Source organism: Parafrankia sp. Ea1.12 (genome assembly GCF_900465275.1).
In the GTDB taxonomy this organism is placed as follows: Bacteria; Actinomycetota; Actinomycetes; order Frankiales; family Frankiaceae; genus Parafrankia; species Parafrankia soli.
The window spans coordinates 1-44,704 of record NZ_UBIZ01000266.1; the positions used below are offsets into that span (position 1 = coordinate 1).

Here is a 44,704-nt window from a genome sequence, read left to right on the forward strand (position 1 = left end):
GGTGGCGCTGGGCGTCCAGGTAGCAGCCGACGAGCGCGCCGCCGCTCGCCACCAGCGTCAGCGGCCCGACCGGGCTCTCCACGACGGCGTGCGTGCGCTCGGCGGCGTCCGGCGGGACGGGTTGGCTGCGGGTCACAGGCGTTCCTCTCGGCGGGCGGTGGCCGGGCCGGGGTGATCCGGCGCGGGCATCCGGTTGACTGGATGGTCGAGCACCGCCCACAGGTGCTGGACGGCATAGGCCCGCCAGGGGCGCCAGGCGGCGGCATGCCGGGACAGCGCGGCGGGGGTGGCCGGCAGACCGAGCCGTTCGGCCCCTCGGCGGACACCGAGATCACCGGGCAGGAAGGCGTCCGGGTCGCCGAGGGCCCGCATCGCGATGGTCTCGAGCGTCCACGGGCCGATGCCGGGCAGGGCCGCCAGCGCGGCGCGGGTCCGTTCCCAGTCTCCGCCCGCACCCAGCTCGATCATGCCGGACGCCAGCCCGCCGACCAGCGCGGCGAAGGTCCGCCGCCGGGCGGCCGGCAGAGCGAGCCCGCGCGGCGCCCCGGCCCGGCAGCCGGCCGGGACGGCGTCCGCGAGGGCGGTGGACTCGGCGTACTCGGCGTACTCGGCGAGGTCCGCGATCTGTGGCCAGAGGTGGGTGAGGCCGCCTTCCGGATCATGGATCGGCGTGCCGACGGCCGTGACGAGCCGCGCGGCGTGGGTCCGCGCCGCCGCGACGGAGACCTGCTGTCCGAGGACTGCGCGCACCGCTAGCTCGGCCGGGTCGACGGTGCGCGGAACACGCCGGCCCGGTGCCCGCGCGACCAGCGGCGCCAGCGCCGGGTCGGCGGCGAGCTGCCCGTCGACGGCGATCGGGTCCGCGTCGAGGTCGAGCAGCCGGCGGCAGCGGCCGATGACCGGCGCGAGGTCGCGCACGTCGGTGAGGGCGAGCCGGCAGCCGATGTGGTCGGGCAGCGGCCGCAGGGCGACGATCGCGTGCCCGTGCGGCGTGCGCATCGTGCGCCGGTAGGCACCGTCCCGCCACTCCTCGACCCCGGGAACGGCCGTCGCGACGAGGTGCCCGAACAGGTTGTCGGGATACAGCGGGGCCCGGAACGGCAGCCGGACGGTCAACGTCACGGCACCGGTGGCCGCCCTCGGTACCGGCACGACGGACGGGGGCGTCGCCGGGTTGCGACGGCGTCGCAGATCGCTCGGCGCGGCGGCGAAGACCTCGCGCATGGTGTCGTTGAAGGCGCGGATGCTGTTGAAGCCGGCGGCGGTCGCGACGTCGCCCATGCTCAGGTCCGTGGTCTCGAGCAGGAGCCGGGCGGTCTGGGCGCGCTGGGCGCGGGCCAGCGCGAGCGGCCCGGCACCGAGCTCGGCTGACAGGTGCCGCTCCACCTGGCGTGCGCTGTAGCCGAGCTGACCGGCAAGCCCGGGGACACCGTCGCGGTCGACGACGCCGTCCACGATGAGCCGCATCGCGCGCGCCACGACGTCGGCGCGGTGGTTCCACTCCGGCGAGCCGGGACTCGCGTCCGGGCGGCAGCGCTTGCAGGCCCGGAACCCGGCGCGCTGGGCGGACGCGGCGGTCGGGTGGAACCGCATGTTCTCGGCCCTGGGCGGCCGCGCCGGGCAGCTCGGCCGGCAGTAGATGCCGGTGGAGGTCACCGCGACGAAGAACCACCCGTCGAACCGGGCGTCCCGCGACCGCACCACCCGCGCGCACAGCTCGGCGTCGAGATGCGGGCGGGCGGGCGCGGTGATGGGCACCCGTCCAGCATTCGCGCGCGGGAACCGCCAGGTCCAGCGAGAATCCGACACCACGGTCCGCGGCCGGGTCCGGCGGCGGCATCGACCGCGTGGCCCGACGTGGGCCAATCAGCGCGTGTGCCCCCAGCGCGGGCCCGGGTCGGTGGTCACCGCGCGGGCCGGGCGGGGGCTCGGTCAGCTGGCGGCGAAGGCGCGGCTGAGCATGGTCGCGGCGAACTCGTCGGCGGGGACCGGCTCTCCGAACAGGTGGCCCTGGCCCAGGTCCGCGCCGAACGAGCGCAGCGCCGCCGCCTGCTCCGGCTCCTCGACCCCCTCGGCGGTGACCGACAGCCGCAGCCTGCGGGCGAACTCCACGATCGCCTCCACGAGGTGGTCGTCCCGGCCGGGCTCGGTGCCCCGACCGAGCTTCTCGACGAAGAGCCCGGCGAGCTTCAGCCCGCGCACCGGCATGGTCGACAGGTAGACGAAGTTCGACCACCCGGTGCCGAAGTCGTCGATGACGATGCGGACGCCCAGGTCGTTGAGCGCGTGCAGCGCGGTGACCTGGTCGCCGCCGGAGTCCATGAGCACCGTCTCGGTCAGCTCGAGCTGGAGCCGCCGCGGCGGCAGGCCCGTCCGGTCCAGCACCTTCTCGACCGCGCCGACCAGGCCCGGCTCACGGAGCTGGCGGGCGGAGAGGTTCACGCTGATGAACATGTGCGCCGGCCAGTCACGCGCGGTCTCGCAGGCCCGTTCGAGCACCCACAGCCCGAGCTGGACGATGAAGCCGGAGTCCTCCGCGAGGGCGATGAACTCACCCGGACGGGTTGGCCCGAGGCGGGGGTGGTCCCAGCGGAGCAATGCCTCGGCCCCGGCGACCGTGCCGTGCCGGAGGTCGATGATCGGCTGGTAGGCCAGCGAGAACTCGCCTCTGTCCAGGCCCGGGCGCATCGATCGGGACATCAGGCCACGTGCGGCCTCCCGGGTGCCGCGGTCGGGGTCGAAGGCCGTCCACCGGTTCTTGCCGCCGTTCTTCGCCCAGGTCAGCGCGGCGTCGGCCGCCGCGACGAGGTCGGACGGGCTGGTGTCGGCGACCGCCATCTCGACCACACCGATGCTGCACGTCGCGGGCAGGTCGCGGCCGTCGACGCGGGCGGGCTCGCGCAGCGTGTCCAGGACCCGCCGGGCGATGCCGGTCATCTCGTCGAGCCCACCGCAGTCCGGGACGAGAATCATGAACTCGTCACCGCCCATCCGGGCCACGGTGCGCTCCGCCACGGCGATCCCGCCCAGCCGGCGGGCGACCTCGGCGAGGAGCTGGTCGCCCACCTCGTAGCCGAAACCCTCGTTGATCATTTTGAACCGGTCGAGGTCCAGACAGCACAGGCCGACCCGCGCGGACGGCGGCGCGTCCCGGAACACCGCCTGCAGCCGGTCGAGGAACTCGGCCCGGTTCGCGAGTCCGGTCAGCGGGTCGTGCTGGGCATGGAAGCGGAGCTCCTCCTGCAGGCGGCGGCGTTCGGTGATGTCCTCGAGCATCACGACGCCGAACCAGTCACCGGCCACTCCGGGCCAGGTGGTCGAGAGCGTCAGCGCCACCCAGGTCGGCGTCCCGTCGGGCCGCAGGATGCGGCATTCTCCGCGGGACCGGCCGCGCCGGGCCTCACGCCACAGCCAGCGCACCACCTCCCGGTCGGCCGGATGGACGATCTCGGGCAGCGGCCAGGCCAGCGGGGCGGTGTGCCCGCTGAGGCCGAGGATCTCCAGCGCGGCGTCGCTGGCCTCCACTATGCGCCCCGTCCGGTCGGCGACGAGCATGCCGAGGGCGGTGCCGCTGAGCACGGCGTGCAGCCTGGTCTGGGAGATCCGCCGCTCGCGCTCGGCGCGGGCCCGGGCGCCGAGGTCGACGCGACGCGCTGCGGCCTGGCCGTCCCGCGTGCGCTCCCGGAGGGTCTCGGTGTGGCCGCGGACGAGCTCGCCCAGCAGGTCCACGACCCGCTCCGTCGACGCGGCGGACACCCGGCCCGGCAGCGTGTCAGCCCGTGGCGGCCTGCGCAGCAGAGCGCCCTCGCCCGACGGCCCGGCCCCGGGAGCGGCCGCGCCGCTGTTCCCCATCGCGGCGGTCGCCGTACCCGTGGGCACCCGCCCGGCGAGCCCCTTCGCGGCGGTGGCCGTGGCGGCAGGCCCCGTCGCCGCGGGCGCACCGCCGGCGAGCCCCATCGCGGCGGTCGCCGTCGCGGCGCCCGGGTGAGCCGTGCCCGGGTGAGCCGTGCCCGGGTGAGCCGTGCCCGCCGGGCTGGTCCCGGGGCCGTCGGCCGGGCGAGCCCAGCCGCCGGTGTGGTGGGCCAGGTGCCGGCCGAACAGCCGGACGGTCCGTCCGAGGGCCTCACCGGACGTCACGTGGCCGTGGACCAGCCGCGCGCCCACGTCATAGCCGATCTCGGGCCGGAACGGCTCGGCACTCACCGCCCGGACCAGCGCCGCCGCCAGGCGTGCCAGCCAGGCGCGGGCGTCCGCGGCGGCGAGCGGAAGGAGATCGACCGCAGTGATCTCGGCGAACCACCGGTCCACCAGGTCCGCCGTCTCGGTCTCGATCGTCACCGGATACCTCAGTCCCGCCGTGGAGTACCGCTTCCGCATTGCCGGTCATTCACCGGAACTGCTCGCTTACCTCGCGTTATCATTCGGACAAAACGGTCGGATTCTCCCAACCGCCGCAAACCGTACTCCAGTCTGCACGGCCACCGCGGTCTCCAGCCCAAGCGCGCCATGGGCACGATTGCCGTCCCGCCACCGTTTGACCACTCGAGAACCGGGCATCCACCCGTCGCCACCACGCCGGGAAAGCACCATGAGGCCGGATGCCGGCACGGGTCTCCTGTGAGGAGTACCACCCCACCGGTGGCCCGAGATTCCGGTGCCATCCAAGGAAAAGAACGAGAAGGAGACACGAAGGCGCGGCCGGGGGCGGCGACGGAGCGCCTCGCCCGAGCCGAGAAGCGCGGCGTGTGCCGTGCAGGGCCGTGGTAATGCGCCGCGGGCGCCGGACGGCCCGTCCGGGGAGGTCCGTCCGGGGCTGCATATCCGGGCCGGTCCCCAGGTGGACGATGCCGGATGTCCCGGAGCAGGCGGTGGCCCCGGAGCAGCGGACACGCGAAGCAGAAGACACCGCGAAACAGAAGACACAGGGAGCCCCTGAGCGGGCGACAGGGAGGCGACCGCGCAGATGCGCATCGTACTCAACGTGATCTGGCTGGTGCTGTGTGGAGTGTGGCTGGCGATCGGCTACGCCCTCGCCGCCCTCGTCTCTTTTCTTCTCATCATCACGATTCCGTTCGGCATCGCGTCGCTGCGCATGGCGAACTACACCCTGTGGCCGTTCGGACGCCGCGTGGTCGACAAGCCGACCGCGGGAACGGCGTCACTGATCGGCAACGTTCTGTGGATCCTGCTCGCCGGATGGTGGCTGGCGCTCGGCCATCTGACGACGGGCCTCGCGCTGTGCCTGACTGTCATCGGCATCCCGCTCGGACTGGCCAACTTCAAGCTCATCCCGGTGTCCCTGATGCCGCTCGGGAAGGACATCGTCCCGGTCGACAGCCGTGACAGTGACCCCTACCTGGCCGGATACCGGTAGGCCGGCCCGTCGGTATCCGGTAGGTCAGCTGGCCGGTCGCCGGCGGGCGGTGGCGGTGTGCCGCCGAGGGCTGCCCGATGCCCGTCGGCGCGGCGTGTCTGACGACGTGTTCCGCGTCAATCGCGCCGACGCGCGGCTTCGCCCGCGCATTCCCCTTCGGTACCATCTGCGGGCTGGTGCAAGGTGCCGGGTACCAGCTCGGAATCGATCTGGGTGTATCCGAAACAACCGTCGCGGCCATCGAGGCGGGGTGGCCTGCCGTCGTTCCGATCGGCGGCTCCGCGTCCGTGCCGACAATTCCGCACATCGGCGTTCGACCTGGGCTCGGACTTGGTTCGAGACCGCCGTCCACACGGCGATGCCGTCCGGGTTCGTCGTCGCGGGCGGCGTGGAACCCGTCCGGACATAGCTGCTCCTTCGGCCCGCGCCGGCGGCATGTGCCGTGTCCGGAAGGCGGACGCGGCACACCGCCGGTAACGTCGTCGCTGGCGGCTACTGGCGGCGATCGGGGCGACATCTCCGGCGAGAGGCGGGCAGATGGACGTGTACGACCATGTCACCGACCTGGTCGGTGACACGCCCCTGGTGCGGCTGACGCCGACGATCGCCGACACGGCGACACCCGTGCTCGGCAAGCTCGAGTACCTCAACCCGGGCGGCTCGGTGAAGGACCGCATCGCCCTGTCGATGGTGGCGGCGGCCGAGCGCGACGGCCGGCTCGCCCCCGGCGGGACCATCGTCGAGCCCACCAGCGGGAACACCGGTGTCGGCCTCGCCATGGTCGCCGCGCGGCGTGGCTACCGCTGCGTCTTCACCATGCCGGACAAGATCAGCGAGGAGAAGCGGGCCGTCCTGCGGGCCTACGGGTCCGAGGTGATCGTCTGCCCGACGGCCGTCGCGCCGGACGATCCCCGCTCCTACTACTCGGTCGCCCGCCGGGTGTGCAGCGAGACCCCCGGTGCCTGGAGCCCCGACCAGTACTCCAACCCCGACAACCCGGCCGCGCACGAGGCCTCCACCGGCCCGGAGATCTGGCGGGCCACCGGCGGGCGGGTGACGCACTTCGTCGCCGGCATCGGCACCGGCGGGACGATCAGCGGGACGGGCCGCCACCTCAAGGCGGTCAGCGGCGGCACCGTGCAGGTGATCGGCGCCGACCCCGAGGGCTCGGTCTACTCCGGTGGCAGCGGACGTCCCTACCTGGTCGAAGGCGTCGGCGAGGACATCTGGCCGGCGACCTACGACAAGGCCGTGGTCGACCGGGTGGAGGCCGTCAGCGACCGCGACTCGTTCCTGATGACGCGCGAGCTGGCGCGCCGGGCCGGAATCCTCGTCGGCGGCTCCTGCGGCCTGGCGGTCGTCGCCGCGCTGCGGGTCGCCCGCGAGCTCGACGCGGCCGGGACGACCGACGCCTGCGTCGTGGTCCTGCTCCCCGACTCCGGCCGCGGCTACCTGTCGAAGATCTTCAACGACGAGTGGATGTACGACAACGGCTTCCTCGACCCGCCGTCCGACGAGCCGACGGTCGCCTCGGTGCTCGCACACAAGGCCGCGCAGACGTCCGGGCCGCCGAACCTCGTCCACGTGCATCCCGACGAGACCGTCGGGGCGGCCATCTCGTACCTGCGGGAGTACGGGGTCTCGCAGATGCCGGTGGTGCGCCACGAGCCGCCGGTGCGGGCCGCGGAGGTGGCGGGCGCCGTGCTGGAGCGCGAGCTGCTCGACGCCGTCTTCGCCGACCGGGGGACGGTGGACGCGCCCGTCGCCGACCACATGTCGCCACCGCTGCCGACGGTCGGCGCCGGCGAGCCCGTCTCGGTGCTGGTGAGCGCGCTCGGCGAGAACCCGGCCGCCCTCGTCCTGGGCGAGGGGAACCCGACGGGGATCCTCACCCGGGCCGACCTGCTGGGGTTCCTCGCCGTCCGGTGAGATCCGGTGAGATCCCGCTCCGCCTCCTGAAGTCGCCGCTTGTTGAAGTCGCCGCCTGTTTGAAGTCCGGGCTCGAGTGCGAGGGTTGTGGCCATGGGTGATCGGAACGCGGGATTCGAGACCGTCGCGGTGCACGCGGGCCAGGAGCCCGACCCTGCCACCGGCGCGGTCGTCGTCCCCATCCATCCCGCGTCGACGTTCGCGCAGGACGGCGTCGGCGGGCTGCGGGCCGGCTTCGAGTACGCCCGCTCGGGCAACCCGACCCGCGCCGCGCTGGAGGCCAGCCTGACCGCGCTCGAGCGCGGGGCCGCGGCGCTCGCGTTCGCCTCCGGGCTGGCCGCCTCGGACGCGCTGCTGCGGGCCGTGTGCCGTCCCGGCAGCCACGTGGTGATCCCCGGCGACGCCTACGGCGGCACGTACCGCCTGTTCGCGCGGGTGCTGGCCGAGTGGGGCGTCGAGCACACGGCGGTCGACCTGAGCGACCCGGCCGCCGCCGTGGCCGCGATCCGGCCGGGGGCGACGGCGCTGGTGTGGTGCGAGACGCCGACCAACCCGATGCTCGCGATCGCCGACATCGCCGCGCTCGCCGCCGTCGCGCACCAGGCGGGCGCGCTGCTCGTCGTCGACAACACCTTCGCCTCGCCCTACCTGTGCCAGCCGCTGACGCTCGGCGCGGACGCGGTCGTCCACTCGACCACGAAGTACCTCGGCGGGCACAGCGACGTGGTGGGCGGGGCGGTGGTGACCGCGTCGGCGGAGCTCGCCGAGCGGGTGCGGTTCGTACAGAACGCTGCCGGGGCCGTGCCGGGGCCGTTCGACGCCTGGCTGGTGCTGCGCGGGATCAGGACCCTCGCGGTGCGGATGGACCGGCACTGCGCGAACGCGCGGGAGATCGCCGCGCTGCTCGCCGGCCACACCGCCGTGTCGGCCGTCCACTACCCGGGGCTGGCGAGCCACCCCGGCCACGACGTCGCCGCCAAGCAGATGCGTGACTTCGGCGGGATGGTCTCGTTCCAGGTCCGGGCCGGCGCGGAGGCCGCCCTCGCGGTGTGCGCCGCCACCCGGCTGTTCACCCTCGCCGAGTCGCTGGGCGGGGTGGAGTCGCTGATCGAGCATCCCGCGCGGATGACGCACGCATCGGTGGCGGGCTCACCGCTCGCCGTCCCCGACGACCTCGTACGGCTCTCCGTCGGCATCGAGGCGGCCGACGACCTGGTCGCCGACCTCGAACAGGCACTCGACTCGGCCTGACGCGCGGTTTCCCGCAAACCGCCGCTTGCCGACCCGACCCGACCGACCCGACGCCAACCCGACCCCGGCCCGGCGGTTACCCACCGGGCCGGGCTCATGAGGTGTGGGCGAAGCCAAGCACATTCCGCCGTCGCACGCGCACGGACATGGCACCACATGACGAAGGTCCCGACATTGGACCGGAGTGACGACATAGAGCTTTGTGCTCGCTACCGTCAGAGTAGCTTCTAGATCGTCTCTTTCCGGAGAATAATCATGAGATTACGTCCGGATCATCCGGGCCTCCACCGCCGTAACCGGACAACGACGCTCAGGAGTGCGGGATGGACGAAGCGGCGGACCGGCGGCTGGTCGTTGCCACCTGTGCGACCACAGCCGCACTCGCGCTGGGCGGTTCGCGTCTCATGATCTCGCCGGAGGACCGTGGCCGCGACACACTCGACCGGATCGAGACGGGCCTGCGGACCATGGCCCATCGCTGGGAGACGATGGCTCCCAGCGAGCTGGTCGAACGCCTCGATCTGATCGCCCGGCACACCGAGACGATGGCGGGTAGCCGCCAGTCGGCCGCGGTGCGCCGGGACTGGCGTCGAACGCACAGCAGAGTGCTCGTGATGTCGGCGGTGGCCCAGGGCGACAACGGCATGTCCGGGCGCGCGGTCGTGTCGGCCCGCACCGCGCTCGTGCTCGCCCGGCACGTCGGTGACGCGCCGACCGCGGCACACGCGGGCGTCGTGCTCGCCGAGCTCGCCGCCTACACGTTCGACAGTGTGGACGACGGTCTCGCGCTCGCGCTCGCGGCACGGGCGACGGCACCCAGCTCCCACACCGCGGTACTCGCGATGACCACCGAGGCCAACATCCGCGCCGGGCGCGGCGAGCCGGCCGACCGGGTGATGGCGGTGCTGCGGGAGGCCGAGGATCTCGCCCGCGAGCTGACCCCGGCGACCCAGGGCTACGCCCTCGACGGCCTGCACCCCGGCTACCTGCCGACGTTCGGCGGCGCCGCACTGATCGGCGCGGGAGCCCTCGACGAGGGACGTCAGCGACTGGCGACGGCGGTCGCCCTGTTCGACCGCTCACGCGCGCCCGGAGCGCTCGCCGCGGTGCGGCTCTACCAGGCGTCCGCCGCGGTGCACGCCGACGCGCTGGACGAGGCGCAGACCCTGGCGACCCGGGCGCTGGCGACCTCCGCGGTACGTCCCACGGCCTGGCTGACGAACGGGATCATGTCGCTCGCCGACCGGGCGCGGCGCCGCGGCGCCGACTGGACAGGGCTGGTCAACCAGGCGCGGGAATGGGCACCGGCGGCGGTGTGAGACCGCCACGGGGCAGTGGCGGCGCGCGGTGTCCGCACGGCGCGCGCGTTCCCGCGCGACGCGGACGTCGGCGCGGATGTGACGGCGCGGACCAACCAGGCGACAGCGGCCGCGACCACAGCGACCGCGATGACGACAACCAGCACAGCAAGCACCGCGGTGAACGGCGAACCGGTCAGGACATCGGCCAGCCAGGATCCCCGCGATCCGGAAGTTCCGGGGACGGAGTGTCCATTCATGCGAATGGGCGGGGGCGTCGGCACCGGCACCGCAGCCGGTGCGGAAGGCGGGCCAGCGGAAATCTGCGACAGCGAACTCAAAGACACGGCCGGGACGGTAGCGGATGCCCGACCAGCAGCTTCAGGTGACTTGATCATGTCCACAAAAGTGCAGTGGCGATCACTCAGCTTATTTTCCGCGCAGCCCCGCCTATTACCTTGATAAGTAATATGTACAACCCGTAACACCATGGTCGCACTAAAGGGCTAGTCCGTGGGCTGACTGTATCGAGTATAAACCGCCGCTGTCAGCACCGGACGCACACCATTCGCTCATCTGCTCAGGTTTCGCACACCCCCCGCGGGGCCGGATCCGCCCGAGCCCGGCGAGCGCAGCCCCACGTCGTGCGCCAACACGATCGCCCCGGCCCGGTCCCGCACCTCGAGCTTGCCGAAGATGCTGCCGACGTGCGCCTTGACCGTCCGCTCGCTGACCCGCAGCTCGATCGCTATCTCCCGGTTACTGGCCCCGCGCGCCATCGCCCGCAGCACCTGCAGCTCCCGCTCGGAGAGGCGCTCGAACCGGCGCCGGACCGCGAGATCGGCCACGGCCCCGGTGCGCAGCGCGCCGAGCAGACGTCCGCTCGCCGACGGGTCGATCCACGAGCCTCCCTCGGCGACCAGCCTGATCGCGCGCACGATGTCCTCGGCTGGCCGGTCCTTGAGGATGAAGCCCGCCGCCCCGGCCGCCATGGCGCCCCAGACGACGTCGTCGTCGCTGAACGTGGTGAGCACCAGGGCCGGCGGGTGCTCCCCCAGCCGGGCCAGGGCGCGCAGGGCGTCCACCCCGTCCATCCGGGCCATGCGGATGTCGAGCAGGATGACGTCCGGGCGGACCGCACGCACCGCCGCGACGACCTCGTCGCCGTCCGAGCGCTCGGCGACGATCTCGATACCCGGCTCCCCGCTCAGGACGAGCGCGATGCCCGCGCGGACGAGCTGCTGGTCGTCGACGAGCAGCACCCGCAGCGCGGGCCCGGCGACGCTCACCGGGGGCCACCCCCGACCGGGCCGACGGCCACCGTGGGGATCGTCGCCGTGACCTCCCAGCCGCCGTCCCGGGGTCCCGCGACGACCGACCCACCGAGCGCGTGGACCCGCTCCGCCATCCCGGCCAGGCCCATCCCGCCGCCCGGCCGCGGACCCCTTGCCGCGGGCAGGACGCCGTCACCCGGACCGGGCCGCGCGTTGCGGACGGTGACCCGGACCGAGTCGGCGAGCATCTCGACGGTGATCCACGTCGCCGTGCCGCCGGCGTGGTGCAGCACGTTGGCCAGCGCCTCCCGGACCGTCCGGAACAGCACCGAGCCCGCGGCCTGGTCGAGCCCGCCGAGCCCGCCGGTCACGGTGAGCTCGACCGCGAGCCCGCTGCGCCGGTAGCCGTCGACCAGCGCGGCCAGGTCGTGCGCGTCCGGCAGCGGCCCGCCCGAATCCCGGTCGGCGCGCAGGGAGCCGCCGGTGGCGGGTGTGTCCCCGCCGCCGAGCAGCCCGACGGCCCGGCGGATTCCCGCCAGGCTGTCCCGTCCGACCTGCTCGGCCCGGGCCAGCGCCTCGTCGGCCAGCGCGGGGTCGCGTCGCATCGTGCGCCGGGCCCCGGTGATGTTGAGCAGCGCGACGGCGAGCGAATGCGCCACCAGGTCGTGGACGTCCTGGGCGATACGCCGGCGCTCGTCCGTCGCCGCGGCAGCGACCAGCCGGTGCTGGGCCCGGGCCAGCTCGGCGGCGAGCACCGTCGTCCGGCGCAGCACCACCCCGGTCGCCGTCGCGTACAGGGCGGCGGCGCCCCAGACGATCGAGCCGGAGGAGAGGTAGCCGTCGTGCGGCGCCGCCGGCCGACGGCTGAAGTCCACGTACGACAGGGCCGAGACGGCCGCAATCATGAACAGGTTCAGCGGGGCGGATGCCGAGCGCAACGCCACCCAGGCCGCGAGGGCCACCGCGACGAGGATGGCGGTCTTCGGCGCGTCCAGCAGGATCAGCGCGGTGACCATCGCCAGGCCCAACGGCCCGGCCACCACGGGCGGCACCCGCAGGCCGCACGCTTCGGCGGCCGGCGGCGCGACCGCGAGCGCGATCAGCAACAGCGGCCACGGCTCCAGGCCCACGAGCACCGCCGAGATCAGCGCGGCGACCGCGGTCAGGCCGTAGACCGCATGGTCGGCGAGGCGCACCATCCCGGCGACCGGGTCGGTGCCGGCCTCGCCGGCCGTCACGCGCCCGGCATCCATGCCCACGAGATCCACCGTACGAGCCGCCGGCGCGCGCCGCCTCGTACCCGCGACGGCCCGCGGCCCGATGTGCCCGCCTGTCCCCGATGGCCTACTCGGTGTCATGCATCCCCTCGACGCGGGTGGCGCACCGCCGGTCAGGCCGGGCGGCCTGACCGCCCGCCTGCTCGGCGGCAGGACGGCGGTGCTCGCGCTGGGCGTTCTCGTCGCGGCCCTCGCAGTGCCCATGACAACCGCGACGACCGCGACGGCCCCACCGCCGCGACCCACGACATCGGCGGCGGACGGCGGCTCCGGGCACGAGAGCGGCCTCGCGCTACATCGGATCGTCCTGTGGGGGGACTCGCTCGCCTGGGAGGCGCGGAACTCGTTCTCCCAGGAAATGCGACAGGCCGGCGCAAATGTCATGACCAGGACTTTTGGTGGGACGGCCCCCTGCGACTGGCTGGGTGACATCACCGCCCAGCTCCGGTCGTGGCGGCCGACGGGCGCCGTGCTGGCCTTCTCGGGGAACACCGTCTCGGCCTGCATGCGCGGCCGGGACGTGCTGACCGCCTACCGGGCCGACGTCGCCGCGGCGGTCGACGCGTTGACCGCCGCCGGGGTGGACGTCCACCTCGTCGACGCGCCCGCCCGGCCGGACCAGCCGGTCAACGCGGACGGACTGACCCCGCTGGCCGGGCTGTGGCGGGAGCTCGCCGCGCACCGGGACGGCGGCGTGGCGCACCGGGACGGCGGCGTGGCGGTCGTGCCCGCCGCGCTCGCAGTGACCGCGGGCGGCCACTGGGCCCGGTACCTGCCCTGCGCCCCCGGCGAGCCCTGCGAGTCCCGGCGGCCGGGACTGCCCGCCGGGCCCGCCGGACCACCCGCGCCGGGCTCGGGAGCGGCTGTCGCGACCGATGCGACGGGCGGGCGCGCCGAGGCCGCTAAGGTGGCCCGCGGCGCGACGGCGACCGCGGGCCCGGGGTGGGTGATGGTCCGGGGGCCGGACGGCGTGCACTTCTGCCCGGTGGACACCGCCCCGATGCAGCCGTGCCCGGTGCGTTCCGCGGGTGCCGAGCGCTACGGCGCGGCGATGGCCGCACCCTTCACCCGGCGGGCGGGCGCATGATCCTCGCGGGGGCGGCGAAGACGGTGGCACCCGCCGGGACGTCGGTCGTGACGATCGAGCCAGGTCCGATCTTCACGTCGTTCCCGATCGTGATCGGCCCGATCAGGTGCGCGCCCGGCGCGATGTCGACTCGGGCGCCGATCTTCGGGACGGCATCGGGCGGGGCGTCCGTCGAGGCGTACCCGATCGTGACGCCGTGCCGGATGATCGTGTCGTCGCCGATCACGCAGTAGCGCGGGATCATGACCGCCTGGTGATGCCCGATCAGGACGCGACGTCCGATGCTGGCGTCGACGGAGATCTCGGTGCCCTGGAGGTTGCGGATGACGATGTTGTTCACGGCCTTGAAGGCGATCGTGCCGAACCTGCCGACCAGCCCGCCGCGCTCGCGGCACCACCGGCCGAACCGGTGGACGGCGAGCGCCTGGTAGCCCGGGTGCAGCCGCGACCCGTAGTGGACGTCCCTGTCCTCGCGCAACTGCGCCCGCAGCGAGAGCGGCGCGCCCCGCGACCCGGCCACGGCGGCCCGCGCCGCCGCGGGCTCCTTCGCGATGGGCTCCCCCGCAACGCGCTCTGGCACGACGGGCTCGGCTGTGCGGGGCTCAGCCGACATCGCTGAGCTCCTCGATACACACGCGCAGCTCACCGACGTTCGCGAACGAACCGAGGCGCTCGTCGGGGATCTGCACCGCGAACTCGTTCTCCACCGCGTAGATCAGGTTGATGTACGCCAGGGAGTCCCAGCCGGGCACGTCCGCCGCCGTGGTGGCGTCCGTGACGACCAGGTCGTCGTCGCTGAAGATCTCCCGGAAGACCTGGGCGAGGCGCTCCTGCACCATCAGCCGGCCACCTCCTCCATCGTCCGCGCGGATGCGCTCGCGACGGCGGCCCCACCCGCGCGAGCGTCGACGACCCGGATGAGCCCGGGCCGGTTCAGGGCGCTCGCGACCGGCAGCACCCAGCGGGTGGCCCCCGCGCCGGTGCCATCGGCGGGAGCCACACCGGGGCCACCGGCCGGGGCTGCGCGGCCGGCGTCGGCGGGAGCCGCGGGGTCCGGCCGGAAGCCCAGCCGCGGGTACAGGTCGGCCACCAGCGCGTTCTTCGCGGTCGGCAGGTAGTGCCCCCGCACGGAGGAACAGCCCAGCCGCCGGGCCTCCGCCACGATCAGCCCGGCGATCTCGTCCTCCAGCGTCCGGCCGATGACCCGGCAGCTCATCAGCCAGGTGTCGACGTCGAGGACGGCCCCGCCGGGCTCGGCGGCGCGCCGGGCGATGACGACCGCGACGAGGCCGTGGTCGGCGAACCGGTCGGCCAGCCGGACGCAGATCACCGCGGTGGACGGGTCCGCGGCCAGCTCGGCGACCTCGGCCTCCCCGCGGCGCCGGGTGGTCAGGTTGAACTGGTTGGTCTTCCCGATGAGCTGGACGACCCGGGGCAGCGTCAGCTCGTCGAGGGGTACGACGGTCGCGACCATCTCCAGTCCGCGGTGGAACTCCTCCAGCGAGGTCGCGGACGCGGCGAGCTCCGCCGCCCGGGCCCGCGCCCGGTACTGCTCCGTGCGGGCGGTGTCCTCGGTGGTCAGGGCGGCCGGTTCGAAGAACGGGTAGTCGGCGACCGCGCGCACGTAGCCGTGCGGGTCCCGCGGCAGGGCGATGACGTCCACCTCGGGCACGAGCTGGCGGACCACCTCGCGCTCGGCCGGGTTGTCGTCGACGAAGACCAGGGAGTCCAGACCGATCCCGAGGGTGCTCGCGATGCGCCGGATCTGGGTCGGCTTGTCCTCCCAGGAGGCGCTGAACATGGCGATGTCGTCCAGCCGCAGCCGCATCGCCGGGTGCCGCTCGAACGCCTCGCGCGCGTCCGCCTCGTTGTTCTTCGAGCAGACGGCGAGGATCACGCCGCGGGCACGGAGCCGGCCGATGTACTCCTGGAACGTGGAGAAAGCCTCGCCGACCGGCCCGTCCCCGAGCGCGATGCCGGCGAGGCCCTCCTCCCCGAGCACCCCGCCCCACAGCGTGTTGTCGAGGTCGAGCACCAGGCATTTACGGCTGGTGCCCAGCTGCGCGCCGAGCACCGCCGCGGTGTGACGGGCCAGCGTGGGCACGTGCGCGAGCGAGACGGCCTGCTTCGCGCGGTGCCAGTAGCGGGGGTCGAACCAGGATCGTTTGCCGACCGTGGCGGCCAGCCGCTCACAGTCGACGAAGGCGACCTGACCGCCCGCCGCCGCGCGGCCGAGCGCCGCGTTGACCGCGGCGAGCATCGACGACCGCGACCCGGGGGTGCGCAGAGCCAGGTGCCCGAGCGCCTCCGTCTCCGGGACGACGAAGGTGTGCTGGATGACCCGGGCCCCCAGCCGGGCGGTGATGATCTCCCACAGCGACGTCCACCGGCCGACCTCGGTGGCGACCGCGCGCTCGGGATCCTCGGCGAAGGCTGGCAGGGCTGCCTCGCCTTCGTGGACCGCGAGGATCACGACGTCCGGCCTGAAGCGGTACAGGCCGCTGCCCGGGTCGAGCACCTCCTGCCGGTACTGGCCGTACCCGCACTCGTACACCTCGACGGCCACACCGGCGCGCGCGGCTGCGAGCGGCAGGAGCGCCGCGAGCTGGGCGGTCGTGTAGCTGCCGAGCAGGGCGACCCGCGCCGAGCGCGCCGCGTGGCCCGCGACGGGCGACGGCACGACCGCCCCTCCCGCAGCGGCGGCCACGGCCGCCCGGGCTGGCACAGCCACTCCGGCCGACGCAGCCGCCCCGGGTGACGTAGCCGCCCCGGGTGACACGACTGACGCGGCCGCCCCGGCCGAGACGCGGCGCAGGACGCCGGCGGCAGCCGTCCAGCAGGTCAGGTCGCCTCCGGCGTCGGTCGTGGCCAGCGCCCAGCGCATGGCGGCGACCGGATCGCCCGCCTTCTCGTAGGCGAGCGCGAGATCACGACAGAGCCCGGCAGGCGGCACCTCGGCCGCGGCTGCGGCGGCCGTCAGCTCGGCGAGCCGGTGCCGGCCCGTCCCCACGGGATCAGCCATTGATCGAACTCCTCCCCCAGGCGCCGCGCTCCGGACGCCCCCGTCCTCGAGATGCACGCACTTCAACCCTACCCTTACGTAAGGGTCTCCGGATATGCGCGGAGCGCCTCCCGGTACGACCGGGAGGCCACTGGTCGACCACGTCGACACGAATCGAACTCTTCTCGCGACTTTAGGTCGCACAGACGAGTCGTCCACAAAGCTTCCACATCACTCTGTCACCTCAGGAGACGACTCGAACGCTCCTGGCGACTTTGGTGTGTTCGCTTCGTGGCCCCCGGGCCGGAACCGGCCAGCCCCAGGGGCCGGAGCCGGTCTCCCGGCAGTTCGCGATCAACGGTGCCGACAAGTGGCACGGGCTAGGCTGGGAGCCGGATAGCAGCCGGATAGCAGCCGGATAGCAGCCGCGCGCCGGCGCTCGACGGGGCCCGCTCGTGACTCTCGACGGGGCGCTCTCGTGGGCGGAGTGCACACAGAAGGGCAACACCATGGCGCAGTGCCGCATCCTGAGCGTCGTCGGCAACCCGAAGCCGAACTCGCGCACGCGGGCCGTCGCCGAGGCGGTCGCGGCCCAGGTCGTGCGCGCCCTTCCGGCCGACACCGAGGCGGTGGCCGAGGTGATCGAGGTCAGCGAGCTCGGGCCGGGGCTCCTCTGCTGGGGTGACCCGGCGGTGAAGGCGGCCGTCACGTCGATGAAGGCGGCGGACGTCCTGGTCGTCGCGACGCCCACGTACAAGGCCACCTACACCGGGCTGCTCAAGCTGCTGCTGGACCAGATCGGCCAGGGCGAGCTCGCCGGGGTGCCGACGATCCCCGTGCTGGTCGCGGCCGCGCCCGAGCACGCGCTGGCGGTCGAGGTGCACCTACGACCGGTACTGGTCGAGATCGGCGCGTCCTGCCCGACCCGCGGGGTGTTCGTCCTCGACTCCGCCCTGGCCGACCTGCCCGCCCAGCTCGACGCGTGGGCCACGGGCAACATCGCGGCCGTCACCGCGCTCGTCGCGGCCCGCCGCACCGCGCCACAACCGCTCGGCTGATCCGGCCGGCCGAGCAACCACCCGCGCAGAACACCAGGATCGACCGAGGTTGGCGGCGACCACGGCCGGCGGGTGTTCCGGTTCCGCGGAACACCATGATCAACTGCGGCCGGTGGTGGCCGCGTCATCGACGGGCGGCGTGCGCAGGAGCACCGGGGACCCCGGAAACGGCCGGAAGCGATACATAATTCCCGCCGACCAGATCCACATGCACGGTGCCGAGCAACCGCGGCGGTTGAGTGACAGCCAGGACTCACCCACCCGCCACGCATCACCGGGCGACGGTCCCTGATGCATAAATTCCGTACCCGTAACGCGCCCCGGCCCCGTGTCCGTGCCGCCCGAGCCTGCCCCGGCACCGTGCCTGCGCCACCCAGGACGGGATGGAACACGGCGAGAGCTGGCCGTTACGCCGAGCTGCTTCCGGCTCTCGGCTACTTCCGACTCGGGACCAGTACCAGGGCGGCGGGAACGCCAGGAGCGCGGCGCGCCCGGCGCGACGGCTGTCAGACGCAGCGACTTGCCAGGCCCGAGAAGATGTCGCCGACCCAGACCTCCGGCAGGCCGTCGGGCGGGCGTGGGCCGACCGGGCCGCATGCCTCGTCCGTGCCAGGCGCTGGATGGCCGTGTGCCGGCACCGACCCCGGCGGCGTCGTCGGGGGCTGCTGACCAGCGCCGGAGCCCGGCCCCTGGCCGGACGGGATCCGGTTGTCGGCACCGGGAACGTCCGGGTCAGGCTGCGGCCCGGGCATGGCCGGCGGCGCCGGAGAGGCCGGCTGGACAGGAGAGGCCGGCGGGGCCGGCGCGGTCACCGGGCCGGTCGGCGACGGCGCGGTGCTCGGCGAGGCGGTCGGGGTCGGCCCGGCGCCCGGCCCGGCGGTCGGCGTCGCACCGCCCGGCGGGCCGGTCGGGCTCGCGGACGCCTGGCCGCCGCCCGGTTGCGCCCACGGATCGCCGCCGCCATCACCGACGCCGGGGCCGGGGCCGGCCGAGGTCCTGTCCGGCCACGGAGAGGCACCGCCGAGACCGGCCCTGTAGCCGTCTCCGGGAGCGGGCATGGCGGGAGCGGGAAACTGCCGGGGGGCCGCCCGCGGCAGGCCGGTCGCGGAGTCGCCGCGCTGCAGACCCGCCGGTATCTGTCCGCTCTGGTGGTCATCGCCGTCCGACTGCCGCGCGATGATCGTCGCGTCCCGGTCGCCGCCGGACGGAGCCATCGCGCCGAAGGCGGCCACAGCGGCTGTGAAGCCGACCGCCGTTACCAGGCCGGCCCCGGGCCGACTTTCGATCATTGCCCAGGCCACCCGCCCGCGCAGCAGGCCGGTGATGCCGACCAGGAGGACGGCCATGGCGACGGTGGCGACCGATCCGGCGAGAAGCACGATCACGGCCGCCTCCGCGGCGCCGCGGTTGCCCGCATCCGTCCCCCAGCCTCGCCGGTGCAGTGTCCGCGGGAACCTATCTCACCCAGAGTAAGAACTTCGACACTTTGAGGAGCGTGTCGGTGTGGGACGAACCCGACTCACCCTGGAATAGCCGGCTCACCGGGAATGGCGGTGACTCACCTGGAATGGCTCTGCCGCGGCGGTCGGGCCGCGGGCCGTGCCGCCGGCCCGGCCTTGGACGCCGCCGAGGCGACCCTCGGGTGCGCCTGCGAGCTCTGGACCCGCCGGTCACCGCCCCGTTGGTCACCGCTCCGCGGGTGGGCCGCCGCGTCGTGCGGGCGCGACTGGGTGCCTCGCGCCCGGCGGTCGGTGCTCGGCGGGCACACCGGCGGCCGGGCGGCGGTGGTGGCCCGCGGCGCGACCCGCCCGGCCGCGGGCCGGCCCGCGGTGTGCCGACCCGGCGCGGGGCGCGTCGACGAGGGCTTCGAGGAGGCCGTCGAGAGGGCCGGCGCGGCGGGCGTGCTCAGCCGCCCCTGCGAACCCGCCGGAGCGGATACGTGTGTGCCGCCTGCCGGCGCCGCGCCGGCACCGCCGGTACGGGCGGGACCGATCGCTCCGACGGGCACCGCGGTCGCGGCGCCATGCGGCCGGGACGGCGCCGCCGGACCCGACCGCGCCGGACCCGGAGCGGTCGGCGCCGCGGGCGAGTACCTGGGCCGGGTCGTCCCGGACGCCGGACCCGACACCGGACCGGTCTGGGGCCGCGCGGTGTGGACCGGCCCAGACCGCGTCGGCGTCGACGCGGTCTGGGCCGGAGCCGTCCGAGGCGGCGCGGTCTGGGCCGGGACGGCCGTCTCGTACGGGCTGGAGGGCCGGTACGGCCTGGTCGGGCTCGGCGACGGCCGCACCGTCATCGTCGGCCCCGCCGTCGGCCGGCCGGTTGTCGACCTGCCGGTGGTCGGCTTCGGTGTCGGCCTGGAGGTCGGCTTCGCCGTCGGCTGGGCCGTGGACCGCGGCCCGGCGGGCGCGTGACCGGTGCCGGTGCTGGCGGGCGGCGTCCGGCGGGGACCGGCGGGCGTGGTCGGACTGGGACTCGGCGTGCGGCTGGTGCTGGGCGACGGCGACCGGCTCGGCCCGCCGCTCCCCGTCGCCGGCACGCCCGGGCGGCCCGGCACGGTGGTGGGCTGATCCCACCCCGTCGGCCAGGACGGCCCGGACGACCCGCCCCGGGTCGGCACCGGCGGCACGGACGTGGTGCGCGGCCCGCCGGAGCCGGATGCGCCACCGGCGCCGCCCCGCGTGGCCGGCACGGGCCAGCCGGAACCGGAGCCCGACCCGGCGCCGGTGGCCGTGGCCGTCTCGGCGTCCGGATCGGGGCCGGCCGCGACCGGGCGCGAGCCGGCCGTGGCCGGTGACGGCGCGGGGTCGGGCTCCTTGACGACGAGGCCGGAGGCCTCGGGCACGTCCGGGCTGGCCGGCGGTGCGGTCGCGGCCGAGTCGGCCGGGCCGGAGAGGCGCACCGCGACCGCGCTCAGCGCGAGAACCACGGTGACGCCGGCCGCGGTGACGATTCCGGCCCGACGGCGGTCATAGATCCAGGCCCATTCGGCCACTCCTCGGACGAGCCCGAAGATGCCTGCGACGACCACCAGGGACGCCACAGCGAGAAAGAAGACGATCATCACACCCCCGGAGGCAGGCGACGCGGGCCCAGCCCAGGAGGTGGCCCGTCACCTTCCGTTACGCGAACACTACATTGCGTTTCCAGTAGCGCGAGTCTCGGACCGCTACAAACTGTCCAGAGTCAGGATAGAACGGGACGTACCGCCCAGAGTCATATCCGACGTTTGTCACACCCTCCAGGCACACTCTCCGCACACGTCTGATCGCTTACGCACGGCCACGCGATCAGGCTCCCGGCCCGGACGGCCGGCCTGGCCGGCCCCGGTCGCGGCCTCGGCCGCCCGCGTCAAGCCGGGAGGCAGGCCCGCGACCTCGTATGTCAGGCGATGCCAGCCGACGTCAGCCGACGTCAGGCGGTGGCGGGCGGGATCCGGCGCAGGATGCCCTCGAGGTCGAGCCCGGGTGGGAGGGTCCCGAAGGCCAGGCCCGCGTCCCCGCCCAACCGGGCCGCGCAGAACGCGTCGGACACCGCGGCGGGCGCGTGCCGCACCAGCAGCGAGCCCTGCAGCACGAGCGCCATCCGCTCGACGAGCCGGCGCGCGACCAGCTCGATCACCGGCGCCCCGCCAGCCCCACCCGCGCCCGCCGCCCTACTCGTGCCGGCCGCGCCGCCGGTGCCGGTGAGCAGGTCGTCCAGCTCAGCTCGGAGCCGACGCCACGCCGTGTCGAGCCGGCGGTCGCCACCGGCGGCCGCGTCGACCTCGGCGCCGTAGGCGGCCAGGCTCGCGGGCTCGCGGCCCAGGGCCCGCACGACGTCCAGCGCGTTGACGTTGCCGGAGCCCTCCCAGATGCCGTTGAGCGGGGCCTCGCGATAGAGCCGCGGCAGGCCCGACTCCTCCACGTACCCGTTGCCGCCGAGGCATTCGAGCGCCTCGGCGACCATGGCCGGCTGGCGCTTGCACACCCAGTACTTGGCGAGGCCGGTCGCGAGACGACGGAAGGCACGCTCGCCCTCGTCGCCGTGCTCGGCGCGGTCCACCGCGCCGGCCACGCGCATCACGAGCGCGACCGCCGCCTCCGACTCCACCGCGAGATCGGCCAGCACGTTGCGCATCAGCGGCTTGTCTATGAGCAGCGAGCCGAACGCCGAGCGGTGGCGGGTGTGATGCGTCGCCGCGACGAGCGCCGCGCGCATCCCGGAGGCCGCGCCGACAGCGGAGTCCAGCCTGGTGAGCGCGACCATCTCAATGATGGCGCGCACCCCGCGGCCCTCCGTTCCGACCAGGTGGCCCAGCGTCCGGTCGAACTCCGGCTCGGCGCTGGCGTTGCTGCGGTTGCCGAGCTTGTCCTTGAGCCGCTGGATGAGGAAGGGGTTGCGACCGCCGTCCGGCAGCACCCGCGGGACGAGCAGGCACGACAGGCCGCCCGGCGCCTGCGCCAGCACCAGGAACACGTCGTTCATCGGGGCACTGGTGAACCACTTGTGCCCGCGCAGCAGGTACGAGCCGTCCCCGGCCGGGACGGCGGTGGTCTCGTTGGCGCGGACGTCCGAGCCGCCCTGCTTCTCGGTCATCCCCATGCCGGCGAGCAGGCCGCGCTTGGACAGCGGCGGGCGCAGGCCCGGGTCGTAGACGGTGCTGGTCAGGCCGGGCAGATAGGCCGCGGCCAGGTCGGGGGCGGCCCGCAGCGCCGGTGTGACGGCGTAGGTCATCGACACCGGGCACAGATGGCCCTGCTCGACCTGCCCCCAGACGAGGAACCCGGCCGCGCGGGCCACGTGCGCGCCCGGCCGGTCGGCGGCCCACGGCGCTCCCGCCAGCCCGGCGCCCACGGCCACGCGGAGCAGCTCGTGCCAGGCCGGATGGAAGTCGACCTCGTCGACGCGGTTCCCGTACCGGTCGTGCGTGCGCAGGACGGGCGGGCACCGGTTGGCCTCGTCGCCCCATCGCTGCGCCTCGGCCGTGCCGGCGAGCCGGCCGAGACGGTGCAGGTCGTCCGCGTGACCGGCGGCGCCCTCGCGGGCCAGCGCCTCCAGCAGTGCGGGATCCTCGGCGACGTCGTGGCCGACCAGCGGCGGTGGTTGGTTGGTGACGCGATGCGTCGGGCCACCGCCGTCCGCCGTCATCCGGTGCCACCGGGCGGACGGCCCGCCGGCGCCGGGACCTGCCCGGCCACGGCGACCTGCCCGGCCACGGGGACAGGACCGGCCGAGAAGGACGGCCAGCCGCGTTCCACCGGGCACGCGCCGACACACCGCAACGCCATCGCCACCACCTCCCGGACCACCCGCTCGGCCTCGCGGCCGCCGCGGGGAAGCTCCTCGGTCATCGAGACCGGGCCGACGAGCACCTCGCCGATCGCGCCGGTGAGCGCCGCCGCCGCGACCATCGGGTCCTGTGCCGGCAGCGACCCCGCCTCGACGCCCTCGCGGACCAGAGCCGCGAACACGTCCCGGTACCGGCGGCGGAAGTCCAGGCGCTCGGCCTCCACCGCCGGGTCCGACGGTGCCACGAGCAGCGCGTAGGCGAGGCCGCGACGCGCCAGCGCCCGCCGGGTGAACAGAGCGACCGCCTGGACGAGTCGGTCGACGGGATCGCCCCCGGCCGCAGGCGCCTCGGCGGCACCCGGGGCCGTGGCATCAGGCACAGCGGCGGTCGACACAGCGGCCAGGGCGGAGATCAGGGTTGCCTCGCGGTCGGCCGCCCGCCGGAAGACCTCGACTACCAGCGCCGACTTGGACGGGAAGTGCTGGTAGACCGAGCCGACCGACATGTCCGCGGCGGCGGCGACCGCGGTGACCGACGCGCCGGCCCACCCGGCGTCCGCCACCAGGTCGGTGGCCGCGACGATCAGTCGCTCACGTGCGGCGGCCAACCGATCGTCGACTGCGGTGGTGCGACGGTAGGGCACAGAAGGAGTGAATCACCGTTCGCGCCTTCAGGCCACGGCGCGGCGCCGATTCGGCCCCTACGGACCAACCCGATCAGGCCGGTCACGCCGATCTCCTGGTCAGGCCGATCAGGCCGATCAGGCCGAGGCGGCCCGGCGGGCGACCGCCCCGCGACCGGACGACGCGGGAAACATCAACCGACGGCACGCAAACAGAAAAAGTGCCCGGGAAAATCCCAGCCGGCATTGATGCCGGTAGAAGCCACGGACTTCCGGCGGCACGCCGGCACACCAGCGCATGCTGACTGGCAAACCGAACGCCGACCGGATACGCACAGATGTCACCGGCGCCCGCCTGCCGGCATCTCACACCCAATGCCGCCACGCGCGGGCACCATCGCCGCCGCGCCACCGCCACGGCCGCCGATATGCGGCCGCGGGATGCGTGCGCTCGTGATATACGACTTCGTGATATACGCGGTGGACGGACGGCGACTTTCCGACCCATCGTTTCTACCACAGGGCCGCTTAGCGGTGCCGGCGGCAATGCCCCGCCCCACCGCTTCACCGCCGTTTAGCCGGGCGAGCTTCCGGCCCACCGGTTGCGCAGGGTCACCCCGGCCCCCGTCGCCGGCGGGCCCGCCGGCGCCCCGCGACGACGCCACGAACAGCGCATTGCACGTCCTCCACAGGAGCCTGCCCGTGGTGACGGTGACTCCAGGAGCCCGGTACACGGAGACACAATGGTCACTGTGAGTATCACAAACAGACGCTCGGACGAATGTCAACGAGGTCGCTGTGGCCGCAGTGCCTCCGCACGGTCGCACCGGGCATCACGGCGCTACCGCGGCGCCCGCGCCGCCGCGACCGCGGGGTGATGGCGCGGGCGCAAGCAGGCGGCACCGACTCGGCCCGCACGGCGCCCCGCCCCGCCCCGGCCCGGCCCGGCGCCGGATTCGCGGCGTTCACCGGCCCGGCCGCCACCGGTATCCGGTGTATCGCCCGCGGCCGGCCATCCCCGTACCGGGCCGCCGGCCCGATTTGCCGAACCGGCCTCGAAGTGGCCGGTAACACAGCTTCCGTCGATTGACCCACCGGCCCGGCCGCGGGCGAAAGACACCCCGACACGCGCGCGACGGCGCGTCCGATTCCCACTTGGAGCAATTCGGCCGGCCGGGCCCGGCGGTGTAAGAACCACACAGGTACCCGTCGGGTGAAACAGTCCGCGGCGCAACTCGTATGCTCTTCCCCTGCCGGGATTCGACGGATCAAAACCGAATACCGTCACCAAACACGGTCCCGGCGGGGTGCCGTCGCATCGGCAGCGGCGGGGGAATGGAAACTAGCGGATGACCATGGGCGACCGGCGACACCGGATGACGCCCGGCGACCGCGCTCGGCGGCGGGTCGAGCGGCGGCGGGTCAGGCGTGAGCGCCGTTGGGTCAGGTGGTCGTTCGGCCGCGGTCGGCTGGCCGGGTGGCCGCTGGTCAGCGGACTGATCGCGATTCTCGCGCTGAGCGGGGTCGCGCTGGCCGGTGGCAGCCGCTGGCTGGCCGACATCGAACGGGACCGGCTGGCGAACCGGGTGAGTCTGATCAGCAACCTGGCCACCTGGGAGTCGACGGCCGACGACCCGGCGGGCCTGCGGGCCGTCGTCGAGCGCACCGCGTTCGACCCCAACGACAAGGCCCGCAATCACCAGCTCGCCGCCCAGTTCCAGATCACTCCGGCGGGCGACACCACGCTGCTGGTCGCGCTGCTCGACCGCGCCGGGACGCTCCTGTCGGTCCGGCCGGCTCAGGGCGCGGTGAGTCCGGAGGATCTCGGACCGGCCTGGTCGACGGCGTGGAGCGGCGGCAGCGCCGTCTCGCCGGTCTTCCCGTTCAACGGGCACGCGGCGCGGGCCACCGTCATCCCGGTCGGTGGCCCGCGGCCCTGGGCGGTCCTGGTCAGCGTGTCCACCGAGGAGTCGAAGCGGCAGCTCGGCACCGGCATGGGCACGCTCCTCCGGCTACGCGGGCAGGGCGCCGTCTCCACCATCGACGCGCGTGGCATCGCTGTGGTCTCAACCGACCTCTCGCTGCCCGGGACCCGCGTGCTCGACCCCGCCGAGCTCAGCGCGGCCTGGCGCTCGACCAACCGCACCCGGGTCTGGACGACCGGCGGCGAAGACGGCTACACCCACGTCGCCGCCGCCCAGCCGGCGACCGGGTACACGACCTACCTGGTCCAGCCGACCGCGCAGCTCTACGCGGAACTACGGGAGCAGCGATCGCACCGCAACATCACCCTGCTGGTGGTGACGATGGCCGCGGTGCTCTCGATCGCGGTCGTCGGGCTGCACGAGGAGACCCGCGCCCGGCGCCGGCACGGGAAGCTGAGCTCGCTGCTGGCCGCCACCCGCGACATCGTCATGACCGTCTCGGCCGCCGGCCGGCTCGAGTACGTCAGCCCCGCCGCGGCGACCCGGCTCGGCCACGATCCCGCGGCGCTGCGCGGGCGGCCGCTGTCCGATCTGATGCGCGGTGGCGACGCGGAACGGGTCGCCGCGCTGCTCGACGAGCCGCTGCCGGCAACCGTGATGAACGTCCGGCTGCTGTCCGCCGCCGGGCACGAGCACTGGTTCGACGTGTCGGCCCGGCGCCTCGCCGACGAGACGGGCTCGCCACGGGCGATCCTGACCTTCCACTCGATCGAGCGGCGCAAGTCCCTGCTCGACCAGCTCGGGTTCCAGGCCGGGCACGACCTGCTCACCGGGCTGGCGAACCGGGCGACCTTCGACGAACGGCTCGCCGGCGCCCTCGGCCACCAGCCGGCCGGCGGCGCGCTCGCCCTGCTGTACATCGACCTGGACCACTTCAAACCGATCAACGACACCTACGGGCACGCGGCCGGCGACCGGGTGCTGACCGTCGTGGCGAGCCGCCTCACCGGCACGGTCGGCGCCGGGATCGCGGCCGGGCCCGGTACTCGATCGGCGTGGTGGCGGAGGCGGAGCCCGACCCGTCCGAGGCGGTCGCGCCCACTCCCCCGATGACACCGGCGGCGCCCCAGGCGCCCGGGACGCCGGCCACGGGGAGCCCGTCCGTCTCGCCCCCGCCCGCCGCGCGCCCGTCCTCGCGGCGTCTGTCAGTCGCGCACCCGTCCGCCCGACGACTGTCGGTCCGACGACTGTCGGTCCGGCGGCTGTCAGTCCGGCGGCCGTCGCCGCGGCGGCCGTCCGTCCGGCGCCGAGGGGGTACTCGCCCGCCCGCTCCGCTGCGGCACCGGCTCGCGGCGGCGATCCCGTCAGCGACCGTCGTCGTGGTGCTGCTGGGGACCGTGACCGCCGGGCTCGCGATGGAGACCACGGCGCGTGACAGGGCTCAGAAGCAGCGGATCGACGCCGGCGTCGAGCTCGTCACCCACGTCGCCGAGTACGCCCATGCCCTGAGCGACCCCGGGCGCCTCACCGGGGTCGTCTCGGAGATGCCCTGGCCGCTCGGGAACCCCGCCGCGCTGACCGAGGTGTTGCGGGTCATGGGGACCTCGGCCGTTGCCGGCCCGGGCTCGCTGCTGGCCGTCGTCGCTCCCGATGGCCGGCCGATGGCGACCGAGCCGCCCGGTACGCCCGTGCCGATACCCGTCGGCGACGATCTCTGGTTCGACGCCAGCCGCAAAGGGGCGCTCACCCCGATGATCCTCGTCAACGGCCGCTCCCGGATCTGCTCCATCGTGCCGATCCTGCGCGGCGGGTCCGCGGCGGCGCAGCTACTGCTGTGCCCGACGAACGTGCTGCCCGCCGCCCGGACGCTGCGCTCCATGAACGGCCTGTCCGGGGATCTCGGCCGAGGCGGCATCTCCGTGCTCGACGTGCGCGGCCGGGCGGTGCTGTCCTGGGACGAGGCGCTGGTCGGCAGGACGCTGGTCGAACCGGCCGACCTCGAGCAGGTCCGCGACGGCACACCCGGCCTGGTGCGCTCGGCGAGCCGGCCGGACACGATCGCCGTCGCCACGGCGATCCCGGGCGGCGGATACGTCCTGCTGGACCAGACCGCCGACCTGTTCCAGCTGAGCCTGCTGGAGTACCGCTCGATCGGCGACGGGCTGCTCTTCGGGATCATCGGCGTCACCGTCATCGGGCTGGCCGTGGCCAACCGGCGCCGGGAGCGCGCGGTGCGCCAGGACTTCGAGCAGCTCGACATGCTGCTGCACGGCGCGCACGACATCGTCATCCTCCTCGACCGGAGCGGCCGGCTGGATTTCGTCAGTTCCGCGGCGGAACCGCTGCTCGGCCGGGACAGCCAGGAGATGCTCGGCCACGACCTGCTGCGATACGTGCACCCGGAGGACCGGGCGGCGGTCCGCGAGTTCCTCGCCGGCCCGGCCGGCGAGGCGGCGGACGGCCGGGCGCTGCAGGACATCCGGCTCGAGGCACGCGACGGCAGCCACCGCTGGTTCGACATCGAGGCGACGGCCTGCGCCCCGCGGCCGCCGGCCGCCCGCGCCCGGGGCCCGGTGCTGACCTGCCGGGAGATCGGGGAACGGCGCGGCCTCACCGAGCAGCTGCGCCGGCGGGCCCGGCACGACCCGCTCACCGGGCTGCCCAACCGGGCCGCGCTGGCCGAGCACCTCGACGCGGTCGCGCGGCGCAGGACAGCGTACGCGGTCCTGCTCGTCGACCTGGACTATTTCAAGCCGGTCAACGACAGCTTCGGCCACGAGGTGGGCGATCATGTGCTGCGGGTGACCGCCACGCGCATCCGCCGGGTCCTGACCGGCGGCGGCGCCGGTAGCGGTAGCGGTAGCGGTAGCGGAGACGGTGCCGGCGGCGGCACTGGCAGCGCCAGCGGCGACACTGACGGCGGGGTCGACGCCAGCGGCGACAACAGCCCGCGCCAGCCTGATACGGCGCCCGTTCCCGGCGGTGCCGCGGGCGCCGGGGAGCGGCCCCGTTTCCGCCGCCGCCCGTCGTCCTGGTTCGGCGGCGGCCTGGGTGGATCATGGAACCTGCCGGAGCAGGGTGAGGTCTTCCGGGTGGGCGGCGACGAGTTCGTCGCGGTGCTGGCCGGCCCCGCCACCGCGCTCGCGGGCGGGCTGGACGTCGAGGCCGTGGCCCGGCAGACCGCCGACCAGATCACCGCGATCGTCCGGGAGCCGATTCACGCGGGCGGGCGGCTGGTGACGGTGGGCGCCACGGTGGGCGTCGCGCTGTCGCGGGGGGCGGCCGCTCCGGAGGCCGTCCTGCGCCTCGCGGACGCGGCGATGTATCAGGCGAAGCGGTCCAGGCCTGACGGCCGCCCTCCGGGCGAGCCGCTGCGCACCTCCCCGCCCGCCAGGCCGCTGCGCGCCCCCGGCACCGAGCCAGCCCCCGTCACCGAGGCCGCAACGCCAGCGGACACCGAGGCCGAGCACGCGTTGTGACGAAAACCCGGAACATCGGAAATGCAACTTCGCCGGTTGCGCCGTCCGGTGTCAGGGTCGTGCCGTATGGTGGCGCCGTTCGGGCTGACAGGCGGCGAGATGGCCCCGGTTCGGGGCGACCGAGGTGGCGTGTGCGGAACCCATGCGGAGGCGAGATGCGCACCCACGGCCGGCCACGAGCGCTCGTCGTCGACGACCAGGAGATGATCCGGCTGCTGGCGGCCCGGGTGCTGTGTGACGGCGGCTGGTCCGTCGAGACGGCGGGCGGCGTCGCCGAGGCGCTCGCCCTGCGGCCGCTCGGCTTCGACGCGCTGGTCATCGACACGCGGCTCGGCGCCGAGCGGGGCACCGAGCTGCTCGCCGCCCTGCGGCTCGACGATCCGCTGGTGCCGCGCCGGTGCCTCATCCTCAGCGGCGCGTCCACCGACCCGGCGCCGGACGACGTCGCCGTGCTGCTCAAGCCGTTCCGGGCGGACGACCTGCTCGACGCGGTGAACAGGCTCTCGGGCCGGCCCACGGTCGACGATGACCCGCCGGGCGGTGGGCGCCAGCGGCGGACCGGATGACCCAGTCCGGGACGGCCGGCGACGCACGTGTCGCCGACCGTCTGATGTTCCTCATGATCGCGCTCCAGGAGCGCGCGAACCGGGCCCTCGTCGAGGAGCTGCACGACGGGCCGATGCAGGAGCTCACCGGCATCCTGCTGTCGCTGGCGAGCCTGCGCCGGAGCCTGCCGGCCGAGGCCGCCGCGCAGATCACCCAGATCGAGACCCGCCTGCGCGACGCCGCCGCCGCGCTGCACCGGCCCCAGCCGCCGTTCCGCCCCGGCAACGGCCCCCGGCAGATGCTCGAGCTCGGCCTGACCCAGCGGGTGGAGGGGGTCCTCGTCGACCGGCTCTACACCAGCCTGGACATCGACGTCGCCCCGCCCGCGCTCGCGGAGGTCGCTGTCGTGCTGGCGACCGTCCAGCTCCTGCTGCAGGAGAGCGACCCGCTGGAGCGCCCGGCGCGTGCGCTGGTGGCGGTGCGGAGCAGTGCCGAGCATGTCGAGCTGGCCCTGCGGGTCGCCTACGCCGACGGCTTCCGCCCCGACGCCGCGACGGCGGGCCGGCTGGAGCGGCTGCGGCAGGTCGCGGACGTCCTCGGCGCCCGGCTGAGCCCGGACGCGGTCACCAGCGCGTGGTCCGCGGCGGTGCGGCTGCCGCGGGCGCCGTCCCAGGCGGGCGGGTAGGCACCGTCAGTTGTCGCGGGGCCAGGGCGGCGCACCGAGCGGGGGGAAGGGACCGCCGGGGGCATCCAGCGCCTCCCGCACCTTCGACAGCAGCACCCGCTCGGAGAACGGCTTGGTCAGCAGGGCAAGCCCCGGGGCGAGCGTCCCGTTCTGGGCGAGCACGGGCTGGGCGTACCCGGACATGTAGAGGACGCGCAGGTCCCGCCGCTGCTGGCGGATCCGCTCGGCGACCTCGCTGCCGAGCAGCTGCGGCATGACCACGTCGGTCAGCAGCAGGTGGATCTCCTCCCGCGTCGTCGACGCCAGCGAGATCGCCTCGGGCCCGCTCGCCGCGATGATCACCTGGTAGCCGTTGCGGGCAAGGATGCGACGGGTGAGCTCGCGCATGGCCGGCTCGTCCTCGACCACCATGATCGTCTCGCCGCCGAACAGCTCACCGTCGGCGAGCTGCTCCTCGGCCGCCGGGACGGCGCCGTCGACGGCCGGCAGCAGCGCGCTGACGGTGGTGCCGACGTTGACCGTCGACAGGATCTCCACGTGCCCGCCCGCCTGGGTGACGATCCCGTAGACGGTGGCCAGGCCGAGCCCGGAGCCCTCGCCCTTCGTCTTGGTCGTGAAGAACGGCTCGAACGCGCGCGCGGCGACCTCCGGCGACATGCCCGTCCCGCTGTCGCTGACCCGCAGGTGCACGAAGCGCCCGCCGCGCAGCCCCGGGCGGGCGGCCGCCGTCTCGTCGTCGATGCTCACGTTCGAGGTGTCGATGGTGAGCGTGCCGCCACCGGGCATCGCGTCCCGCGCGTTGACGGCGAGGTTCACCAGCACCTGCTCGATCTGGCCCACGTCGGCCAGCACCGTCCACAGGCCCGGGTGGGCGGAGGTGTGCAGCTCCACATGCTCGCCGAGGGTGCGCCGCAGCAACTGCTCCATGTCGTGGACGACCCCGTTGAGGTCCAGCGGGCGCGGCTGGACCACCTCGCGCCGACCGAAGGCGAGCAGCTGATGGGTGAGCTGGGCGGCCCGGTCGGCCGCCCGCTGGACCTGCTCGATGTCGCGGCGGGCGGACTCCCACCGGCCGCCCTGGTCCCTGGCGGCGGTTCCGACGACCTCACCGACGAAGGCCGTGTAGTTGATGATCACTGCGAGCAGATTGTTGAAGTCGTGTGCCACGCCGCCGGCGAGTTGGCCGAGGCTCTCCAGCCGCTGCGACTGGTGCAGCTGTACCTCGAGCCGTTCCCGCTCCGCCTGGGCCCGCAGCCGCTCGCGCTCCGCCTGCGCCTCCAGCCGGTCGGTGACGTCCCGGATCGCGGCCGAGACGAGCAGCCCGTCCTCGGTCTCCAGCGCGGACAGGGAGATCTCGGCGGGGAACTCCGTGCCGTCCCGGCGGCGCGCGGCGAGCTGCATCCCCGCGCCCATCGGCCGCGGCCGCGGATCGTCGAAGTAGCGGGTGCGGTGCCGCGGGTGCAGGTGCCGCACCGACTCGGGGACGAGGATCTCCATCGGTTGCCCGACGAGCTCGTCCCGGTCGTACCCGAAGAGCCGCTCGGCCTGCGCGTTCACCAGCGCGATCCGCCCGTCCGGGCGCACGCCGACGATCGCGTCCGGCGCCGCCTCCAGCAGGCCGCGGAACATGGCCTCGGCCCGCTTGCGGCTCGTCACGTCCCGGATCGCGGCCGTGACGAAGATGCCCTCGGCGGTCTGGACGGCCGACAGCGAGATCTCGGCGGGGAACTCCGTGCCGTCCCGGCGGCGCGCGGCGAGCTCCACGCCCGCGCCCATCGGCCGCGGCCGCGGGTCGGAGAGGTACGCGCCGCGGCGGGCCGGGTGCGCCCCGCGCAACGCCTCCGGGACGAGGATCTCCATCGGTTGCCCGACGAGCTCGTCCCGGTCGTACCCGAAGAGCCGCTCGGCCTGCGCGTTCACCAGCGCGATCCGCCCGTCCGGGCGCACGCCGACGATCGCGTCCGGCGCGGCGTCCAGCAGACTGCCGGGCGGCACGTCGGCATAGCCCGCCAACGACTACCCCCAGATCGTGAACGACGTGTCACGCAATGACACATGGTAGCCCGGAGGGCGCGGGACGTTCGACCGCAAACGGGTATCAGTCGGACCGCGCCACGATCATGTCAGCAGGTGCCGAGGTCAGCGTGCCCAGGTGCCCGGGAACCGGTGGCACGGTCAGGATCTGAGATCCCGACGGAGAGCCCGGCCAGCCCCGCCCCGACGATCACGACGTCGACGGTCTCCACACTACCTCCGAAGATCCGGGTGGCCGCGGGACTCCCACGGCCGTGTCACGCTACGTCACGGCCGACACGGGATCGGTGTGCGCAGTCGGCCTGTCCCCCGGGGCATTCCCGGTTCCGGGACTCTCGAGCCCGTGCTGGGACGGCACCGCCGGCTCCGCGGGTACCGCCGGCTCCGCGGGCGCTGATGACTGCGTGGGCACGACCGGCTCCGCGGGCACGACCGCCGGAGGCACCACCGAGACACCCGGGGACACAGCCGAGACCTCCGCGGACCCCGCGGATGCGGCCGGCCGCGGGGCCACGGACGGCCGGAACCCGAGGCTCACCAGGGCGGGCTGCTCCGGCACCGGGCGACGGCGGCCGACGAGCAGCACCGCGCCCGCGACCAGGGCGCCGCCCACGATGCCGTCCAGCCAGAAGTGGTTGGCGGTCAGCACGACCACGGCGACGGTCGCCAGCGGCTGGATCACCGCGAGCCAGCGCATCCGGTGGCGCAGGATGGTGACCACCGCCCACGCCTCGAGGATCGCCCACCCCACGTGCAGACTGGGCATCGCGGCGTACTGGTTGGCGACCCCGCCGCTGCCCTTCCCGTACGGTGACGGCCCGAAGAGCATGCCGGTGTCGACCAGGCCGACCGACGAGTCGACCCGTGGCAGGAAACGCGGCGGCGCGAGCGGGTAGAGCAGGTGGATCCCCAGGCCGGCGCCCGTCGCCAGGATGATCACGTTGCGGACTCGGCGCCAGTGGTCGCGGTGCCGGGCGAACACCCACACCAGCAGCAGGATGGCCGCCGGGAAGTGGACGCCGACGTAGTACCAGTTCGCCCCGTGCGGCAGCCACTGGTGCGCCAGCGCGACGCCCTGCAGCGAGGCCTCGTCGGGCAGGCGCAGGAACCGCTCCAGCCGCCAGACGTCAACAGCGTGCCCGAGTGCGTCGGGCTCGCGGCCGGTAGCCAGGTGCCGGCTCAGGCTGTAGCCGACGTAGAGCAGCCCGAGCAGGATGACCTGGCCCACCGTGTAGGCGAGCAGGCCGAGCCGCACTCCCGCCCACCGCGGGCGCACCCGCTCGAAGGCGTGCGAGGGCCACGACCCGACGCGGGCGAGCCGGGCCACGGCCCCCGCCCCGGCGGGCGGCGCGTCACCCAGGCCGTGCGCCGCGCCGGCGGGCGGCGCGGCGGCGCGGCGCGCGGACGCGGCGGCTGGTGGTGGCGCGAAGGGAATCAGCCCAGGCAACGCCACCGGTACGGCCGCGGGTCGCTGCCGTGGCAGCGCGGCCGAAGGAGCCCCGACCATGTTTCCCTCCTCGTCGACGCGTTCCGGACCCGCCACAAGGACGGGCCCACCGCACCGGACGTGACACCCGGCAGCCGCCCCCGTGGACCAACACTCGGCAAACCAACGCCACACGGCAACCGATTTCGCTCGGCGACCGTTACCGCCGGACGACCGATGACGCTGGGCACCACGGACACGACGCCCTGAGTGTCGCCGACAGGTCCGACAATTCCCGGGCGCCGCCGTCCCCGGCTGTGCGCGGCCTCGACGGGCGTGGGCCGCGACCTGTCCGAGTGTCGGCGTTTCGGCCCGGAAAGGCAGTGGTGCCAGCCCCCCGATCGCGATGGGGTCACCGCCCCCGGCCTTGGTACGGCTCGTTCGGGCCCAGCGGGTGGCCCCGGCGCGCCCGGCAGGCGCCGAGGGCCGACCTAAGCCGCGAAAGCCCAGCCCAGGACCCTGCCGGGCCCCTGCGAGCCGTCGCCGGTGGGGGCAGTCGGCCCACCGAAGGTGGTGCCAGCACCCCCGCGCGGGTGACCCTGGCCTGCTGGCGACGGTGTAGGCGAACCGGGCTGAATGGAGCCATGGCGCGCAACGGCACGGCGGGCGACACCACACCAGGCCACGAACCAGGCAGCCACCGACCAACGGACGAGACCGGGAGCACCGGAGCGATCACCGTGCTGCTCGCCGACGACAACCTGATCGTCCGGGAGGGCGTGCGGGCGCTGCTCTCCCGCGTCGCCGACATCGTGGTCATCGGTGTCGCCGCTGACCACGACGAGCTGGTCCGCGCAGCCGCGCGGCTGCGCCCCAGGGTCGTCGTCACCGACATCCGGATGCCGCCGGACTTCACCGACGAGGGGGTCCGGGCGGCCCAGCGCATCCGGGCGGCGAGCCCGGCGACAGGCATCGTGCTGCTCTCCCAGTACGACGAGCCCGACTACGCGATCACGCTGCTGCGTGACGGCCTGTCCGGCTACGCCTACCTGCTCAAGGAGCGGGTCGCCGACCCCGACCTGCTGGCGCGCGCCATCCGCGAGGTCGCCGGCGGCGGCTCCATGCTGGACCCGGACATCGTCGCCGCGGTGATGACGCCCGTCCGCGAGGCCGGGACGCTGACCCGCGAGCAGGAGGAGCTGCTGCGCGACGTCGCCCACGGGCGCCCCGTGGCCGCCATCGCCGCCGACCACGGCGACACCCCGGCCGCCGTCAACGCGGCGATCGACGCGCTGCTGCTGCGGCTCGCGCAGGGCGCGAGCTCGGGCCAGGCCGGCGCGCTGCGCCGCCTGCGCATGCTGCACGAGGCGCTGATGAAGCGCGAGGAACAGGACGTCGCCCTGACCAGGCTGCTCCCCAGCGGCCTGGCGCAGAAGCTGCGCGACGACGCCACCGCCGCGAGCCGCGCCGAACGCCTCGTCGTCACCGTGCTCATGTCGGACGTCCGCGGCTACTCGGGCATCGCGCAGCGCACCGACCCGATGGTGCTGGCGCACCAGCTCGACGAGCACCGCCGGGAGATGAACGCGGCGATCCTCGCCGAGGGCGGCACCGTCCTGCAGTACGCCGGGGACGCGGTGATCGCTGTCTTCGGCGCGCCGGACCCGACCAGCGACCACCGCGAGCGTGCGGTGCGCGCCGCGGCCGCGATGCACCGGCGCCAGCGCGGCCTGGACGAGCGGTGGACCAGGCGCCGTCTGGAGCCGTTCGGGCTGGGCGTCGGGGTCTCCACCGGCGAGGTCGCGGCGGCCCTGCTGGGCTGCGACGCGCACCGGGAGTACACGCTGGTCGGGGACACGATGAACCTCGCGCAGCGGCTCCAGTCGATGGCGGAGGCGGGTGTCACGATCGTGAGCGCCGCGACCGCGGCGGCGCTGCCCGCCGACGTCGTCGTCCCCCTCGACCCGCGGCCGGTGAAGGGGCGGGTCGGGGAAGTCCGGGCCTACCGCGTCATCGCCGGCGGCGCCTCCGCCCCCATCCCCGTTCCCGTCTCCGTCCCCACTCCCGTCGTTCCGGCTCCCGTCGTTCCGGCTCCCGTCGTTCCGGCTCCCGTCGTTCCGGCGCCTGCCCTCACCGCGCCTGCCTTCACCGGGCCGGCGCTCACCGGGCCTGCCCTCACCGCGCCGGTCCCGCGGCCGCGCCGCCGCCGTCTGCTGGCCCGCTCCGCCGCCTGAGCGCCGGGCACGAGCCCCGCCCGATGGAAAATGGGCCCCGGAACGCAGGCCGGGGCCGCCGGGGAGATCCCCGGCTGATCGGGAGGGTCGTGATGACCGCGATGACTCAGCCGGAGCAGGCGGACGCGGGCAGGGGGGTCGCCGTCGTGACCGGGGGCAGCCGGGGCATCGGTGCCGCCTGCGCCCGTCTGCTGGCGCGGGCCGGGTGGACGGTCTGCGTCACCTACCGTTCGGACGAGGCCGCCGCGCAGGAGGTTGTCCGGGAGTGCGACGCCGCCGCGCGGGCCCTCGGCACGCCGGCCGGGGCCGCCGCCGTCGCCGCGGACCTGGCCGATCCGGCGCAGATCCCCGGGGTCTTCACCGCGGCCGACCGCCTCGGCCCGCTCACCGTCCTGGTGAACAACGCCGGGATCGTCGACCGCCAGATGCGGGTGGACGAGATGACCGCCGGCCGGCTGACCCGGATGTTCACCGTCAACACGGTCTCGTCGATCCTGTGCGCCGGGGAGGCCGTCCGCAGGATGTCGACCCGGCACGGCGGCGCCGGCGGGTCGATCGTCAACATGTCGTCGGCGGCGGCCAGGCTCGGCAGCCCGGGGCTGTACGTCGACTACGCGGCGAGCAAGGGCGCGATCGACACGTTGACGCTCGGCCTGGCCAGGGAGGTCGCGGGCGAGGGCGTGCGGGTCAACGCGGTGCGCCCGGGGATCATCGCGACCGACATCCACATCAGCAGCGGGGAGCCGCAGCGGCCCGCCCGGATGGCGGGCAGCATCCCGATCGGCCGTGCGGGCACCGCCGACGAGGTCGCCCAGGCCGTGGCCTGGCTGTGCTCGCCGGCCGCGTCCTACACGACCGGCGCGATCCTGGACGTCGCCGGCGGCCGCTGAACGAAGGCTGAACGGAGGCCGAACAGGCGCGGCTACCGGGCCGACGGGGGCCGGAACATGACCAGGGCGGTGGGGTTCCGGCGGGCGTAGCGCAGGGCCGCCCGCTCGCAGGAGCCGCTGACCCACTCCAGCGTCCAGTCGACGTTCACCAGGCCCACGACGTCGGCGACGCGCTGCTGGAACTCGTCGTCGACCTCCTGTTCGGCGCTGCGGGAGGCGTAGGCGACGCCCTCCATGCCGAAGGCTCCGTACATCCCGGCCGACCACCGGGCCCATCGCGTCCATCGGTCACGCACGGCGACCACGACTAAGCGGGAACCCATCCGCGCCGCGAGCTCCGCCGCGAGCAGGACATCGGCGAGATCTCCGGCGTCACCCGCGCGTAGGCCCACGATCACATGACTTCCCGACGTTGTCCGCGCGGCAAGTCGACGTCCCTCAGCCTGCTCCACGGTTCCTCCTCCGCCGGCGCCGTCCCGGTCGAGTTACCGCCGAGGATGGTGGCCACGATTGTGATGGGAAACACCAGAAAGGGGAAGTACCGAAGAGACCTGATTTTGTCGAACGCTCGTGGTTCACGCATCCGGCCCGCCATCTCTTCGGTCGCCCGCACGCGGCGACCTGCCCGTACCACGTGATCCGGGTGCCGTCCTCCTCTTTCTGCCCCGTCCCGATCGCTCGTACGCGGACCAGTCGCGGCCGGTCGCCGCGGAGCCGAGAATCCTGAGATCCGGGACGCGCGCGCCGAGCTCACCCTGCGGGCACGCACCGTCCGTCCGGGTATGTCATCGCCGGTCGCACGAAGGCGGGAAACAGATGTCGGTATTGGACAGATTCCGCCTCGACGGCAGGGTCGCCATCGTCACCGGGGCCTCGTCGGGGATCGGCGTCGGCTTCGCCCGCGGGCTCGCCCAGGCCGGCGCGGACGTCACTCTCGGTGCCCGGCGCACCGACCGGCTCGCCGCGACCGCCGCGCTGGTCGAGGCGGAGGGCCGCCGGGCCGTCGCCGTCGGCACCGACGTGGCCGACCCGGAGTCGTGCCGGAACCTCGTCACGGCCGCCATGGACACCTTCGGGCGGGTCGACATCCTGGTCAACAACGCCGGGATCGGTTCGGCCCACCCGGCGCTGCGGGAGACCCCGGAGCAGTTCCGCTCGGTCATCGACGTCAACCTCAACGGCTGCTACTGGATGGCCCAGGCCGCCGCGGCCGTCATGCGGCCGGGCAGCAGCATCATCAACATCTCCAGCGTGCTCGGCCTGACGACGGCCGGCCTCCCGCAGGCCGCCTATTCGGCCAGCAAGGCGGCCCTGCTCGGGCTGACCCGCGACCTCGCCCAGCAGTGGACGGGCCGGCGCGGGATCCGCGTGAACGCCCTGGCGCCCGGGTTCTTCGAGTCCGAGATGACCGATCAGTACCGGCCCGGGTATCTGGAGAGCCAGTCGGCACGGATCCTCGCCGGCCGCTTCGGCGACCCTGAGGAGCTGACCGCCGCGCTGATCTTCCTGGCCTCCGACGCCGGCGGCTACGTCACCGGGCAGACCCTCGTCGTGGACGGCGGCGTCTCCATCACCTGACCGCGCTGCTCAGGGAGCCGGTCAGGTCTCCAACGGCATGAGCTCGCGGGCGAACCCGTCGAGGAACTCCGGCCAGCCGGCGGAGTCGATCAGCGGGTACACGACGAACTTGCTCACCCCGGCGTCCACGTACCGGGCGACGAGCTCGCGCGCCTGAGCCCACCCGCGCGGGACGAGGTCGGCGGGGTCGCGCCCGGGGCGCCGCCCCCGCAGTGCCACCGCCGTCGCCGCGGGGACCTCACCGAACGCGATCCGCAGGCTCAGCCCATGGTGCTCCGGATCGACCTCGCGCCCGGCCTCCGCGGCGGCCGCGTTGATCACGGCGATGCCCGCGGCGGCCTCGACGGGGTCGACCAGGCTCGCCAGCCAGCCGTCCCCGTAGTGGCCGATACGGCGCAGCGCGGCCGGCGCCGCCCCGCCGAGCCAGATGTCGAGCGGACGGGCCGGGCGGTCCCCGATCCCGATGTCGGTGACGTCGAAGAACTCGCCGTGGAAGGTCACCGTCTCCTCGGCGAGCATCCGGCGCAGGAGCTGGAGCGCCTCGTCGAACACCGCGCCGCGCCGCCCGGCCGGCACCGGGAACGCGTCACGCTCGGCCGGACGGGCCGGCCCGAGCCCGAGCACCGGCAGGACCCGCCGCGGCGCCAGCGCGGCCATGGTGGCCAGCTGCTTGGCCAGCAGGACGGGGTTGCGTCCGGGGAGGACGGCGACCCCGGTGCCGACCTTGATCGAGCTGGTGCGGCCCAGGGCATACGCCATGCCGGCGAGCGGGTCGACGCTCGCGGCGGAGAGCTGCTCGGAAAGCCACAACGAATCCACACCGAGTGCCTCGGCCGTGTCGACCCGGGCGGCGAACTCCCGGCCGGGGACGGCGGCGAACCCGACACCGATGCGAACCTTCATACGGTCAGCCTAGGTCGAAGCGCTCCACGGGGCCCCGAGCCGAGTGTCCCGGGTAGCCCCCCTGCCCCGGCGAGACAGGCAAATCGGGGCATTGACCCCAGCGGGAATCCCGGAGGACCGTCGTCTGATGGGCGACGTCGGCAAGCCGGAACGCATCGTCGAGGACGAACCGATCGGGTTCCCGGACGAGGAGCCACTGACGGCTCCCGCGCCGGTCCCCGCACCACCGGCCACCGCACCACCGGTACCGGCCGAACCGGAGAAGGAGCCGGCCCCCACCGGGCAGGCGGGGCAGGACGGCCGCGTGCCGATCCCACGGTGAGCCTGCTCGGGTGGCGCCAGTGGGCGGTCGACTCCGACGGCCTGCTGCGCCCCGCCTGGACCCCCTGGTCACCGTTCCCGCCCGGGTTCCTGCTGTGGCGCCCGGACGGCCTGACCGAGGCGCACTGCCTGCGCACCGACGACTCCGGGCAGGAGCAGCACGACCGCCTGCCGGGCGACGACTGCGTGTGCGGCCTCTACGCCTGGCGTGATCCGTCCCTGCTGGTGACGGCGCGGCTGCCCCGGTGGACGAGATGTCCCTGCGTGATCGGCGTGGCGCGGCTCGGCGGGCGGGTGATCGTCGCCGAGCGCGGCTACCGGGCGCAGCTGGGCTACCCGGCCGCGGTGTTCGACCCCCGCGGCATCGTCTCGCCCCGGTACGCGGTCGCGCGTTACCGCAGGTGGCCGGCCCTGGTCGCCGAGTGGCACGCCGCCGGGCCCCGCGGCGGCGAGCAGGCCGGCGCACACCCTGACGAGACGGGCGAGTAGCCCGATGACCGATGGGCGCGACCCGGGAGCGCCCACCGAGGAACGGTCACCCCACGTGACTTCGGCATGGCCGATACCTGAACGGGGGTAGCCAGAAGTGTCTTTGCGCCCGTAGAACGTCACACGTGGCGACAAAGATCGCGCGCCGGCCGACTAGGGTCAGATCTGCACACAACGGCACGATGCGGGCATAACCGGGTCTGGTCACGATAGATCGCTCCCGGGTCGGGGGCGCGCCCGGCCCCGAGTGGCGCGACGGCGCGCAGCGAGGGGGAACCGTGCGGACAACCGGCACCGCGGCGGATCCCGCTGACCCCGCCGAGCCGGGCGACCCCCTCCCCGCTGATCCCGTCCCCGCTGATCCCGTCCCCGCCGGTGCGCGGCGGGACGGGCCGCGGCCGAGTCACCGGCACCGACGTCAGCGGCGCCGCCGGCGCCCGCTGGGCCGCGCGGGCCTGGTCCCGGCGGCGGTCCTCGCGGGGTACCTCGCGCTCGCCGTCGCCGTCTTCCGTGCCGCGTGGGCCGATCCCGGCGGCGTGGTCTACGGCTACAGCGACTCGGTGCTGTTCGCGTGGTACCTGGGCTGGGTCCCGCACGCCCTGTCCGCAGGCATCGACCCGTTCGTCACCTCGTACCTGAACGCCCCGACCGGCACGAACATCCTGTGGAGCACGCCCGTCCCGCTGCTCGGGCTGGTGACCGCGCCGGTGACCGCGCTGTTCGGCCCCGTCGTCTCACTCACCCTGCTGCTGACACTGGCGCCGGCGCTCTCCGCGTTCGCCCTGTTCTGGGTGCTGCGGCGCTGGGTGCCGGCGCCGCCGGCCGCCGGCGCCGGCCTGCTCTACGGCTTCGGCCCGTACATGATCGGCGAGTCGTACGGGCACCTGCATCTCACCTTCGCGGTCTTCCCGCCGCTGCTGCTGCTCCTGCTCGACGACCTGATCGTGCGCCGGCGCCCACCGGGGCGCACCGGCGTGCTGCTCGGCCTGGCGGTCGCCGCCCAGGCCATGATCAGCGAAGAGGTCCTGGCCACCGCCGCGCTGCTCGGCGCGCTCGGGCTCGCCATCGCCGGGCTGGCCCACCGCGCCGCCGTCCGCGCGCGGGCGGGCGCGCTGCTGCGGGGCCTGGCGGCCTGCGGCACGACGGCCGGGGCGCTGCTCGCCTGGCCGCTGTCCGCGCAGTTCCTCGGCGACCAGCGGGTCCACGGCAACATCCAGCCGCACAACGTCGCGGTGTCCGATCTGCTGACCTTCGTCACACCGACCCCGGCCCAGCGGATCGCACCCGACGTGGCGCTGCGGCACAGCCTGCGCTTCACCGGCAACGCGGTCGAGGTGACCGGCTACCTCGGGCTTCCCCTGCTGCTCGGGGTGGCCGCGGTCGCCATCCGGTTCCGCCGCGAGCCGCTGGTGGCGGTGTTCGCCCCGCTCGGCGCGGTGACGGCGCTGCTCTCCCTGGGCGGCCACCTGCACGTGGACGGACGGGTCACCGGCATCCGCCTGCCCTGGCTGCCGTTGGAGAACCTCCCGGTGATCAGCAGCGCGCTCCCGTCCCGGCTCGCGCTGTACCTGGCGATGTCCGTGGCGATCGTCCTCGCGGTGGGCCTGACCCGCGTCGCCGCGTCCACCCGGTTCCCGCGGCCGGTCACCCGGGCCGGGCTCGTGCTGCTCACCGCGGTGATGCTGGCGCCGCTCGTGCCGCGCAGCCACGTGGCGACACCGGCCGCCACGCCCGCCTTCTTCACCGGCGACGCCGTCCGCGCGGTTCCCGAGGGATCGACGGCGCTGGTGCTGCCCTACCCCTATCCGGCCCGCACCGAGGCGATGCTCTGGCAGGCCGAGGCGGGCTACCGGTTCCGGCTCCCGGGCTGCTACTGCACCGTCCCGGGGCCGGACGGGCGCGCCGTCTTCAACGCGTGGACCGACCCGCTCAACGGCGCGCTGGTCGCGGTCGAGCAGGGCCGGTCGGACGCGGCGGCCGTGCTGGCCGATCCCGCCGTGCAGGCCGCCTTCGACCGGCTCGCGCCCGCCGCGGTGATCCTCGGCCCGAGCGCGAACCGGGACGAGCTCGCCCGGCTGGTGACCGGCCTGGCCGGCGCCGGGCCGGCGGACGTCGACGGGGTCCAGCTGTGGCTGACAGCGCCCTGATCACCACCTTGTGATCACCATTGGCGCCCCGGTATGTCCGGGATGTCCCATCAGTGCGACGCGCTGTGACCAGGTGTCCGGTGTTCGACACCCAAAGCGCGGGACAGGACCCGGACCCGGCTGTTGACTGCCGGTTAATCGCCGGTCGATAGCCTGCGGCGCAACGTTTCGGCGTCCGGTTCGGACGTGTCCGCTCCGGACAGTGTCGGGTACGGACGGTCGTTCTCCGGAGACAACTCGCGGCGTCCCCGGAAATCGCGTGGCCGCCGGCCACGCCGGGCGGGCGCCCGCCGTTGTTCGGCGACGAACAGTACGCGGAGGACGACGGACGGCGCGATTTCGGGTCGTCGCGGGCTCAGCAGACGCGATCGGACGCGGAAGGACGAGGGTTGCCCACGGAATCCAGGCTCGGCCGGTCGGGGCACGGCCAGTCGGGCGCAACGCTGACGACCCTGCAGCGGGCCACGGTCGTCGGCCTTGTGGCGCTCTCCGCCGCGGTGGCGGTCGGCCTCGGCCTGACCGCCCGCGACGACCCGCCGGGCACGGCCTGGCCACCGGAGCGGCAGGCGACGTCCTGCCACGACGTGAAGATCTTCACCGGCCAGGTGGGATCGCCCTACAACCGGTTCGCGCGGGTGCTGCGCACCCGGCTGCAGGCCGCGCCCGAGCACTGGGACGTCGAGGTCGTCCCGACCGGCGGCTCCGCGGAGAACATCTACCACCTGGAGGAACAGCAGTACCGGACGTGCTCGCTGGCGCTGGCCCAGCTCGGCACGACCGTGGACGCCGGGTCGGCGGTCAACCAGTTCTCGCCCCAGCGGGGCGGCCACCTCGTCGAGGGGCTGCGCACGCTCGGGCCCGCCCACGACGACCTCCTCCACGTGATCGTCCGCGCACCCGGGAGCAGCCCGCCCGGCACCGGCGCGGACGTGCGAACCTTCACCGACCTCTGCGACCGGGCCATCGCCGCCGGGCCGGCGGCCTCGGGCACCCGCCAGATCGGCACCGTGCTCCTCCGCGTCGGCCTGCCGGGCACGTGCACCCCCCGGCTGGAGGACTCCTCCATCGACGACGGGCTGCGGCTGCTGGTCGCCGGTGCGGTGGACGCGGTCTTCTGGGCCGGCGGCGCCGGCACCGAGCGCATCCGGACCGAGCTCGCCAATGGCGTGAAACTCCAGGTCCTCGACCTGGCGCAGTTCCGCGACGCGATCGCGGCGGACTGGGAGAAGGTCTACCACCCGCCTGGGCGGTACTTCCCCGGCACGGTCTTCCCACCCGGGCACCTCGGGCCACGGGACTACCCGGGGATGACCGACGTGGACACCGTCTCGCTGCCCAACGGCGTCCTGGCACACGAACAGGCCGACCCGGCGCTGGTCCGGCGGGCGACGGCCGACCTCTTCGGCGATCCGGCCGAGTACGAGCGGGCCCTGTGGGGCGACAACCCCGCCGGCCGACGCGTCCCGGACGCGCTGACCGTCTACGAGAGCCCGTTGTTCTGCTACGTCCCGCTGCATCCGGCGGCCGCCGAGTACTACCGGCTGCGCTTCGACCGCGGACCCGGCTGTGGCCGGTAGCGGCGCGGTGGCGACGGTAGCCGGTAGCGGCGCGGTGGCAGCGGCCCGGCTCCGGCCGCGCGGAGGTGGGCCGTGCTGCGCCCGCTGACCGACTCCGACCCCCGCGTCATCGGCCCCTACCGGCTGTACAACCGGATCGGCACCGGCGGGATGGGCATCGTCTACCTCGGGTTCAGCCCCGACGACCAGCCGGTCGCGGTGAAGGTCCCGAACCCGCAGCACGCGACCGACCCGGAGTTCCGCGCCCGGTTCCGGGCGGAGGTGTCGGCGGCGCGGGGCGTGCTCGGCCCCACGGTCGCCCGCGTCATCAACGCCGAGGTGAACGGCCCGCAGCCATGGCTGGCCACCGAGTACGTGCAGGGCCCGAGCCTGAACGCGGCGGTGAACGACGGCTGCCCGCTGGTCGACCGCCAGCTCGACACGCTCGCCGTCGGGCTGGCCCAGGCGCTCGTCGCCATCCACCAGGCCGGCGTGGTGCACCGCGACCTCAAACCGGCGAACATCGTGATGTCCTGGTCCGGCCCGAAGGTCATCGACTTCGGGGTGGCCCGCTCCGCCGACTACAGCGGCTACACCCGGGCCGGCGAGGTCGTCGGCACCGTCGCCTGGATGGCACCGGAGCAGATCCGCGGGCACACCGCGGGACCCGCGGCGGACGTCCACGCCTGGGCCCTCTGCGTCGGGTTCGCCGCGACCGGCCGCCGGCTCTTCCGCGGCGACACCCAGGAGATCGTGGCGCTACAGATCAGCTCAGCGCGGCCCGACCTGAGCGACATCCCCGAGCGCCTGCTCCGACCGGTGCTCGCCGCCCTGGACAAGTCACCGCACGACCGCCCCGACGCCCACGCCCTCCTCACAATGCTGACCGGAGACGGCCTGCGCGCGGAGCTGGCCGGCGAACGTCGGACAGCCAGCGAACGTCGGATGGCCGGCGCCGGCCCCGAGGCGGACGCCGACGCGACCCGGGCGACGACCTCGATCGGGGCGGGCACGAATCCGCCCCCTGTCATCGCGCACGTTCCCGACC

35 protein-coding genes and 1 pseudogene are annotated in these 44,704 nt (G+C 74.4%); 20 read left to right on the forward strand and 16 right to left on the reverse strand.

Annotated features, from left to right (window positions below; all coding sequences use genetic code 11):
* The 3 genes and pseudogenes from FMEAI12_RS39860 to FMEAI12_RS12115 all read right to left on the reverse strand — a co-directional run.
* Positions 1-136: pseudogene (locus FMEAI12_RS39860) on the reverse strand (cysteine methyltransferase); the annotation flags it as partial.
* Positions 133-1,758, reverse strand: coding sequence for an AlkA N-terminal domain-containing protein (locus FMEAI12_RS12110; RefSeq protein WP_112106099.1), 1,626 nt, complete (start codon positions 1,756-1,758; stop codon positions 133-135). The gene FMEAI12_RS12110 and the pseudogene FMEAI12_RS39860, both read right to left, overlap by 4 nt.
* Positions 1,759-1,932: 174 nt before the next feature.
* Entirely contained in the window at positions 1,933-4,377 is a 2,445-nt protein-coding gene (locus tag FMEAI12_RS12115; protein ID WP_112106100.1) for a bifunctional diguanylate cyclase/phosphodiesterase, read from the reverse strand.
* 586 nt (positions 4,378-4,963) lie between these two features.
* On the opposite strand from FMEAI12_RS12115, the gene FMEAI12_RS12120 reads away from it, so the two are divergent.
* From FMEAI12_RS12120 to FMEAI12_RS12140, 4 genes are all read left to right on the forward strand, one after another.
* A complete protein-coding gene (locus tag FMEAI12_RS12120) occupies positions 4,964-5,374 on the forward strand; it encodes a YccF domain-containing protein (RefSeq protein ID WP_112106101.1) in 411 nt (136 codons plus the stop codon).
* Between the two features lie 537 nt (positions 5,375-5,911).
* Positions 5,912-7,303 carry a cystathionine beta-synthase gene (locus FMEAI12_RS12130; RefSeq protein WP_071064093.1) on the forward strand — a complete coding sequence of 464 codons (1,392 nt, stop codon included), beginning with the start codon at positions 5,912-5,914 and terminating at the stop codon, positions 7,301-7,303.
* Between the two features lie 93 nt (positions 7,304-7,396).
* Positions 7,397-8,554 (forward strand): cystathionine gamma-synthase, encoded by a 1,158-nt coding sequence (locus FMEAI12_RS12135; RefSeq protein WP_112106103.1) that lies wholly within the window; start codon positions 7,397-7,399, stop codon positions 8,552-8,554.
* Between the two features lie 323 nt (positions 8,555-8,877).
* Entirely contained in the window at positions 8,878-9,873 is a 996-nt protein-coding gene (locus FMEAI12_RS12140; RefSeq protein ID WP_112106104.1) for a hypothetical protein, read from the forward strand.
* 551 nt (positions 9,874-10,424) lie between these two features.
* Here the strand turns inward: FMEAI12_RS12140 and FMEAI12_RS12145 are convergent.
* Both FMEAI12_RS12145 and FMEAI12_RS12150 read right to left on the reverse strand, forming a co-directional pair.
* A complete protein-coding gene (locus FMEAI12_RS12145) occupies positions 10,425-11,141 on the reverse strand; it encodes a response regulator transcription factor (protein WP_112106105.1) in 717 nt (238 codons plus the stop codon).
* A complete protein-coding gene (locus FMEAI12_RS12150) occupies positions 11,138-12,394 on the reverse strand; it encodes a histidine kinase (protein WP_235013923.1) in 1,257 nt (418 codons plus the stop codon). The genes FMEAI12_RS12145 and FMEAI12_RS12150 overlap by 4 nt, the downstream gene beginning before the upstream one ends.
* Positions 12,395-12,482: 88 nt before the next feature.
* Here FMEAI12_RS12150 and FMEAI12_RS12155 point away from each other — a divergent pair, with 88 nt between their 5' ends.
* The gene (locus tag FMEAI12_RS12155) at positions 12,483-13,490 is read left to right on the forward strand and encodes a hypothetical protein (protein WP_112106106.1); all 1,008 of its coding nucleotides are present in this window, start codon (positions 12,483-12,485) and stop codon (positions 13,488-13,490) included.
* Here the strand turns inward: FMEAI12_RS12155 and FMEAI12_RS12160 are convergent.
* The 3 genes from FMEAI12_RS12160 to FMEAI12_RS12170 are packed head-to-tail and all read right to left on the reverse strand — an operon-like array spanning position 13,468 to position 16,512.
* Entirely contained in the window at positions 13,468-14,070 is a 603-nt protein-coding gene (locus FMEAI12_RS12160; RefSeq protein ID WP_235013924.1) for a transferase, read from the reverse strand. The genes FMEAI12_RS12155 and FMEAI12_RS12160 overlap by 23 nt on opposite strands.
* Before the next feature lie 22 nt (positions 14,071-14,092).
* Positions 14,093-14,329: an acyl carrier protein gene (locus FMEAI12_RS12165; RefSeq protein ID WP_020463840.1), complete on the reverse strand. Its 237-nt coding sequence runs from the start codon at positions 14,327-14,329 to the stop codon at positions 14,093-14,095.
* Positions 14,329-16,512: an HAD family hydrolase gene (locus tag FMEAI12_RS12170; RefSeq protein ID WP_112106107.1), complete on the reverse strand. Its 2,184-nt coding sequence runs from the start codon at positions 16,510-16,512 to the stop codon at positions 14,329-14,331. The genes FMEAI12_RS12165 and FMEAI12_RS12170 overlap by 1 nt, the downstream gene beginning before the upstream one ends.
* Positions 16,513-17,000: 488 nt before the next feature.
* Between FMEAI12_RS12170 and FMEAI12_RS12175 the strand changes: the two genes are divergently transcribed.
* Entirely contained in the window at positions 17,001-17,549 is a 549-nt protein-coding gene (locus tag FMEAI12_RS12175; RefSeq protein ID WP_112106123.1) for an NAD(P)H-dependent oxidoreductase, read from the forward strand.
* Positions 17,550-18,055: 506 nt separating this feature from the next.
* On the opposite strand, the gene FMEAI12_RS12180 is transcribed toward FMEAI12_RS12175, so the two are convergent.
* A complete protein-coding gene (locus tag FMEAI12_RS12180; RefSeq protein WP_112106108.1) occupies positions 18,056-18,934 on the reverse strand; it encodes a hypothetical protein in 879 nt (292 codons plus the stop codon).
* Positions 18,935-19,279: 345 nt separating this feature from the next.
* On the opposite strand from FMEAI12_RS12180, the gene FMEAI12_RS12185 reads away from it, so the two are divergent.
* Entirely contained in the window at positions 19,280-19,963 is a 684-nt protein-coding gene (locus FMEAI12_RS12185) for a hypothetical protein (protein ID WP_235013925.1), read from the forward strand.
* Positions 19,964-19,966: 3 nt separating this feature from the next.
* Complete coding sequence (locus tag FMEAI12_RS38045) at positions 19,967-20,119, forward strand: hypothetical protein (protein WP_235013926.1); 153 nt, start codon at positions 19,967-19,969, stop codon at positions 20,117-20,119.
* 844 nt (positions 20,120-20,963) lie between these two features.
* Here the strand turns inward: FMEAI12_RS38045 and FMEAI12_RS12195 are convergent.
* Together FMEAI12_RS12195 and FMEAI12_RS12200 are read right to left on the reverse strand one after the other, a co-directional pair.
* Positions 20,964-22,679 (reverse strand): acyl-CoA dehydrogenase family protein, encoded by a 1,716-nt coding sequence (locus tag FMEAI12_RS12195; protein ID WP_112106111.1) that lies wholly within the window; start codon positions 22,677-22,679, stop codon positions 20,964-20,966.
* A complete protein-coding gene (locus tag FMEAI12_RS12200) occupies positions 22,676-23,428 on the reverse strand; it encodes a TetR/AcrR family transcriptional regulator (RefSeq protein WP_235013927.1) in 753 nt (250 codons plus the stop codon). The genes FMEAI12_RS12195 and FMEAI12_RS12200 overlap by 4 nt, the downstream gene beginning before the upstream one ends.
* Positions 23,429-24,792: 1,364 nt before the next feature.
* Here FMEAI12_RS12200 and FMEAI12_RS38050 point away from each other — a divergent pair.
* From FMEAI12_RS38050 to FMEAI12_RS12215, 4 genes are all read left to right on the forward strand, one after another.
* Positions 24,793-26,481 (forward strand): GGDEF domain-containing protein, encoded by a 1,689-nt coding sequence (locus tag FMEAI12_RS38050; protein ID WP_235013928.1) that lies wholly within the window; start codon positions 24,793-24,795, stop codon positions 26,479-26,481.
* A 266-nt stretch (positions 26,482-26,747) separates the two neighbouring features.
* Positions 26,748-28,847 carry a GGDEF domain-containing protein gene (locus FMEAI12_RS38055; RefSeq protein ID WP_235013929.1) on the forward strand — a complete coding sequence of 700 codons (2,100 nt, stop codon included), beginning with the start codon at positions 26,748-26,750 and terminating at the stop codon, positions 28,845-28,847.
* 155 nt (positions 28,848-29,002) lie between these two features.
* Complete coding sequence (locus tag FMEAI12_RS12210; protein WP_071064067.1) at positions 29,003-29,413, forward strand: response regulator; 411 nt, start codon at positions 29,003-29,005, stop codon at positions 29,411-29,413.
* A complete protein-coding gene (locus tag FMEAI12_RS12215) occupies positions 29,410-30,078 on the forward strand; it encodes a histidine kinase (protein WP_112106113.1) in 669 nt (222 codons plus the stop codon). The genes FMEAI12_RS12210 and FMEAI12_RS12215 overlap by 4 nt, the downstream gene beginning before the upstream one ends.
* A gap of 6 nt (positions 30,079-30,084) precedes the next feature.
* On the opposite strand, the gene FMEAI12_RS12220 is transcribed toward FMEAI12_RS12215, so the two are convergent.
* The 3 genes from FMEAI12_RS12220 to FMEAI12_RS12225 form a co-directional block, all read right to left on the reverse strand.
* Positions 30,085-32,091, reverse strand: a complete 2,007-nt coding sequence (locus FMEAI12_RS12220; protein ID WP_112106114.1) for a PAS domain-containing sensor histidine kinase — start codon at positions 32,089-32,091, stop codon at positions 30,085-30,087.
* A 110-nt stretch (positions 32,092-32,201) separates the two neighbouring features.
* Positions 32,202-32,324, reverse strand: coding sequence for a hypothetical protein (locus FMEAI12_RS39225; RefSeq protein ID WP_255565688.1), 123 nt, complete (start codon positions 32,322-32,324; stop codon positions 32,202-32,204).
* A 50-nt stretch (positions 32,325-32,374) separates the two neighbouring features.
* Positions 32,375-33,619 (reverse strand): phosphatase PAP2 family protein, encoded by a 1,245-nt coding sequence (locus FMEAI12_RS12225; RefSeq protein WP_112106124.1) that lies wholly within the window; start codon positions 33,617-33,619, stop codon positions 32,375-32,377.
* Positions 33,620-34,182: 563 nt separating this feature from the next.
* Between FMEAI12_RS12225 and FMEAI12_RS12230 the strand changes: the two genes are divergently transcribed.
* On the forward strand, positions 34,183-35,772 hold the full coding sequence (locus FMEAI12_RS12230) for an adenylate/guanylate cyclase domain-containing protein (RefSeq protein WP_235013930.1): 1,590 nt from the start codon (positions 34,183-34,185) through the stop codon (positions 35,770-35,772).
* Between the two features lie 101 nt (positions 35,773-35,873).
* Complete coding sequence (locus FMEAI12_RS12235) at positions 35,874-36,662, forward strand: SDR family oxidoreductase (protein WP_112106126.1); 789 nt, start codon at positions 35,874-35,876, stop codon at positions 36,660-36,662.
* 32 nt (positions 36,663-36,694) lie between these two features.
* Here FMEAI12_RS12235 and FMEAI12_RS12240 read toward each other — a convergent pair whose 3' ends face one another.
* A complete protein-coding gene (locus tag FMEAI12_RS12240; RefSeq protein ID WP_198541328.1) occupies positions 36,695-37,114 on the reverse strand; it encodes a hypothetical protein in 420 nt (139 codons plus the stop codon).
* A gap of 364 nt (positions 37,115-37,478) precedes the next feature.
* On the opposite strand from FMEAI12_RS12240, the gene FMEAI12_RS12250 reads away from it, so the two are divergent.
* Entirely contained in the window at positions 37,479-38,240 is a 762-nt protein-coding gene (locus FMEAI12_RS12250) for an SDR family NAD(P)-dependent oxidoreductase (protein ID WP_112106116.1), read from the forward strand.
* 21 nt (positions 38,241-38,261) lie between these two features.
* Here the strand turns inward: FMEAI12_RS12250 and FMEAI12_RS12255 are convergent, their stop codons facing one another.
* Positions 38,262-39,143, reverse strand: a complete 882-nt coding sequence (locus FMEAI12_RS12255; RefSeq protein WP_112106117.1) for a TIGR03854 family LLM class F420-dependent oxidoreductase — start codon at positions 39,141-39,143, stop codon at positions 38,262-38,264.
* 127 nt (positions 39,144-39,270) lie between these two features.
* Here FMEAI12_RS12255 and FMEAI12_RS12260 point away from each other — a divergent pair, with 127 nt between their 5' ends.
* The 5 genes from FMEAI12_RS12260 to FMEAI12_RS12280 all read left to right on the forward strand — a co-directional run.
* On the forward strand, positions 39,271-39,465 hold the full coding sequence (locus FMEAI12_RS12260) for a hypothetical protein (protein WP_112106118.1): 195 nt from the start codon (positions 39,271-39,273) through the stop codon (positions 39,463-39,465).
* Positions 39,462-39,953, forward strand: coding sequence for a hypothetical protein (locus FMEAI12_RS12265; protein ID WP_112106119.1), 492 nt, complete (start codon positions 39,462-39,464; stop codon positions 39,951-39,953). The genes FMEAI12_RS12260 and FMEAI12_RS12265 overlap by 4 nt, the downstream gene beginning before the upstream one ends.
* Positions 39,954-40,231: 278 nt before the next feature.
* Positions 40,232-42,100, forward strand: a complete 1,869-nt coding sequence (locus tag FMEAI12_RS12270) for a hypothetical protein (protein WP_112106120.1) — start codon at positions 40,232-40,234, stop codon at positions 42,098-42,100.
* Between the two features lie 389 nt (positions 42,101-42,489).
* A complete protein-coding gene (locus FMEAI12_RS12275; RefSeq protein WP_112106127.1) occupies positions 42,490-43,677 on the forward strand; it encodes a TAXI family TRAP transporter solute-binding subunit in 1,188 nt (395 codons plus the stop codon).
* Positions 43,678-43,749: 72 nt separating this feature from the next.
* Positions 43,750-44,704, forward strand: a 955-nt coding sequence (locus tag FMEAI12_RS12280) for a serine/threonine-protein kinase (protein WP_146776687.1), incomplete at its 3' end; no start/stop codon positions are given.

What these genes read in the sequence shown, in the direction of transcription:
- FMEAI12_RS12140 (WP_112106104.1), top strand. Translation starts at nt 8,878, where the DNA reads ATGGACGAAGCGGCGGACCGGCGGCTGGTCGTTGCCACCTGTGCGACC.
- FMEAI12_RS12210 (WP_071064067.1), top strand. Translation starts at nt 29,003, where the DNA reads ATGCGCACCCACGGCCGGCCACGAGCGCTCGTCGTCGACGACCAGGAG.
- FMEAI12_RS12215 (WP_112106113.1), top strand. Translation starts at nt 29,410, where the DNA reads ATGACCCAGTCCGGGACGGCCGGCGACGCACGTGTCGCCGACCGTCTG.
- FMEAI12_RS12170 (WP_112106107.1), bottom strand. Translation starts at nt 16,512, where the DNA reads ATGGCTGATCCCGTGGGGACGGGCCGGCACCGGCTCGCCGAGCTGACG.
- FMEAI12_RS12120 (WP_112106101.1), top strand. Translation starts at nt 4,964, where the DNA reads ATGCGCATCGTACTCAACGTGATCTGGCTGGTGCTGTGTGGAGTGTGG.
- FMEAI12_RS12225 (WP_112106124.1), bottom strand. Translation starts at nt 33,619, where the DNA reads ATGGTCGGGGCTCCTTCGGCCGCGCTGCCACGGCAGCGACCCGCGGCC.
- FMEAI12_RS38050 (WP_235013928.1), top strand. Translation starts at nt 24,793, where the DNA reads ATGACCATGGGCGACCGGCGACACCGGATGACGCCCGGCGACCGCGCT.
- FMEAI12_RS12130 (WP_071064093.1), top strand. Translation starts at nt 5,912, where the DNA reads ATGGACGTGTACGACCATGTCACCGACCTGGTCGGTGACACGCCCCTG.
- FMEAI12_RS12250 (WP_112106116.1), top strand. Translation starts at nt 37,479, where the DNA reads ATGTCGGTATTGGACAGATTCCGCCTCGACGGCAGGGTCGCCATCGTC.
- FMEAI12_RS12235 (WP_112106126.1), top strand. Translation starts at nt 35,874, where the DNA reads ATGACTCAGCCGGAGCAGGCGGACGCGGGCAGGGGGGTCGCCGTCGTG.
- FMEAI12_RS12155 (WP_112106106.1), top strand. Translation starts at nt 12,483, where the DNA reads ATGCATCCCCTCGACGCGGGTGGCGCACCGCCGGTCAGGCCGGGCGGC.
- FMEAI12_RS12165 (WP_020463840.1), bottom strand. Translation starts at nt 14,329, where the DNA reads ATGGTGCAGGAGCGCCTCGCCCAGGTCTTCCGGGAGATCTTCAGCGAC.
- FMEAI12_RS12195 (WP_112106111.1), bottom strand. Translation starts at nt 22,679, where the DNA reads ATGACGGCGGACGGCGGTGGCCCGACGCATCGCGTCACCAACCAACCA.
- FMEAI12_RS12230 (WP_235013930.1), top strand. Translation starts at nt 34,183, where the DNA reads ATGGCGCGCAACGGCACGGCGGGCGACACCACACCAGGCCACGAACCA.
- FMEAI12_RS12135 (WP_112106103.1), top strand. Translation starts at nt 7,397, where the DNA reads ATGGGTGATCGGAACGCGGGATTCGAGACCGTCGCGGTGCACGCGGGC.
- FMEAI12_RS12115 (WP_112106100.1), bottom strand. Translation starts at nt 4,377, where the DNA reads ATGCGGAAGCGGTACTCCACGGCGGGACTGAGGTATCCGGTGACGATC.
- FMEAI12_RS12255 (WP_112106117.1), bottom strand. Translation starts at nt 39,143, where the DNA reads ATGAAGGTTCGCATCGGTGTCGGGTTCGCCGCCGTCCCCGGCCGGGAG.
- FMEAI12_RS12175 (WP_112106123.1), top strand. Translation starts at nt 17,001, where the DNA reads ATGGCGCAGTGCCGCATCCTGAGCGTCGTCGGCAACCCGAAGCCGAAC.
- FMEAI12_RS12260 (WP_112106118.1), top strand. Translation starts at nt 39,271, where the DNA reads ATGGGCGACGTCGGCAAGCCGGAACGCATCGTCGAGGACGAACCGATC.